The sequence below is a fragment of the Aquabacterium parvum genome (genome assembly GCF_001447195.1).
GTDB lineage: Bacteria > Pseudomonadota > Gammaproteobacteria > Burkholderiales > Burkholderiaceae_C > Aquabacterium > Aquabacterium parvum.
The window spans coordinates 1-56,147 of record NZ_LFRI01000245.1 but is presented as its reverse complement, the minus strand read 5'-3'; the positions used below and the strand labels follow the sequence as shown (position 1 = coordinate 56,147).

The window sequence follows — 56,147 nt, the reverse complement described above, 5'->3', positions numbered from 1 at the left end:
CGGTGGTCGCATCTTCCCGAACAGCCCCGACGAGAACTTCACCCAGAAGGTCAACAAGAAGATGTACCGCGCCGGCATGGCCGCCATCTTCTCGCAGCTGGCCCGTGAAGGCCGCATCGCTGTGGTCGATTCGCTGACCGTCGAAGCCCCCAAGACCAAGCTGCTCGCCGCCAAGCTGAAGGCCATGAACCTGGACCACGTCCTGGTCATCGCCGACAACGTCGACGACAACCTGTTCCTGGCTTCGCGCAACCTGCCCAACGTGCTGGTTGTCGAACCCCGTTACGCCGATCCCCTGTCCCTGGTCTTCTACAAGAAGGTCGTGGTCACCAAGGGTGCGATCGAAAAGCTGCAGGAGATGTTCGCATGAGCACTCTGAAATTCGATGAAAACCGCCTGATGCAGGTGCTGGTCGCTCCGATCATTTCGGAAAAGGCCACCGCCGCTGCTGAAGAACGCGGCCAAGTGCTGTTCAAGGTGCTGCGCGACGCCACCAAGCCCGAGATCAAGGCCGCTGTTGAGCTGCTGTTCAAGGTCGAAGTCAAGTCGGTGCAAGTCCTGAACCAGAAGGGCAAGACCAAGCGTTTCGGTGGCCGCATCGGCCGTCGTGACCACGCCAAGAAGGCTTATGTGAGCCTGAAGGCCGGTCAAGAGCTGAACTTCTCCGGGGAGGCCGCGTAATCATGGCTGTCGTCAAAGTCAAACCGACCTCGCCCGGCCGCCGTGGCGTGGTGAAGGTGGTGCACAAGCACCTGCACAAGGGCAAGCCTGAGGCTTCGCTGCTTGAGCCGCAAAAGCAAAACGCTGGCCGCAACAACAACGGTCACATCACGATTCGCCACAAGGGCGGTGGTCACAAGCACCACTACCGCGTGGTGGACTTCGTGCGCAACAAGGATGGCATCCCGGCGAAGGTCGAGAACATCCAGTACGACCCGAACCGCACGGCTCACATCGCCCTGGTGTGCTATGCCGACGGCGAGCGTCGCTACATCATTGCTCCCCGTGGCCTGGAAGTCGGCGCCACCATCCTGAGCGGCTCGGAAGCGCCGATCAAGGCTGGCAACACGCTGCCCATCCGCAACATCCCCGTGGGTTCGACCATCCACAACATCGAGCTGCTGCCTGGCAAGGGCGGTCAGATCGCTCGTTCGGCTGGCACCTCCGCTGTCCTGATGGCCCGCGAAGGCACCTACGCTCAGGTTCGCCTGCGCTCCGGTGAAGTCCGTCGCATCCACATCGAATGCCGCGCCACCCTGGGTGAAGTGAGCAACGAAGAGCACAGCCTGCGTCAATACGGCAAGGCCGGCGCCATCCGCTGGAAGGGCATCCGCCCGACCGTGCGTGGCGTCGCCATGAACCCGGTTGACCACCCGCACGGTGGTGGCGAAGGCCGCACCGGCGAAGGTCAGGTGCCTGTCTCGCCATGGAACACCATGACGAAGGGCTACCGCACCCGCAACAACAAGCGCACGCAGACGTTCATCGTCTCGCGTCGCAAAAAGTAAGGGGTAGGCTGAAATGGCTCGTTCTCTGAAAAAGGGTCCCTTCGTGGATCACCACCTGCTGGCCAAGGTTGAAAAGGCTGTGTCCACCAAGGACAAGAAGCCCGTCAAGACCTGGTCGCGTCGTTCGACCATCCTGCCTGAGTTCATCGGCCTGACCATTGCTGTGCACAACGGCAAGCAGCACGTGCCCGTGTACATCCAGGACCAGATGGTTGGCCACAAGCTCGGCGAGTTCGCCCTGACCCGCACGTTCAAGGGTCACCCAGGCGACAAGAAAGCCAAGAAATAAGGAGCAGCTGCGATGGAAACGAAAGCAATCGTTCGCGGCGTTCGCCTGTCGGTCGACAAGGGTCGACTGGTGGCCGATCTCATCCGTGGCAAGAAGGTCGATCAGGCCCTCAACATCCTCGAGTTCACCCAGAAGAAGGCTGCCGGCATCGTCAAGAAGGCACTGGAATCTGCGATCGCCAACGCCGAGCACAATGACGGCGCTGACATCGACGAACTGAAGGTCAAGACCATTTATGTGGAACAAGGTCCCACGCTGAAGCGTTTCACTGCCCGCGCCAAGGGCCGTGGCAACCGCATCAGCAAGCCGACCTGCCACATCTATGTGACCGTGGGCAACTAAGCAGAGGCTGATCATGGGACAAAAAATCCACCCAACCGGCTTCCGCCTGGCCGTCACCCGCAACTGGGCATCGCGTTGGTACGCCACCAATCGCAACTTCGCCTCGATGCTGGCTGAAGACCTGGAAGTCCGCGAATTCCTGAAAAAGAAGCTCAAGAACGCGGCCGTGTCGCGCATCTTGATCGAGCGTCCCGCCAAGAGCGCACGCATCACCATCTTCTCGGCTCGTCCGGGCGTGGTGATCGGCAAGAAGGGCGAAGACATCGAAAACCTGAAGCTCGAACTGGCCAAGCGCCTGAACGTGCCGGTCTCGGTGAACATCGAAGAAGTGCGCAAGCCTGAAGTCGATGCTCAACTGATCGCCGACTCGATCACGCAGCAGCTGGAAAAGCGCATCATGTTCCGCCGCGCCATGAAGCGCGCGATGCAGAACGCCATGCGCCTGGGCGCTCAGGGCATCAAGATCATGTCTGCCGGCCGTCTGAACGGCATCGAAATCGCTCGCACCGAGTGGTACCGCGAAGGCCGTGTGCCCCTGCACACCCTGCGCGCCGACATCGACTACGGCTTCTCCGAAGCCCACACCACCTACGGTGTGATCGGTGTGAAGGTGTGGGTCTACCGTGGTGACCGCCTGGCCAATGGCGAAGCCCCTGTGCTCAAGGGCGACGACAGCCAAGACGACCGCCGCAACCGCCGTGGCCCCCGCAGCGACCGCCCTGGTGACCGCCGTGGTCCCCGTGGTCCTGGCCGTGGTGCCCCGCGTGCCGACGGCGCTCCGGCTGATGGCAGCGACAAGCCTGCCGTCGCCGCTGACGCCAAGCGCGTTCGCAAGGCTGCTCCGGCTGCCGAAGCGAAAGGAGAATAAACATGTTGCAACCTAATCGTCGCAAGTTCCGCAAGGAACACAAAGGCCGCAACACGGGTGTCGCCACCCGTGGCGCCGATGTGTCCTTCGGCGATTTCGGCCTGAAGGCCACCGAGCGCGGCCGTCTGACGGCTCGCCAGATCGAAGCTGCTCGTCGTGCCATCTCGCGTCACGTCAAGCGCGGCGGTCGCATCTTCATCCGCATCTTCCCCGACAAGCCGATCTCCAAGAAGCCTGCCGAGGTCCGCATGGGTAACGGTAAGGGTGGCGTGGAGTACTACGTCGCCGAAATCCAGCCCGGCAAGGTGCTGTACGAGATCCAGGGTGTGCCCGAAGAGCTCGCTCGCGAAGCGTTCACGCTGGCTGCTGCAAAGCTGCCGCTGAGCACGACCTTCGTTGGCCGCCAGTTCGGCATCTGATTGACGCGCAAGGAGAAAGAAATGGCGAAAGCCTCTGAACTGCGCGCCAAAGATGTGGCCGCACTGGAAACCGAAATCAAGGACTTGCTGAAGTCGCACTTCAACCTGCGCATGCAGCGTGCCACCCAGCAACTGAACGATCACTCGAGCCTGAAGAAGACTCGCCGTGACATCGCTCGCGCCAAGACCATCCTGGCCGAGAAGAAGCAAGGAGCCGCCAAATGACGCAAGCTCAAACCAAAGTGGTTCGCAGCCTGGTCGGCAAGGTCGTCTCTGACGCCCGCGCCAAGACCGTGACCGTGCTGGTCGAGCGCCGTGTCAAGCACGAGCTCTACGGCAAGATCGTGGCCAAGTCGAACAAGTACCACGCTCACGACGAGAACAACGAGTTCAAGGTCGGCGACGTGGTCGAGATCAGCGAAAGCCGCCCTCTGTCCAAGACCAAGAACTGGGTCGTGACCCGCCTGGTCGAGAAGGCACAAGGCGTCTGATCGCCTCGGTGAAGGCGGGGTCAAACCCGCCGCTCACCCTCAAAAACCGGCGTCCAGTCATACTGGCGCCGGTTTTTTCATGGGCGCTTGATCTGTTCATCGCGCCCGGCCACGCTTGACGCACATCGCACAAGAGGAGTTCCGCATGATCAAGGTTGGAGACAAGCTGCCCGCAGGCACGCTGTTCGAGTACATCGAAGTGGAAGGTGAGGGTTGCAGCCTGGGCCCCAATCCCTTTGACATCGAAAAGAACACCGCAGGCAAGACCGTGGCCATCTTCGGCCTGCCTGGCGCGTTCACGCCCACGTGTTCAGCCAAGCACGCCCCCGGCTACATCGATCTGTTCGAGCAGTTCAAGGCCGCGGGTGTCGACGAAATCTGGTGCGTGTCGGTCAACGACGCCTTCGTGATGGGCGCGTGGGGTCGCGAGCTCAAGGCCGCAGGCAAGGTGCGCATGATGGCGGACGGCAGCGCGGCGTTCGCCAAGGCCACGGGCCTGACGCTGGACCTGAGCGAGAAAGGCCTGGGCCTGCGCTCGGGCCGCTATTCGATGCTGGTCAAGGATGGCGTGGTCACGCAGCTCAACGACGAAAAGGGCGGCGGCTTCGCGGTCAGCGACGCCGAGACCCTGCTCAAGCAGGTGCAGGGCTGATCCCTCCCTGTCATGGCGCGCTTCGCGCCTGTTGACGGTGCAAGCCGGGCCTTCGCGCCCGGCTTTTTCTTGGGCGCTTGCCGTGCTCGGCTGGAGTCGGGGCTGGCCATGGCCTGCGCCCGGAGCCCGATGCCCGGAGCGCGCACCTCCAGCGTGCGCCAGGAGCGCTTCAGCCCTGGCACGCTTTAAGCATGAGGCTCTCCTTGAAAACCTGACCATTTGGTCAAGTTGCATCCAACGGAGGATGAGCCGTGAGCCAGAGTGCCTGCCCCGATGTCCGTGCTGCCCGCCTGTCGGCGGATGCGTATGCCGAGCGCTTCGGCGATGCCGTGCCCGCCTTGACGGCGATGCAGGCGGTGATCGAGGCCGAGCGCTGCCTCTATTGCCACGACGCGCCTTGCCAGCAGGCCTGTCCGACGGGCATCGACGTGCCCAGCTTCATCCGACGCATCGCAGATGGCAACCTGCGTGGTGCTGCCGAGGCCATCCTGGACGCCAACTCGCTGGGCGGGATGTGCGCGCGGGTGTGCCCGACCGAGGAGCTGTGCGAGGCCGTCTGCGTGCGCCAGACGCAGCAGGGCAAGGCCATCGAGATCGGGCGGCTGCAGCGCCATGCCGTCGATGCGGTGATGGCAGATGGGGCGAGGCCAGTGTTCACGCGGGCCGCGACGACGGGGCGGCACGTGGCCGTGGTGGGCGCGGGGCCCGCAGGGCTGGCGTGTGCGCACACCCTGGCGCGACTGGGCCACGACGTGACCATTTACGACGCCCATGCCAAGCCGGGTGGTCTCAACGAGTACGGGCTGGCCACCTACAAGACGGCGGGCGACTTCGCGCGGCGCGAGGTGGACTGGCTGCTGTCCATCGGCGGGATCACCATCGAGCCCGGCTACAGGCTGAGCGAGCCGGCGCAGCTCAGCACGCTGCAAGCGCAGCACGACGCGGTGTTCATCGGCGTGGGCCTGGCGGGCACGCGCAGCCTGGGCTTGCAGGGCGACGCCGAGCTCGCCGGCGTGATGGACGCGGTGGACTTCATCGCCGGGCTGCGCCAGGCTGCGTCGCCCGCCGAGGTGCCGGTGGGGCGGCGAGTGGTGGTCATCGGCGGGGGCATGACGGCGGTGGACGCGGCCGTGCAGGCCCGCTTGCTGGGCGCCGAGGTGGTGACCATGGTTTACCGGCGTGGGCCCGAGGCGATGTCGGCCTCGGTGGTCGAGCAGCAATGGGCGCAGACGCAGGGCGTGACGATCCGCCACGGGCTGTCGCCCGAGGCCTTGCTGGGCGAGGCCGGGCACGTCACGGGCGTGCGCTTTGTGGGCACGGCCGATCCGCAGCACACAGCGTTCTTCGAGGCCGACATGGTGCTCAAGGCCATCGGGCAGACCTTCGTGAGCAGCCCCTGGGCCGAGGCCGGTCTGGCGATGACCGAAGGACGCCTGCAGGTCGATGCCCAATGCCGCACCTCGCTGCCCGGTGTGTGGGCCGGTGGCGATTGCCGCGCCGGTGGACGCGACCTGACCGTCGAAGCCGTTGAGGACGGCAAGCAGGCCGCGCTCGGCATCCACGCCTTCTTTCAAACGGAGTCCTGAACATGGCCGACCTGCGCAGCAACTTCGTGGGCATCAAGAGCCCGAACCCCTTCTGGCTGGCCTCGGCGCCGCCCACCGACAAGGCCTACAACGTCAACCGCGCCTTCGAGGCGGGTTGGGGCGGCGTGGTGTGGAAGACGCTGGGCGAGGACCCACCGGTGGTCAACGTGAGCGGCCCGCGCTACAGCACGCTGCTCACGCCGGACCGCCGCGTCATGGGCCTGAACAACATCGAGCTGATCACGGACCGGCCACTGGCGGTGAACCTCGAAGAGATCCGCCAGGTCAAGCGCGACTGGCCTGATCGCGCGCTGGTGGTCTCGATCATGGTGCCGTGCAACGAGCAGTCGTGGCGCAACATCCTTCGGCAGGTGGAGGACACCGGGGCCGATGGCGTGGAGCTGAACTTCGGCTGCCCGCACGGCATGAGCGAGCGCGGCATGGGCTCGGCCGTGGGCCAGGTGCCCGAGTACATCGAGATGGTCACGGCCTGGGCCAGGCTGCACACGCGATTGCCGGTGATCGTCAAGCTCACGCCCAACATCACCGACGTGCGCCAGCCTGCGCAGGCGGCCAAGCGCGGCGGAGCCGACGCGGTCTCGCTCATCAACACCATCAACTCGATCATGGGTGTGGACCCGCGCACGCTGACCATGGTGCCGTCGACCGGTGGCATGGGCTCGCACGGTGGCTACTGCGGCCCGGCGGTGCGGCCCATCGCGCTGAACATGGTGGCCGAGATCGCGCGCAGCCCCGAGACGGCGGGCCTGCCGATCTCGGGCATCGGTGGCGTGGGAAGCTGGCGCGACGCGCTGGACTTCATGGCGCTGGGCGCAGGCACGGTGCAGGTGTGCACGGCCGCCATGGTGCATGGCTTCAAGATCGTGCAGGAGATGGCCAGCGGCCTGAGCCACTACATGGACGACATGGGCTTCACCTCGGTCGAGCAGATCGTGGGGCGTGCCGTGCCGACCGTGACCGACTGGCGCCACCTGAACCTGCGCCATGTCTCCAAAGCGGTGATCGACCCCGACAAGTGCATCAGCTGCGGGCGCTGCCACGTGGTGTGCGAAGACACCTCGCACCAGGCCATCACCGCCATCAAAGACGGCGTGAGGCACTTCGAGGTCAAGGAAGAGGAGTGCGTGGGTTGCAACCTGTGCGTGTCGGTGTGCCCGGTGGAGTCGTGCATCACCATGCGCGACCTGGCCCCTGGCGAGATCGATGCGCGCACCGGGGAGCCCGTGCTGGCCGAGCCTTTGAACTGGACGCAGCACCCCAACAACCCCATGGCCGTGACGGCCTGAACGCCCGGTTCAAGGCACGAGGAGCGCAGCATGAGCAGCACACAGCAGCAGGTGGCCCCGGTGCTGATCCGGGGCGGCACGGTGGTCAACGCGGACGGCGAGCGGCGCGCCGACGTCCTCTGTGTGGACGGTCGCATCGCCGCGGTGGGCGATGGGCTCGAAGCGCCGATGGGCGCGCGAACCATCGACGCAGGCGGGCAGTACGTGATGCCTGGCGGGATCGATCCGCACACGCACATGCAACTGCCCTTCATGGGCACCGTCACGGCCGATGACTTTTTCACCGGCACGGCGGCGGCGCTGGCGGGTGGCACCACCAGCATCATCGACTTCGTGATCCCCGATCCGAAACAGCCGCTGATGGATGCTTACCGCACCTGGCGTGGCTGGTCGGTGAAGGCCGCGGCCGACCACGGTTTTCACGTCGCCATCACCTGGTGGGACGAGAGCGTGCACCGCGACATGGGCACGCTGGCGCGCGAAGAGGGCGTCAACAGCTTCAAGCACTTCATGGCGTACAAGAACGCCATCATGGCCGACGACGAGACGCTGGTGAACAGCTTCCGGCGTGCGCTGGAGCTGGGCGCGATGCCGACCGTGCACGCCGAAAACGGCGAGCTGGTCTTCCTGCTGCAGCAGGAGCTCAAGGCCGAGGGCATCACGGGGCCGGAAGCGCACCCGCTGTCGCGCCCGCCTGCGGTGGAGGCCGAAGCTGCGCAACGCGCCATCGCGATCGCCGACGTGCTCAACGTGCCGATCTACGTGGTGCACGTTTCGTGCGCCGAGTCGGCAGAAGCGATCGCGCGGGCGCGCATGCGGGGCCAGCGCGTGTACGGCGAGGTGCTGGCCGGCCACCTGCTGATCGACGACAGCGTCTACCGCCACCCGGACTTCGACTTCGCGGCGGCGCACGTGATGAGCCCGCCGTTTCGCGCGCCCGAGCACCAGGCGGCGCTGTGGCGGGGCCTGCAGGCCGGCCACCTGCACACCACGGCCACCGACCACTGCACCTTCTGTGCGGCGCAGAAAGCGGCAGGTCGGCTGGACTTCAGCAAGATCCCCAACGGCACGGGCGGCGTGGAAGAGCGCCTGAGCGTGATCTGGGATGCGGGCGTGAACACGGGGCGGCTGACGCCATCGGAGTTCGTGGCGGTGACTTCGGCCAACGCGGCCAAGCTGTTCAACATCCACCCGCGCAAAGGCTGTGTGGCCGTGGGCGCCGACGCGGACCTCGTGGTGTGGGACCCTGCTGCGACCAAGACGCTGTCGGCCAAGACGCAGCACTCGAAGGGCGACTTCAACATCTTCGAAGGGCGCACCGTGAAGGGCGTGCCGTCGCACACGCTGCGTGGCGGGCACGTCGCTTACGCCAACGGGCAACTGGACGTGGCGCCAGGTCAGGGCCGCTACGTCAAGCGGCCGACCTTCGGCCCGGTGTTCGATGCCCTCTCGCGCAAGGCGGCTTTGCACGCGCCGCAGCCGGTGGTGCGCGGCGCGGCTTGAAGCACGCGATGACGCCAACGTCTGGCTGCGCGCACCGGCTTGCGCCAACGTCCTCGGCCGAAGGTGCCAGGAAAGGAATGACATGACGACCAGCACGATCGAAGGCCCCTCCACCACCTGGCGCGTCAACGGCGATCGCTTGTGGCAAGCGCTGATGGAGTTGGCGCGCATCGGTGCCACGCCCAAGGGCGGTGTCTGCCGCCTGGCGCTGACCGACCTGGACCGGCAAGGACGGGACCTGGTCATCGGCTGGGCGCGCGAGGCTGGCATGTCCATCACGGTCGACCAGATCGGCAACGTGTTCATGCGCCGACCCGGCCGCAACAACGCGCTGCCACCGGTCATGACCGGCAGCCACATCGACACCCAGCCCACGGGTGGCAAGTTCGATGGCAACTATGGTGTGCTCGCGGGCCTGGAGGTGGTGCGCACGCTCAACGACCTGGGCCTGCAGACCGAGGCGCCCATCGAGGTGGCCTTCTGGACCAACGAGGAGGGCTCGCGCTTCGTGCCGGTGATGATGGGCTCGGGCGTGTTCGCCAAGGCCTTCTCGCTGGAGACGGCGTATGCCGCGAAAGACGTGGACGGCAAGACGGTGAAGGACGAGCTGCAGCGCATCGGCTACATCGGCGACGAGGTGCCGGGGCAGCACCCGGTGGGCGCCTACTTCGAGGCACACATCGAGCAGGGGCCGGTGCTGGAGGACCACGGCATCACGATCGGCGTGGTCGAAGCGGTGCTGGGCATCCGCTGGTACGACTGCACCGTCACGGGCATGGAGTCCCATGCCGGGCCCACGCCCATGGGCCTGCGCAAGGACGCGCTGCAGGTGGCCACGAAGATCATGCAGGAGGTGGTGGCCGTGGCCATGCGCCACCAGCCGCATGGGCGCGGCACGGTGGGCATGGTGCAGGTGCACCCCAACAGCCGCAACGTGATCCCGGGGCGGGTGAAATTCTCGATGGACCTGCGCAACGTCAGCAACGAGCTGCTTGACCAGATGGACGCGGAGATCCGCGCCTTCGCGCAAGGCATGGCCACGGAGTCGGGCCTGAAGGTGGAGATCGAAGAGGTGTCGCACTACCCGGCCGTGCCCTTTGAAGCCGGCTGCATCGACGCGGTGCGCCAGGCCACGCAGGCGCTGGGTTACTCGAACATGCCTTGCGTGTCAGGTGCTGGGCACGATGCCGTGTACGTGGCGCGCCTGGCACCGGCCGGGATGATCTTCGTGCCCTGCAAGGATGGCATCAGCCACAACGAGATCGAAGACGCGAAGGCCGAACACCTCGAAGCCGGCTGCAACGTGCTGCTGCACGCGATGCTGAACCGGGCGGGTGTCGTGCCTGCGTGAGGCAGGTGGATGGGCTCTTCGGTGCGATCGAGCGAGCCTCAGGCCGCCAGCGGTACCTGCAATCCACACCCCCGCAAGATCAGTTGCACCACGTGCTCCGTGGCGCGCTTGTGATCGGCCGGTCGCAAGGTTTCGCGGCCCAGCACGGCGCGGATCTGCACGTCGAAGTCGGCGTAGGTCTGCGTGGCCGCCCAGATGGTGAAGAACAGGTGGGTGCTGTCGAGCGGCGCCATGCGGCCTTGCGCGATCCAGGCGTCGATGACCGCAGCTTTGGCGCGCACCTGCTGGCGCAAGTCGGTGCGCAGCAGGTCCATCACCACCGTGGCGCCGTGGATGAGCTCGTTGGCGAACACGCGCGAGGCATCGGGCCGTTCGGCCGACAAGGCCATCTTCAGGCGGATGTAGCGTGCCAGCGCCTCGGCGGGATCGGCCTCGGGCGTGATGGCTTCGAGCGGGGCCAGCCAGTCCTGCTTGGTCACGCCGAGCACGGCGCGGTAGAGCTCGCGCTTGCTGCCGAAGTAGTAGTGCAGGTTGGCCTTGGGCAGGCCGGCTTCGTCGGCGATGTCGGCCATGGTGGCCCCGCCGAAGCCGGCCCGCGCGAACACCCGCTCGGCAGCACGCAGGATGGCCGACTCGCTGAGTTGCCTAACCTGTCTTTTCGCCGGTGCCGCCTGGGTGCTCATGCTGTCATTTTGCGGCCATGTCGGTGACCAGGTGCGTCATGGCGGCCTTGCCCGGGTCCTTCTTGATGACCGGGTCGCTGCCGCCACCCAACAGCACCTTGACCGTGCGCTCGTAAGCGGCGGGGTCGAGCACGCCCATCTTGGCGGTGCCGGCGTTGGAGATCAGCTTGGCCACGTTCTCCATCTGGCGCTTTTGCACGGCGAGGCTGGCGCTGCCCGAGGTGTCGTTGGCGACCACGATCTTGGCGGCTTCCTCGGGGTTCTTGACGGCGTCGCTCCAGCCCTTGAGGCTGGCCTTGACGAACTTGGCCATCTTGGCCACGAAGGCCTTGTCGCGCAGGTTGGGGCCCAGCACGTACAGGCCGTCTTCCAGCGTGGCCACGCCCTGGTCCTGGTAGAAGAAGGTGGTCAGCTCGCTTTCCTTGACGCCGGCGTCCACCACCTGCCAGTACTCGTTGTAGACCATGGTCGAGATGCAGGCGGCCTGGTTCTGCAGCAGCGGGTCGACGTTGAAGCCCTGCTTGAGCACGGTGATGTCCTTGCCCGGTTGCAGACCGAGTTTGCCCATCCAGCTCAGGAAGGGGTACTCGTTGCCGCCGTACCAGACGCCCAGCGTCTTGCCCTTGAAGTCCTTCGGGTTGCTCACCCCTGCGGACTTCTTGCACGTCAGCATCAGCCCCGATTTGTCGAAGACCTGCGCGATGTTGACCAGCGGCACGCCGTTCTCGCGCGCGGCCAGGGCATCGGGCATCCAGTTGACGATGACGTCGGCGGACTTGCCGGCCAGCACCTGCACGGGCGAGACGTCGGTGCCGCCGGGCTTGATGGTCACGTCCAGTCCGGCTGCCGAGTAGTAGCCCTTGGCCTGTGCGACGTAGTAGCCAGCGAACTGGGCCTGGGGCACCCACTTGAGTTGCAGCACGACCTTTTCGGCGGCGTGGGCGGACAGGCCCACGGTCGCGCAGGCAGACAGCAGGGCCAGCCGGAACAGGGAAGACATGCGGTTCATCGAGAGCTCCTGTGACAAGGGGTGGAGAAAAAAGAGGCGCACCCGGGCGCGCGATCAGGCCGATCGCACCGAGGGATGCCAGAAGTTCACGCGCCGCTCCAGGCGGCTCAGGCCCGCGTAGAACAGCATCCCCGTGGCGCTGGCCACGACGATCGTGGCCCACACCAGGGGCATGTTCATGCGCGAGGCCTCGGTCGAGATGCGAAAGCCCAGCCCCACCGTGGGCGAGCCGAAGAACTCGGCCACGATGGCGCCGATCAGCGCCAGCGAGGCGTTGACCTTGAGCGCACTGAAGATGAAGGGCAGGGCCACGGGCAGGCGCAGATCCAGCAGCGTGCGGCGGTAGCTGGCGGCGTACGAGTGCATCAGCTCGCGCTCGAGCTTGCCCGCTGCTTGCAGCCCGGCCAGCGTGCTGATGAGCGCCGGGAAAAAGGTCATCAGCACGATCACGGCAGCCTTGGAGGGCCAGTCGAAGCCGAACCACATCACCGCAATTGGCGCCACGCCCACCAGCGGCACGGTGCTGCTCAGCGAGGCAATGGGCAGCAGGCCGCGCTGCAGGAAGGGCAAGCGGTCGATGGCGATGCCGGTGAGCACGCCCAGGCCGCAACCGAGCGCGTAGCCGATGAACACGGCCTTGCCCACGGTCTGCACCAGGTCGGCGCCCAGCGTGCCGGCGTGCGTCCACAGCGCCACGGCGACCGACGACGGCGGTGGCAGCAGCACACGCGGCACGGCAAAGGCCGTCACCAGCTGCTCCCACAACAACAGCAGCCACAGGCCGAAGAGGCCGGCGGTCATGGCGCGTGCGCGCGGTGAGTCAGGCAGGTGGGCCCAGCGCCGCACCGTGACCCCGCTCAGCAGCGCCAGCGCCAAGGTGGCGAGCCAGTAGCCGCCAGCGACCACGCGGGTGTCGTCGCTCGGGGCCAGGTGAACGAGGCCAGCGCCGCCCAGCAAGGCCAGGGCGCTCAACAGGGCCGTGGCGGGCAGCCCAGGCGAAGGCCACAGGGCGCGCAAGGCGGCCAGCGCCAGGGTGGCGGGCGTGAGCAGCTGCCACAGCGTGTCGGCAAGGCCCTCGGCCTGCCACCAGGCGCGCGGCTGCAGGGTGAAGTCGCCCGGGTCGACCTGCATGAGCGGGGCGGTGATCGCCAGCAGCACGAGGGCCAGCGCCAGCACCGCGAGCACGGCGCCTGGGGCGGCGGGCCGTGGCGTGTTCGTGGGGCGGGCGATGCTTGGGGCGCTCGGGGCGCTTGAAGTGGTGCGGGTTGGCATGTCGGTGTCCCGTCGGTGCCTTGGGTCAGCGCACCGCGCCACGGTGGCGCAGCGCCAGGCGCTCGAGCCCGCTGACCGCTGTGGTCAGCAGCACGCCCAGCACGGTCGCCATCAGCAGGGCCGACCAGATCTGCACCGTGTTGCCGTAGTAGGAGCTCGTCAGCAGGCGCGCGCCCAGCCCGGCCTGCGCGCCGGTGGGCAGCTCGGCCACGATGGCGCCCACCAGCCCGGCGGCCACGGCCACGCGCAAGGCCGGGAACAGGTAAGGCAAGGCAGACGGCAGGCGCAGCAGCCACAGGCCCTGCCAGCGCGTGGCGGCGTAGGTGTGCAGCAGCTCGCGCTCGATGGCCTGGGGCGCGCGCAGGCCCTGCACCATCGCCACCGTCACCGGGAAGAAGCACAGGTACATCGCGATCACGGCCTTGGGCAAGACGCCGGTGAAACCCAGGCTGCCCAGCACCACCAGCACGATGGGCGCGATTGCCAGCACCGGCACCGTCTGCGACGCGACGATCCAGGGCATGAGGGCGCGCTCCAGCGTCACCGAATGCACGATGCCGATGGCCAGCAGCGCACCCAGCAGCGCCCCGAGCACGAAGCCCAGCAAGGTCGCTTCGGCGGTGACGCGGGCGTGAAAGATCAGGCTGCGCGGGTGGTCGATGGGCCAGTCCAGCAGGCTGTGCCAGGTGTCTTGCGCGATTTGATGCGGGGCAGGCAGGATGGGGCGGGCCATGGACCAGGTGGTCTGCACGAGCTCGGTGGCCGTCCACGGGGCATCGGGGCCGCCCAGGTGGCGCTCGATGGCGCCAGGTGCGTTCAGCGCGATGGCCAGCGCGTACCAGAGCAGCATCAAAACGGCGAGCACACACGCCACCGGCAACAAGCCTTGCGCGCGAAGCCAGCCCGTGCCGCCTGGTGCGCCCAGACCGGTGGCGGGGGAGGGGGTGGATGCGCTGGACACCGCTCGCGCCTTCAGTGGTGGCCGTCGGCCAGGGCGTCGCGCACCTCGTGCGCCAGTGCCATGAACTCGGGCGTGTCGCGCATGGCCAGCGTGCGCTCGGCGGGCAATGGCGAGTCGATCACCTTGACGATGCGACCGGGCCGGGGAGACATCACCACGATGCGCGTTGACAGGTAGACGGCTTCCGAAATCGAGTGCGTCACGAAGACCACGGTGCGCTGCTCGCGCCGCCACAGCTGCTGCAGCTGCGCGTTGAGGTCGTCGCGGGTGATCTCGTCGAGCGCGCCGAAGGGCTCGTCCATCATCAACAGCTTGGGCTCGAAGCCCAGCGCCCGCGCGATGGACACGCGTTGCTGCATGCCACCCGAGAGCTGCCACGGGTGCTTGCGCTCGAACTGCTCCAGGCCCACGCGGGCGAGCTGGGTGCGGGCGATCTCTCGCGCCTCGTCGGGTTGCCTGCCTTGCAGCTCCAGCGGCAGCATCACGTTGGAGAGCACCGTGCGCCAGGGCAGCAAGGCCGCAGCCTGGAAGACGTAGCCGTAGGCGCGGGCCAAGCGGGCTTCGTGCGGCGTGCGGCCGTTGACCAGCACCTGGCCCGAGGTGATGGGCTCGAGGTCGGCGATCACGCGCAGCAGCGTGGTCTTGCCGCAGCCCGAGGGCCCGATCAGCGACACGAACTCGCCCTGGCGGATGTCGAGGCTGACCTCGTGCAGCGCCCGCACCGGGGCGTCGGGCGCCGGGTAGGTCACGCTGGCGGCGTTGATCTGCACGACGGAGGGGCCGAACCCCGGGCGGCTGACCGAGGCGGTGGGGCGGGCGGGCATCGGGGACGCGTTCATGTCGGGGCCAGAAAGTTGACCGGGTGGTCAGGTTTTCATGGCGGACTTCATGCGAGTTCTGTGCCAACACGCAGGGCACGGCCTGCACCGCTTTGGTGGGTGCGCGGTGTTCAGGGCCTGGGCAAGCGCTTGGCCACACGCTGCAGAAAGCGCATCAGCTGTGGGTCGTTGGCGTGCGCCACGTTGAAGCGGAACCAGCCCGTGGGGCGCTGGTCGAGCATGAAGTAGTCGCCCGGCGCCAGCGCGATGCCCTCGGCCAGCGCCTCTTGCGCCACCTGGCGCGCCAGCGAGGCCCGATCGGGCTCGTCCACGTCAGGCCAGCCTGCGCACACGTACAGCCCGCTGTCCGGCACGGCCAGCGGCGCCATGCCGACGTCGAGCAGCGCCTCGACCACGCGCTCTCGCGAGGTGGCCAGGCGGTGGCGGATGCGCTCGAGGTAGCGCCGGTGCCCCGGGTCGGCCAGCACGCGCGCGGCGGCCCGCTCGTTGATCTCGGAGGTGGTCAGGCCGCAAGCCATCTTCACGCGCGCCAGCGGCTGCACCAGCGCGGGCGGGCAGGCCACGTAGCCCACCCGGATGGCCGGCGCGATGGTCTTGGAAAAGCCACCCAGCGTCAGCACCCGTTGCAGGCCATCGAGCCCGGCCAGCGAAGGCGCGTGCGGGCCGTCGAGGTCGCGGAAGATGTCGTCCTCGATCACCCACAGGTCGTGGCGCTCGGCCAGGGCCAGGATGCGGTGCAGCTGCTGCAGCCGCAGCGTGGTTGACAGCGGGTTGTGCCCCACCGTGGTGATGAACATGGCACGCGGGCGGTGCGCCAGGGCCAGTCGCTCCATGGCGTCGAGGTCCAGGCCCTGCTCGTTGCGCGGCACGCCGATGGGGTTCAGGCCATGGCAGCGCAACTGCGCGTGCAGGTTCCAGTAGCCGGGCTCTTCCACCAGCACGCTGTCGCCGGGACGCAGCAGGCCCATCATCACCAGCTCGAAGCCATGCGTGACGCCGTGCGTGAGGATGAGCTGGTCGGCGTGCACAGGCCCCAGCCGCTCGCCGAGCTCTCGGGCCAGCAGCTGGCGCAGGCCGGCATAGCCCAGCGGGTGGCCGTAGCTGGCCAGGTGCTCGCCAGCGATGCGCGTGGCCTGGCGCAGCGCGGCGTGGAAGTCGTTTTCGGCGTACCAGCTCAGTGGCAGCCAGCCGCAGCCGGCGGCCAGCAGGTCGCGTCCTTGCGCGAACATGTTCAGGCTCAGCCAGTCGTCACTGACCTGGGTGGACAGCGCCAGCTCGCGCGAGCTGCGCCGAGCCGCCAAGCGACTGGACTGCACGAAGTAGCCTGCCCCCTGGCGCGAGGCCAGCACCTGGCGCGCAACCAGGCCCGAGTAGGCCTCGGCCACGGTGAAGGTGCTCACGCCCAGCCGCGTGGCCATCTGCCGCACAGAGGGCAGGCGGGTGCCGGCTCGCAAGGCGCCTTCGGTCACGGCCTGTTCCACCGCGCCAGACACCAGCGTGACCAGGCTCGGTTCGTTGCGCACGCTGGTGTGCGCCGAGCGCTCGGCCCGCTCACCCAGGTCGGCCTGCAGCGATGCAAGCCAGTCGGCTTCGGCGGGGTGTTGGGTTCTGTCTGGGCGTGGCGATGGCATGGGCTGACTGTACAGGTCAAGATGCCTGCACGGCAGGTGTGTTCAAGCAATCCGTTTGCCAGTTTCATGCGCTCGCGTCATGCCGACGCTGGGCTGGGCGTGCCTACGATGGACGCCAGGCCATGGCTTGGCGGCGTCCCGCTGTCACCCGAAGCCCTCACCGAGGTCCACCCGATGCCCTTCAACCCCGCCACCGAAACCGCCGACCCGGCCACCCTCGACGGCCTGGCCCAGACCTGGTTGCCCTTCACGCCCAACCGCTATTTCAAGCAGCACCCCAAGGTCGTGGTCGGCGCCAGCGGCGCGCACTACCGCACGTCCGATGGCCGCGAGTTGTTCGACGCGCTTTCGGGTCTGTGGTGCTGCCCCATCGGCCACGCTCACCCGCGCGTGGTCGAGGCCCTGAGTCGCCAGGCCGCTGAACTCGACTACGCCCCGGCCTTTCAGGTGGCCCACCCTGGCGCGCTCAAGCTGGCCAGGCGCATCACCGAGCTGGCCCCTGCCGGCCTGGGCAAAGTCTTCTTCACCAACTCGGGATCCGAGTCGGTCGACACCGCCATCAAGATGGCGATTGGCTACCACCGCCTGCGTGGCGAGGGCGGCCGCCACCGCGTCATCGGCCGCGAGCGCGGCTACCACGGCGTGGGTTTTGGCGGCATCTCGGCCGGTGGCATGGTGGCCAACCGCAAGATGTTCGGCTCGGTCATGCTGCCTGGCGTGGACCACCTGCCGCACACCTGGTCGCCCCAGCACATGGCCTTCTCCAAGGGCCAGCCGACCTGGGGCACGCACCTGGCCGACGAGCTCGAGCGCCTCATCGGCCTGCACGACGCCAGCACCATCGCTGCTGTCATCGTCGAGCCGGTGCAAGGCTCGACCGGCGTCATCGTGCCGCCCGTGGGTTACCTGCAAAAGCTGCGCGAGACCTGCACGCGCCACGGCATCTTGCTGATCTTCGACGAGGTCATCACCGGCTTTGGTCGCCTGGGCACGCCTTTCGGTGCCCAGCGCCTGGACGTCACGCCCGACCTCATCACCTTCGCCAAGGGCATCACCAACGGCACGGTGCCGATGGGCGGCGTGATCGCCCGAGACGACATCCATGACACCTTCATGGGCGTGCAGGCGCCCGAGTACGCCGTCGAGTTCATGCACGGCTACACCTACTCGGGTCACCCCATGGCCTCGGCGGTGGGCCACGCCGTGCTCGACGTGCTGTTGGGCGATGGCCTGATCGAGCGCGCCCGCAGCCTCGAGCCCGTGCTCGAAGAAGGCCTGCACAGCCTGAAAGGCGAGCCCGGTGTCACCGACATCCGCAACTTCGGTTTCTGCGGTGCGGTGGACCTGCAACCCTGGCCGGGCCAGCCGGGGCTGCGTGCATTGCGCGTTTTCGAGGTCGCGATGACGATGGGCGTGCTGCTGCGCTTCACCGGCGACACCATCGCCATGGGCCCGCCCTTCATCGCCACCCATGACGATCTGCACAAGATGGTCGACGTGCTGCGCACCGCCATCCGCCTGAACGCCGACCCGCAATGAGCCTGTCGCCCCGAGACCGCTCCTTGAATTCGACCCCAGCACCTTCCCCGGAGACACGCATGTACACAGTCCACCACCACATCGGCGGTCGCCTTCAGCCCTCCACCTCGTGCCGCCAGGCCGACATCTTCAACCCCGCACTGGGGCGCGTGCAGGGCCAGGTCGACCTGGGCACCGTGCAGGAGCTCGACGCCGCCGTCGCCGCCGCGCAGGCCGCCTTCCCGGCCTGGTCGGCCCAGCCGCCGTTGGCCCGCGCCCGCGTGATGTTCCGCTTCCTGAACCTGCTGCAGGCGCGCGCCACCGAACTGGCCGAGCTCATCGTCAAGGAGCACGGCAAGACCTTGCCCGATGCCATGGGCGAGGTGGCCCGCGCCATCGAGGTGGTCGAGTTCGCCACCGGCATCCCGCAGCTGCTCAAGGGCGAGTACACCGACCAGATCGCGCGCGGCATCGACGCCTGGTCCATGCGCCAGCCGCTGGGCGTGGTCGCCGGCATCACGCCGTTCAACTTCCCGGCCATGGTGCCCATGTGGATGTTCCCGGTGGCCCTGGCCTGCGGCAACACCTTCGTGCTCAAGCCTTCCGAGCGCGACCCCTCGCCCTCGCTGCTGATGGCCGAGTGGCTGCAAGAAGCCGGTCTGCCCGATGGTGTTTTCAACGTGGTGCAGGGCGACAAGGCCATCGTCGACGCCATCCTGGCGCACCCGCAAGTGCAGGCGGTCAGCTTCGTGGGCTCGACCCCGGTGGCCGAGTACATCTACGCCGAAGGCGCGCGCCACGGCAAGCGCGTGCAGGCCCTGGGCGGCGCCAAGAACCACCTCGTCGTCATGCCCGATGCCGACCTGGAGCAGGCCGTTGACGCGCTGATTGGCGCGGCCTACGGCTCGGCCGGCGAGCGTTGCATGGCCATCTCGGTGGCCGTGGCGGTGGGCGATGTGGCAGACGAGCTGGTGGCGTCGCTGGCCACCCGCGTGCGCGCTTTGCGCGTGGGCGAAGGTCATCAAGCTGATGCCGAGATGGGCCCGGTCATCACGCGCATGGCGCAGCAGCGCATCGAGGGGCTGATTGGACAGGGCATCGAAGAGGGCGCCCTCGCCGTGGTCGATGGGCGTGGCCTGCGCGTGCCGGGCCACGAAGACGGCTTCTTCGTCGGCGGCACCTTGCTCGACCAGGTCTCGCCCGAGATGAGCGTCTACCGCGAAGAGATCTTCGGCCCCGTGCTCTGTGTGGTGCGCGTGCCGGACATCGCCGCCGCGGTCAAGCTCATCAACGACCACGAATACGGCAATGGCGTGGCCCTCTACACCCGCGACGGCGGCATCGCACGCGAGTTCGTGCGCCACATCCAGGTGGGCATGGTGGGCGTGAACGTGCCCCTGCCGGTGCCGATGGCCTTCAACAGCTTCGGGGGCTGGAAGCGCAGCCTGTTCGGCGACCACCACGCCTACGGCCCCGAGGGCGTGCGCTTCTACACCCGCCACAAAGCTGTGATGCAGCGCTGGCCCGACAGCATCGCGCGCGGGCCTGAGTTCGCGTTCCCGCAGCTCAAGTGATGCCTCCAGCTCGATGCAGTGAGATCTGGCACGCCCTGCCAGGCTGCCCCGGCAACCCCGGGTTGTGGCCCGTCAACAGGGCGTGCTACAGTGTTTCCATGCGTACCACGGTCCGTTACTACTTTTGGCACTTTCACATCCAGCACCTCACCGGCGCAGGAGTGGCCAACGCGTAAGCAGACCCACCCAACTGAAACCGCCGGCACAACCGGCGGTTTTTTTTATTCCGCCTCTGATCGAAGCACCCCAACAGGATCGCCCCATGAGCACCCACTCCAGCGCCGCCGAAGGCTGGGTTCCGCCCGCCGACAAGACCTCGCAGACCGATGACGAACGCATCAAGAACGTCACGCCGCTGCCGCCGCCCGAGCACCTGATCCGCTTCTTCCCGATCCGCGGCACGGCCATCGAGACGCTGGTTTCGCGCACGCGCAAGGCCATCCGCAAGATCGTGCACGGCAAGGACGACCGCCTGCTGGTGATCATCGGCCCCTGCTCCATCCACGACCCGGCCGCCGCCATCGAGTACGCCCGCAAGCTGCGCGATTTGCGCGAGCAGTACGAAGGCACGCTGGAAGTGGTCATGCGCGTGTACTTCGAAAAGCCCCGCACCACCGTGGGCTGGAAGGGGCTGATCAACGACCCCTACCTCGACGAGTCCTTCAAGATCGACGAGGGCCTGCGCATGGCCCGCCAGCTGCTGCTGGAGATCAACCGCCTGGGCGTGCCCGCGGCCAGCGAGTTCCTCGACGCGATCTCGCCGCAGTACATCGGTGACCTCATCAGCTGGGGCGCCATCGGTGCACGCACCACCGAAAGCCAGGTCCACCGCGAGCTGGCCTCGGGCCTGAGCGCACCCATCGGCTTCAAGAACGGCACCGACGGCAACATCAAGATCGCCACCGACGCCATCCAGGCTGCCGCCGGTGCCCACCACTTCCTGTCGGTGCACAAGAACGGCCAGGTCGCCATCGTCGGCACGGCTGGCAACCCCGACTGCCACGTCATCCTGCGCGGTGGCAAGGCCCCGAACTACGACGCCGCCAGCGTGGCCGCCGCCTGCAAGGACCTCGAAGCCGCCAAGCTGCACCCTTCGCTGATGGTCGACTTCAGCCACGCCAACAGCTCCAAGCAGCACGAGCGCCAGGTGGTGGTGGCCCAGGACATCGCCGAGCAGGTCTCGGGTGGTTCGCACCAGGTCTTCGGCGTGATGGTGGAAAGCCACCTGTGCGCCGGCGCCCAGAAGTTCACCCCGGGCAAGGATGACCCCAAGAAGCTGGCCTACGGTCAGTCGATCACCGATGCCTGCATCGGCTGGGACGACTCCGAGAAGGTGCTCAAGATCCTGTCCGACGCGGTCAAGGCCCGTCGCGCGCGCAAGGGCTGAGCGAGGGTTGAGCGCTGGACGGCTGCGCCCACCTCCCCCTTATTGGGGATTTGGGACCGCAGCCAGGGGGGCGATGACCGGAAAACGGACGGTGGCAGCGGATACTCGCGGCTGCAGTCCCTTCACCCTTGGCAGAGCATGACGATCGCTGGCCCCCGTTTCCTCCTGGTCGATGACCACGCCCTGTTCCGCATGGGCCTGGGCCTGATGCTGGCCGAGCGCTGGCCGCAGGCCTTGCTCACCCAGGCGGGCACCTGGGCTCAGGCGCTGGAACACCTGCGTCACCAGCCGGTTGACTTGGTCATGCTCGACGTCCACCTGCCAGACGGGCACGGCCTGTCCGACCTGCCCGCGCTCAAGGCGGCGGCTCCGCAGACGCGGGTGCTGTTCATGTCGGGCGAGGTCACGGCCGAGCTGATCGCGCAGGCGCGCGAGGTGGGCGCCGAGGGCTTCATCCCGAAATCGGCCCAGGCCGACGACATCGTGGGGGCCGTGCAGACCTTGCTTCGAGGCGAGACCTCGTTTGCCGCTCTGCCGTACGCCACGCTGTCCGCGCTCCAGGCCGGGGCTGCACACGGGGCGCAGGCGCCGGAGTTGGCCATGCTGGCCAGCGAAGCCGGCCCCACCTTCACCGAGCTGCAGCTCCAGATCCTGGGCTACCTCGGGCGGGGCACGCCCAACAAGGCGATCGCTCGGCAGTTGGGCATGAGCGAGAGCGCGGTGCGTGCCGAGGTGTCCTGGATCACCGAATGGCTGCAGGCCACCAGCCGGCAGGAAGCCTACGAGCGGGCCGTGGCCCGTGGCCTGATCTCGCCATGACACAAACGTCGATGTGGGCCAGCGCGCTGCGCTTGGATCCGCCCCGCTCGCTGTCGGCCCAGGTGGAGTTGATCGACCGGGGCCTGAGCACCGCGATGGTGGCCACGGCCCTGGTGGCGCTCATCGCCGCCGTGGCTTACCAGTTCACGGTGGGCGATGGGCGAATCTGGTGGTGGTCGGCGGGCACCGTGGGCCTGGCCTGGGCCGGTTTGATCGCGCATCGCCTGATGCCTTCTCCAGGGCAGTCGGATTTCGAGCCGGTCCGACATGCGCGGTTTCTGCTGACCTTGGCTGCGCTCAGCGGCGCGTGCTGGGGGGCGCTGGCGCTGCTCTTCATCCGCCCGGGCGAGCCTGACTCGGCCACGCTGGTGATCTGCCTGATCGCTGGCATGGGCTCGGCTGCGCTGGGCATCTTTGGCTCGGTGTGGCCGGTGGCCTTGTCTTACTGGCTTTGCTGCCTGGTGCCGCTGATCGTGGCCCTGGTGCGAGCGCAAGGCACCATCAACTGGGCGCTGGCCGCAGGCGCCACCGCCTACCTGTGGGCGATGGCCGTCTACTCGTTCCACGCTTCGCGCATGACGCTGCGCTCCATCGAGCTGCGCTTCGAAAACGAAGGCCTGGTCGACCGCCTGCGGGACCAGACCCAGCGGGCGCTGGAGGCGCGCGAGATGGTCGAGCAGGCCCTGGTCGAGGCCGAAGACGCCAACCGGGCCAAGACCGTCTTCCTGGCGTCTGCCAGCCACGACTTGCGCCAGCCCCTGCACGCCGCCGGGCTCTACCTGGGAGCGCTCTCTCGTGCCGGGCTCAACGACCGGCAGGCCCACCTGGTGCGTCACGTGATGGCCTCCAACGAGGCGGCCAACGAGATGCTGGGCACCCTGCTGGATTTCTCCAAGGTCGACGCGGGCGTGGTGCAGCCCCAGCTGCGCAGCTTTGCGCTGCAGCCGCTGTTTCACAAGCTCGAGCGCGAACTGGCGCCGCTGGCCGAGAGCAAGGGCCTGGCCTTCCGTTTGCGCGACACCCGCCTGGTGGTGCAGGCCGACCCGGCGCTGGTCGAGATGATCATCCGCAACCTGCTGGTCAACGCCGTGCGCTACACCGAGCGGGGTGCGGTGTTGCTGGGCTGTCGGCGCCGCGTCGGACGCGCCGTCATCGAGGTTTGGGACACGGGCATCGGCATCCCCGAGTCGCAGCACCGCGAGGTCTTCCGAGAGTTCCATCAACTGGGCAACCCCGAGCGCGACCGACGCAAAGGCCTGGGGCTGGGCTTGTCCATCGTCGACGGGCTGGCTCGGGCCATGGGCGTGGAAGTGGGGCTGGCCTCCCGCGAGGGGCGCGGATCGGTGTTCCGCCTGACGCTGCCCATCAGCCAGGCGGCGGTGATCGCATCGGACCGCCTTGGCGACGAGGGGGGCGACCTGGGGGGGCTGAACGTGCTGCTGATCGAAGACGACGAGTCGGTGCTGGCCGCCATGAGCGACCTGCTGATGAGCTGGGGCTGCGCCTGCGAGACCGCCTCGTCGGTGGACGAGGCCCTGGCGCGGCTGGACGCCTTCACGCCACACCTGTTGCTGGTCGACTACCGCCTGCGCGACCACCGCAGCGGCATCGAGGCTGTGTCGCTCATCCGCGCACGTTTGGGACCGGACCTGCCCGCCTTCCTGGTCACCGGCGACACCGGCCCGCAGCGCTTGCGTGAAGCCCACGCATCGGGCCTGGTGCTGCTGCACAAGCCGGTGCCGGCCGAGCGCCTGCACGCGGCCCTGCTCAGTCAGTGGCGTCGGGTGCAGGGACAGGCCGCCGGGCGTGCATCAGCAGCAGGCTGAGCGCCAGCACGCCCAGCCACAGGCCCTGGCCGGCCACGCCGTGGTGGTCGAACACCCAGCCGCTGATGACGGGGCCGATGGCGCCGCCCGCCGTGTAGCCGGCGATCATGGCCGAGGTGCCGGCGATCGCCGATGAATGCGCGAAGTCGTGCGCCACGCGGATCATGCTCAGCGTGTAGAGCGCCCCGCCGATGCCGCCCCAAAGCAGCGCACAGGCCCACAGCAGTTCAGGGTGCTGGCTCGAGCGCGTGAAGGCCAGGGCGCTGAGCACCAGCACCACCGCGCCGCCCACGAACAATCGCCGCGCGGGCAGCCGATCGGCCAGCCAGCCCAGCGGGTACTGCAGCACGAAGCTGCCCACGCCCAGGGCGCCGGCGATGGAGGTGGCCGCCGCCAGGCTCAGCCCGATCTCCGAGCCGTGGGCCGTGGTGATGGAGCCCAGCCCCACCTCGAAGACCCCGCCCACCACGGCCGCCCAGGCCAGCGTGGGCCGAAAGCGCCAGGCTGAGAGCAGGCCCATGGGCTCGTGGTCGTCGTGCATGGCTTTGAGCCGGGTGATCGAGGGCACCAGCACCAGGGACAAGCCCAGTGCGAGGCCGCCAGCCGCCAGCAGGTTGGCACCGATGGGCCCCAGCCCCAGCAGGCCCGGCAGGAATGGCCCCAGCGCCATGCCCGCACCCAGCTGCGCCTGGTACAGGCCCGTGAGCCGGCCCCGGTGCGAAGGTGGGGTGTTGTGCGCGATCAGCGCCTCCGTGGCGTTCCAGGCTGCGGCGGCACCCAGGCCGGCCATCAAGCCAAAGACGCACCACAACCGGTAGTCGTTTGTGAAGAGGTAGCCCAGGCAGGCGATGAGCTCGAGCAGCAAGCCCAGCCGGTAAGCCTGACCCACACCGATGCGGCCGAACAACCTGGGCACCAGCGGCACCAGCAGCGCCACGCTCAAAAACGGCAGCGTGGCGAACCAGCCGATGGCCGTGGCGCTGGCACCTGCGGTTTGCAGGCGCACGGCCAGCACCGGGTTGAGCAGGCTGTAGCTGAGCACCACGAAGGTGGTGCCCCACATCACCCGCCACAAGCCGGGCGGCAGCGCAGGCAGGTTCAGGCCAGGCACGTGGTTCAGTTCAGCCAGCCCTTGCGGCGGAAGTACCAGAAGGGCGTGATGGCCGACATGATCATCACCAGCACGGCGAAAGGGTAGCCGAAGCGCCAGTTCAGCTCGGGCATGGCGTTGAAGTTCATGCCGTAGATGCTGGCGATCAGCGTGGGCGGCAGGAAAGCCACCGAGGCCACCGAGAAGATCTTGATGATCTTGTTCTGGTTGATGTTGATGAAGCCGACGGTCGCGTCCATCAGGAAGTTGATCTTGTCGAACAGGAAGGCCGTGTGCGAGTCCAGCGAGTCGATGTCGCGCAGGATCTGGCGGGCCTCTTCGAACTGGTCGGCATTGAGCATGCGCGCGCGCATCATGAAGCTCACCGCGCGGCGCGTGTCCATCACGTTGCGGCGGATGCGGCCGTTCAAGTCTTCCTGGCGGGCGATGGCGGCCAGCGCTTCGGCGGCGGCCTGGTCGTTGACCTCGTCCTGCAGCACGCGCTTGCTGACCTTTTCCAGCTCGTCGTAGATGTTCTCCAGCGTGTCGGCGGAGTACTCGGCGTCGGCGTCGTAGAGCTTGAGCAGAACGTCCTTGGCGTCTTCGATCAGGGCCGGGATGCGGCGCGCGCGCATGCGCAGCAGGCGGAACACCGGCAGGTCTTCCTTGTGGATCGAAAACAGGATGTTGTTGTGCAGGATGAAGGCCACGCGCACGTTGCGGGGGGCTTCGTCGTCGTCGATCAAAAAGTCCGAGCGCAGGTGGATGGCGCCTTCTTCTTCGTAGAAGCGGGCGGATTCCTCCAGATCCTCGTCGACGATGTCGCCGGGGATGACGAGGCCGAAGCAGGCGGCGATCCAGCCCTTTTCTTCCGGGGTGGGGTCTTCCAGGTCGACCCAGACAGGGCGCGACGGCGTCAGCTCGTCGAGGCTGTCGATTTCTTCCTGGAACAAGCGGCCATTGGCCAGCGTGAAGACGTTGAGCATCGGGACTCCAGCACCTGATCACGCTCGGGTCGCGTCGCATGCGAGGTGATGCGGGCCGCGGGGCGTGCAGGTTGTTTTGGCGGGTAGGGGGGTGTGGTTGCCGCCCCCTCCCGCGTGGGCCCGACCGGTCTCAGCACGAGGCTGACCGGGTGGGCCGCAGCCGGTGCCTGCGTTTGCCTTGCGAGCGCTGGTCAGCGCGAGGCGGTGCAGGTGGCCGGCTGGCCGAAGTGGGCGGTCACCAAGGGTGACTGTCCAAGGTGGTTGCTCCAAAGGTGCGCCGTGCAAACGGCAACGCGCCATTATGGCGTGTGCTCGACGCGGGCTGGGGTGCGGAGTGCCGCATCGGGTGGAAAAAACACACGGGTGTGGGGAGGGCTGTATCGTTGTGCCCCATGTCCCTGCCGCACACCGCCTCCCGCCTCGACCTGAACCTCTTTCGCGTCATGGACGCGGTCTACGAGCATGGCGGCATTTCGGGCGCGGCTCGGCACCTGCACCTGAGCCAGCCCGCCGTCAGCCACGCGTTGGCCCGCCTGCGTCGCCTATGGGGCGACCCGCTGTTCGTGCGTCAGGGCAACCAGATGGTGCCCACCGAGCTGACGCGGCGAGTCATCGGCGAGGTGCAGGCCCACCTGCGCGGCCTGCAGTCGCTCATGGGCCAGGCCGACACCTTCGACCCCCTCACGTTGAACATGACCCTGCGCCTGGGCATGCGTGACGTGCTCGAAGCCATCACCTTGCCGCCCCTGATGAGCCGCCTTGCTCAGGCTGCACCACAGGTCAAGATCGCCAGCGTGCGCGTGCCGCGTGACGCGCTGGAGCGCACCTTGACGATGGGCGAGGTGGACCTGGCCATCGACCGCCAACGTCGCGTGACCGGCCGCATCCGGGGCGAACACCTGGCCGACGAGCAGCTCTCGGTGCTGATGCGGCGCGGCCACCCCCTGGCCAGCCGCCAGCTCAGCGTGGCCGACTACTTTGCCCAGCCGCACGTGATGGTGGCGCTGCAGCCCGACCAGCCCGACCCGCTGCAGGCCGTGTGGGCGGCCCAGGGCCTGGGTGAGCGCCAGGTCATCCTGCGCTGCCAGCACTACTTCGCGGCGGCCAACGTCGTGGCGGCGGGCGATGCCCTGCTGACCCTGCCGCGCACCTACGCCGAGGAGCTCACCCGCGCGCTGCCCCTGGTGCTGGCCGACCTGCCGCTGGCGCTGCCGCCCATCGGCATCTGGATGTACTGGCACGCCGACCGCGAAGCCGACCCGGTGCACCGCTGGATGCGCGAGAGCGTGGCCCAGGGCGCCCGTGAGGCCATGCGTCACGTGCATGACTTGGGATGAAAATTCATCATTTGATGCAAGGGTGAGGGCGGCGTAGCATCCAGGGGCAACGGTCGGACACCGACTTTTCACATCCCCAAAAGGAGACAGCCATGGACTTCCAGCCCAGCGAACGCGCCCAGAGCTACGCCAAGCGCGTGCGCGCCTTCATCGACGAGCGCATCGCCCCCGTCGAGGCCCAGCACTGGAAGGAGATCGGCGAGGCCCGCCACGGCGGCGACTGGACGCAGTGGAAGATCCCGTCGCGTGTCGAGGAGCTCAAGGCGCAGGCCAAGGCCGAAGGCCTGTGGAACCTCTTTTTGCCCGACGCCAAGCTGGCCCCGGGCCTGAGCGTGCTCGAGTACGCCTTCAGCGCCGAGCAGACCGGCCGCTCGATGATGGCGCCCGAGATCTTCAACTGCAACGCGCCCGACACCGGCAACATGGAGGTGCTCTGGAAGTACGGCAGCGACGAGCAGAAGGCCCAGTGGCTCACGCCCCTGCTCAATGGCGAGATCCGCTCCGTCTTCTTCATGACCGAGCCCGATGTGGCCTCGTCCGACGCCACCAACATGGCAGCCACTGCCGTGGTCGAGGGCAACGAGATCGTGCTCAACGGCAAGAAGTGGTGGTCCTCCGGCGTGGGTGACCCGCGCTGCAAGATCGGCATCTTCATGGCCGCCACGCCCAACGCCGAAGCCGGCCGCCATGGCCAGCACTCGATGGTGCTGGTGCCGCTGGACGCGCCCGGTGTCGAGATCAAGCGCATGCTGCCCGTGTTCGGCGAATACGACGAGCCGCACGGCCACGGCGAGGTGCACTTCACCAACGTGCGCCTGCCGCTGTCCAACGTCATCGCCGGGCCGGGGCGTGGCTTCGAGATCGCTCAGGGCCGCCTCGGCCCGGGCCGCATCCACCACTGCATGCGCTGCATCGGCGCGGCCGAGAAGTCGCTGGAGCTCGCCATCCAACGTGGTCTCAAGCGCGTGGCCTTCGGCAAGCCCATCATCAACCTGGGCGGCAACCGCGAGCGCATCGCCGAGTGCCGACTGGCCATCGACCAGGCTCGCCTGCTGACCCTGCAAGCCGCCTGGAAGATCGACAACCTGGGCGTGATGAGCGCGCTCACCGACGTCTCGGCCATCAAGGTCGTGGCGCCGAGCATGCTGCAGCAGGTGGTGGACTTCGCCATCCAGATGCACGGTGGCATGGGCGTCTCGCACGACACCCCGCTGACGGCCTTCTTCAACCAGGCCCGCTCGCTGCGCCTGGCCGATGGCCCCGACGAGGTCCACAAGGGCATGATCGCCCGACTGGAGCTGATGAAGTACGGCTCGAAGTGACGCGGAAAGTGACGCACTGAGATGGGATCGCTCTACCTCGTCCGCCACGGCCAGGCCTCGTTCGGCAGCCAGAACTACGACGCGCTCTCGGCGTTGGGTCACCAGCAGGGGCACGTCGTCGGCCAGGCCTTGAAGGCCCGCGGCGTGGTGCCCGAGGTGGTGGTGGCCGGCACCATGCAGCGCCACCAGGAGACGGCGCGTGCGGCGCTCTCGGCCATGGCGCTGGACGTGTCGATGCAGGTGTTGGCCGGCGTCAACGAGTTCGACCACGAGGACGTCATCGAGGTGGCCGAGCCCCGCTTTGCCGACAAGGCTTTGATGATGGCGGAGATGGCCGCCAGCGGTGACCCGCGCCGGGCCTTCCAGGCCTTCTTCCAGGACGCGGTCTCGCGCTGGGTGGCGGGCCACCACGACGCCGAGTACCAGGAGCCGTGGTCCACCTTCAAGCTGCGCTGCGTGACGACCCTGGCCGAGCTGGTCCAGCTCACGCCGCCCAAAGGCCAGGCCGTGGTCTTTACCTCGGGGGGCTTCATCAGCGTGGTGTGCGCGCACCTGCTGGGCCTGCACGACACGCAGGCCTTCACCATCAACTGGACGCTGGCCAACGCCGGCATCACCAAGATCAACGTGGGCCGGGACGGCCTGCACCTGCTGTCGGTCAACGAGCACGGGCACCTCGAAGGCGTGGCGCCTGCGGGCGCGCCCTCGCTGCTGAGCTACCGCTGAAGAGGGCAGCCGGCGCTGGCTGGTGCCGATCTGTGCTGCCTGACCTGGCGGCCATCTGTCGATGGGACGGCTGCTGTGGCTCGCGCACAATGAGGGCAGGCCGTGCGCTGGGCTCGGCCTCAATCAACAAGGGACACGAACATGAAGACGGCGCTGAAGGTCGTGGGTGGGCTGGTGCTCGCCCTGTTGTTGCTGGTGGTGGGCGGTGTGGCCGCATCCTGGGCCCCCGATCGGGACGTGGAAACGCTCAAGGCCAAGTGGGCGCCCGCGCCCTCGCAGTTCACAGAGATCCTGGGCATGCAGGCCCACTACCGCGATGAAGGCCCCCGCGACGACGCCGAGCCCATCGTGCTGCTCCACGGCACCTCGGCCAGCCTGCACACCTGGGACGGCTGGACAGAGGCCCTGAAGGGCCAGCGCCGCGTCATCCGCATGGACCTGCCTGGCTTCGGCCTCACAGGCCCCATGCCCGATGGCAATTACCGCCTGACCCGCTACGTCGAGTTTGTCGTCGCGCTGATGGACAAGCTGGGCGTGCAAAAGGCCGTGGTGGCTGGCAACTCCTTCGGAGGCAACCTGGCCTGGAAGGTGGCGGTGGACCACCCGCAGCGCGTGAGCAAGCTCGTGCTGGTGGATGCGGCCGGCTACCCCTTCGACCCGCAGTCCATGCCGATCGGCTTCAAGATCGCGCAGATCGGCGCGCTCAAGCCGCTGATGCAGAACACCCTGCCGCACAGCATGATCGAGTCCAGCGTGCGCAACGTCTACGGTGACCCGTCCAAGGTCACGCCCGAGTTGATCGATCGCTACTACGAGCTGACCCTGCGCGCTGGCAACCGTGGCGCCTTGCGCGAGCGCTTCGCACAAAGCCCCAGCGGCGAGTTCACCGCGCAGATCGCCAGCATCAAGCAACCGACGCTGATCATCTGGGGCGGGCAAGACCGCCTGATCCCGCCGGACAACGCCGACAAGTTCCAAAAGGACATCGTCGGCAGCCGACTGGCCATGTTCGACGCCCTGGGCCACGTGCCCCACGAGGAAGACCCGGCGGCCACCGTGTCGGCGGTGCAGGCTTTCCTGAAGCAGTGATTTGAGTCGTTCAACGCGAAACGTTTGATCACATCGGGCGGAAACATTGGGCGACAAAAAGCCCCTGGAATGGGGGGCAGGGCGTCCGGCGCTGCGACTACAGTCCGCGCCGGACGCTTTGTTTGAGCCGCCGATCGCGCATCGGGCGGCGCTTCACACCCCTACAGGAGACCCCATGAACAAGATCGCCCTGGCCGCTGCCCTGCTGGCCCTCGCCACCTCCGCCTCTGCCCAACTGGCCAACAAGGCCTACATCGGCGGTGCTTTCGGCATGTCCAACGTCGCTGTCGATTGCGGTGGCGTCGCTTCGTGCGACAACGACGACACCGGCTACAAGTTCTACGCTGGCTACAAGGTGCACCCGCAAATCGCCATCGAAGGCGGCTACATCGACTTCGGCAAGTCCAACATCAACGTGGGCTCGTTCGGCGTGGGCTCCATCGCTGTCGACGGCTTCCTGATCAACGCAGCTGGCCGCCTGCCCTTCACCCGCGAGCTGACCGGTGTCGGCCGCCTGGGCCTGGCCATGGTGGACACCAAGTCCACCGGCTTCCCCTACGGCAACCGCACCGATGGCAGCACCAACGCCTACTTCGGCCTGGGCCTGGAATACAGCTTCAACAAGAACCTGCGCGGCACCGCCGCCGCCGACTTCACCACGGGTGAGATCGCTGGTGAAGAAGGCTCGGTTCGCCTGCTGAGCATCGGTCTGCAGTACGACTTCTGATTCGTCAACGCCTGAAAAGGTGGCCGCCACGCAAACAAGTGTGGTGGCCGATCCTCACCCGTTTGACCGATCGGAGCGCCCCTGCTGTTTCAGACACGTAACGTTGTTAGATTCGCCACCGCGGCGAATGGCGCCGTGTTTTTGATCCAGGGAGTTCCCATGAAAAAGATTGCTGTGGCGGGTCTGCTGACCGCCATGATGGCCGCTGCTTCGGCGCAGGTTTATGTGGGTGGCGTTGTGGGCAAGTCCCACGTCAACCTCAGCTGCGAAGACTACAACCTGGGCTGCGACAAGTCCGACACCGGCACGAAGTTCTACGTTGGCTACAAGCTCAACCCCACCGTGGCGCTGGAAGCTGCTTACGCTGACTTCGGCAAGGGCACACGCGGTTTCACCGACAGCTACTTCGACGGCTTCCTGCTGCGCGATGGCGACGTGACGGAAAGCTTCGAGGCGCGTGGCGTTTTGCTGGCTGCGGCCTTCCGTGTTGACGCCCACCCTCAGCTGGCACTGGTGGGGCGCCTGGGTCTGGCGGCCCTGAAAACCCACTTCACCCAATCGATGCCTGTTGCGGCCTACCGCTATTCGGAGTCCGACGACTCCGTCAAGCCGTACTTCGGTCTGGGCGTCGAGTTCGCGCTGAACAAGAACCTGCGCCTGACCGCTGATGCGGACTTCACCAACGCCGAAGTCAACGGCGACAGTGGCGCGGTCCGCCTGTTGGGCGTCGGCCTGCAATACGCCTTCTGAGCACCGGTTGGCACCTGAGCAGCGAGCCTGCTCAAGCCTTCGAGACGGCCCTCTTCGCAGGGCCGTTTTTCATGGTTTCATCGCTGCGCGAGGGCATCAAAGCCTGGCGGCCAGGCGTGCCGCTTGGTCGATCGCCTTCTTGGCATCGAGCTCACCCGCTTCGAAGGCCCCGCCAATGACGTGCACCGGCTTGCCCAGCGCCACCAACTCATCGGCCAACTCGCGCAACGGCACCTGACCCGCGCACAGCACCACGTTGTCGCAGGCGATCCAGGTTGGGTTCTCGCGTTTCTCTCCGAAGCTGATCAGCAGGCCCTCGCCGCCGATGCGCTCGTAGTTCACGCCGCCGATCATCTCCACGTTCTTCATCTTCAGCGATGCCCGGTGGATCCAGCCCGTGGTCTTGCCCAGGCCGTTGCCCAGCTTGCCCTTCTTGCGCTGAAGCAGCACGACCTCGCGCGCAGCGGGTGTGGGCTTGGGCCCCTCGGGGCGCAGCCCGCCCGGTGCGCTCGACGGGTCGGTCACGCCCCATTCCTGCATCCACGCGACCAGGTCTTGCGAGGGCGACTTGTGTTCGGTGTCGTGCACCAGGTACTCGGCCACGTCGAAGCCAATGCCGCCTGCGCCGATCACGGCCACCTTGCGACCCACCGGTTTTTTGTGGCGCAGCACGTCGATGTAGCTCAGCACCTTGGGGTGGTCCTGGCCGGGGATCTTCGGGTCGCGCGGGGTCACGCCCGTGGCGACGATGACTTCGTCGAAGCCGTTCAGCGCGGCGGCGTCAACGCGCGTGTTGAGCTTGAGCTGCACGCCCGTGACCTCGATGCGCTTGCGAAAGTGCCGCAGCATCTCGTCGAACTCTTCCTTGCCCGGCACCTGGCGCGCCATGTTGAGCTGCCCGCCCACCTCGGCTGAAGCGTCGAAGAGCTCGACGTGGTGGCCGCGCTCGGCCAGGTGCGTGGCCGCGGTGATGCCAGCCGGGCCCGCGCCCACCACGGCGATGCGCTTTTTCTGCACAGTGGGCAGGAAGTTCAGCGTCGTCTCGTGGCAGGCGCGCGGGTTGACCAGGCAGCTCGAGAGCTGGTTCTTGAAGACGTGGTCAAGGCAGGCCTGGTTGCAGGCGATGCAGGTGTTGATCTCGTCGGCGCGGTTGGCCGCCGCCTTGGCCACGAAGTGCGAGTCGGCCAGCAGGGGCCGGGCCATGGACACCATGTCGGCGTAGCCACCGGCCAGCACCATCTCGGCCGTGGCCGGTGTGTTGATGCGGTTGGACGTCACCAGCGGGATGTCGATGCCCGCGTCGGCGAAGTCCTGCTTGAGCTTGGCCGTGACCCAGGCAAAAGCCGCGCGCGGCACGCTGGTGGCGATCGTCGGCACGCGGGCCTCGTGCCAGCCGATGCCGGTGTTGATGATCGTGGCGCCCGCTTGGGCAATGGCCTTGCCGAGTTGCCGAACCTCGTCCCACGTGCTGCCTTCGGGCACCAGGTCGATCATCGACAGGCGGTAGATGAGGATGAAGTCGGGGCCCACGGCCTCGCGCGTGCGCCGCACGATCTCGATGGGCAGGCGCATGCGCTGGCTGTAGTCGCCGCCCCAAGCATCCTTGCGCTGGTTGGTGTGCTGGGCCAGGAACTCGTTGATGAAGTAGCCCTCCGAGCCCATGATCTCGACGCCGTCGTAGCCGGCCTCGCGAGCCCGCACGGCGCTGTCGACGAAGGCCTGGATCTGGCGCTCGACGCCCGCGGCCGACAGCTCGAATGGCGTGAACGGCGAGATGGGCGACTTGATGCGCGAAGGCGCCACGGCAAACGGGTGGTAGGCGTAGCGGCCCGCGTGCAGGATCTGCATGGCGATCTTGCCGCCGGCCTCGTGCACGGCGCGCGTGACCACTTGGTGGCGCTTGGCCGACGAGGCGCTGCTCATGCGCCCGGCCAGCGGCTTGACCCAACCCGCGATGTTGGGCGAAAAGCCCCCGGTGACGATCAGGCCCACGCCGCCTTCGGCCCGTTCGCGGAAGTAGGCGGCGAGCTTGCTCAGGTCACGGCCGTCTTCGAGACCCGTGTGCATCGAGCCCATCAGCACGCGGTTCTTCAGCGTGGTGAAGCCGAGGTCGAGGGGGGCGAGGAGGTGGGGGTAGGGCGCAGGCGTGCTCATGCTCACCAGTGTCGCATCACGCCCAGGCCCCAGGTGGTGACGGGGCGGGTGCGTTCCCGGTGTTGTTGCTGAATCTGACCGTTCAGGCTCCAGTCTGCATGCGGGTGCACGCGCGTCTGCAGTGACCAGCCCCATTCCTTGGGCAGGTCGCCGAGGTAGGCGCGGCCGTGTCCTTCCAGTTGCACACCGAGGTGCGGCGTGACCTGCCACAGCAGCCCAGCGGCCAGGCCCGAGCCCAGCGCCCAGGGCTGGTCGGCGCGGCGGCGGTCCCATTGCAGGTGGTTGTCGAGGAAGGCGTAGGGCATCAGGTCGCCGATGCCATCGCCGCCCAACTGCCATGCCCAGCCCGGGCCACCGCGCACTTCGGCGCCCATGCGGCGGCGCTCATCGGCCTGGCCGAACGGGTCGCGCCGCAGGTGCATGCCCACGCGCCACGAACGGGCGCGCAGCAGCGGTTCGTGCGGGCTCAGCGAGCTGATGTCCACCGGGGTGAAGCGCTCAAGCTGCACATGGCCATGCGCGGATCGACTCAGCACGGTCTGGAAGAACTGGATGGCGGCGCCCCTCTGGTAGCCGGCGGGTGGGTCGAGCAGGTCGTGGTACGCGGGGCGCGCGGTGAGGGTGTAGAAGTCGCTGCCGGCGCGGCGCCCGGCCATCACGTCGATGCGGGCGGTGGCGTGGCCGGTGGTCGGGTCGTCTTTCGGGGTGGGCACCGTCACGGCTTCGCCAGCGGGCAAGGCGGCGCGGGCGCGCAGCAGGGGCATGCGGCGGGCCTGGGCTTGCGGCTCGCTCCAGCCTTCGCGCACGGCGTCGTAGGCCACCAGGCGCTCGGCGGTTTCCAGCGCCAGGGCTTGCTGCGCAGGCGTGAGGTTCGCGGCCTGCACGGCTTCGATGGGTTGAGTGCCATCGGCGATGTCGCGCGCCAGGCGGGCGTTCTCGGGGCCCAGTCGGTTCGCGCGCTCGCGCAGCTCGGTGCTGTTGGCGGGTCGGTAGCGCACGGCCTTGAGCATGCCCGGTGTGCGCATCACCGCGCGGATGGTGTCCACCGGGATGGCCCACCAGGTGAAGTCATCGACCAGGTTCCAGCCGGGCCGGGCGGCGTCGAGCAGCGCCAGCAGGTGGTAGGAGCAGTTTTCGTCGAAGAAGTAGTAGTCAAAGCGAGTGGGGCCCAGCTCCCAGGTGTGGGCCAGCAGCCGCTCGATCTCGTCCGAAGTCAGGTTGAGCTCGTACTCCCAGATGTCGCGGTTTTCGAGGTCGTTGTATTCGCGGATGCGCAGGTAGTAAGGCGCGTTGGTGAACGCCCCGGGGTACAGGCCCACCAGGCCTTTGAACGCGAAGGCCAGGCCTTCGTTCTGGTCACCGTTGGCCGCGTAGTTGATGGCGTAGGACAGCATGGGCGAGCCGGCGCCATCGCCCTGGGGCCCATCGAGCCGCAAGAAGGTGTGGCCATACATCGAGGCCGGGCTGTTGAGGTAGGCCGACGGGAAGATCATGCTCACGCGGTCGGCACGCAGGCCGGCGCGCCATTGCGCGAAGCGTTCGCACTGGGCCTGGGGCCAGAGGCCGGGTGCGGCGCCCAGCTCCTGACGCAACCAGCGTTCGCGGGCGATGAAGCGGCACGCGGCTGCCTGGTCGAGCGCGTGGCGGGGCGCGGGGTCGAAGAAGGCGGCGATGGTCGCGTCCAGCTCGGCTTGCGGGTCGGTTCGGCCTTGCGGAGCAAGGAAGAAGCCGGGGTCGTCGGCCAGGCTGCGCAACTGGCGCGTCAGTGGATGGCGGCGGTAGTGCAGCAGCGCGTGCCACATGGGCGTGGTGGCGAGCTGGCGCTCGCGTGCGAGGCGTTGCAGCTGACCGATGGTGTGGGCCGATGGCACGACCACGCGATCGCCAGCCGGGTTCGGGCTCAGCGGCGGATCCAAATCCAGGGAATGGGTCAGCGGCGAATGACAAACCAGCGCAGCGGCCAGCATCAGCCTGGCCATGCGCGGGAGCAGGGCTTGCAGCACGGAAAGGGTGCTCCTGAAAAAGACACACCCTGCTCCGGCTGGAGTCAGGGTGTGGGTCGGATCGGATGGGTCAACCGGCCCAGGCAAGGGGCCGGGCCTTCATCAGATGACGGCGGCGTAGGCGCTCAGCTCGGGCGAAGCGGCCAGCACCGACTTCAGGTTGGCGGCGATCTGCTGGTCGTTGGCGAACACGGTGGCGAAGTTGGCCTTGATGGTGGCGGCGAACAGGGCGCGGTCGGCGTCCTTGACGCCCATCACGGCGGCCAGGGTGTCGAGGCTTTCGCCTTGGCCAGCGGCGGCGTCACGGGCCAGGGCCACGCGGTTGCCGTCGATGTACATGGCGGTCTTCCAGGAGGACGACACGACGCCGTCCTGCGTGCAACCCGAGGTGCCGAAGGTGATGCCGAAGGTCTGGTTGCCCGAGGTGCCGTTGGTGGTGGCGGCCAGCACTTGCGGGAAGATGCCGCGTTGGCCTTCGAACACCTTGGAACCCCAGCCGCAAGAGCCGACGTTGTTTTGGGCCATGGCGGAAGCAGCAGCGAGGGTGGCGAGGGCTGCGATGACGATCTTCTTCATGAAAGGAACTCCTGGTCTGTGTTGATGATGGGATGGACGGGCCGCCGTGGGTGGTGACCGTCTTGGACCATTCTAGGGGTGGCAGACTCGGTTTTCGATTGAGGTGTGTTCGGATGAAAACACGCCGCTGGGCCTCTCCCCTTTCAGGGTGATGCGGGCGTGTGTTACCTCTTGTTCACAGGGCACAAAAAAAGCGCCCAGGGCGGGCGCTTCATGCATGCCCGACGGGCGTGCTCAGTTTGTGTTGTCCTTGCCGTAGAGGGGTGAGCGGGGGCCGTACAGGAGGCCATTGGGCGTGCCGGAAGACAGAAGTCGTGCGCTGGTGACACCCGCAACGGGGTGCGACGCATCGGTCACGTTGTTCATGATCTGCTTGACGATGGCCGCAACCAGCAAGCCGGCCAAGCCGCCTCCGCTGTTGTTGTTGTTTTCGTCGCTGGACGCGCTGGCTCGTCCGCTCCACAACAGCGTGCCGGTGGACAGATCGACCAGCCGTGCCTCGGCGCTCACGACTGCCGCGCTGCTCAGAATGGTGTACGTGCTGCCGTACCTTGTGATCTTCATGTACAGCGCGGCGTCGGCACCGAAAATCTCCTTGAGCTTGGTGACGGGCACTTCATGCATGTCCGTGGCAACCGTCAGTCCGTTCTGATGGAAGGTCTCGTTGACCAGCGTCACCGGCATGACGTAGTAGCCACCCTCAGCCAGCGGGTAGGTGGCCTGTGCCAGCATGCTGAACGTGGCGTTGACCTCCGTGCTCTCGTTGACGGGGGGCAATACCAGGATGGACGCTGGCTTGGCCGCACGGAAGGCGGTGTAGTCGGTTTTGACCGGCGCAGCGCAACCTGCGAGGAGCGCTGCGGTGGCAAGCAAGGTGCATAAAGACGTGCGTTGGATGGCGTGCGTGCGCATGGTCAGCTCCGGTTCTTTTTCATGTTGCCGATCAGGAAGTCGATGTATTTCGTCGACTCAGGAAACAAGGCCTTTTCCTGGTTCCACGCCGCGAGGGCTTGATCGGTGCGGCCGGTGTTCAAGTACAACAGTCCGAGGTGCGCGTGATAGCCCGGGGGGACTTGTGCGCCCTTGGCTGCGGCTTGCTGGATGCCTTTTTCCAGCTCGATGATCTGCTCTTCGGCCGACGACTTGCCGTCGTTCTTGAGGTGGGCATAGACCTGTGGCTGGTAGCTGTTCCAGCTGTAGATCTGCTTGGGGCCGGCGCAACCGGCCAGGGTGGTCAGCAGGCAAAGCGCTGCCAGCCCCCGGGTGATGGGGCGATGCATCATGGTTTGATTTCTCCCTGAGGCTTAACGCGAAACAGGTTTGAACGCGCCTGCGTCAATGCCTTCGCCAAGGCGATCGACGGCCTCGCGAATGGCCAGGTCCAGAACCTTGCCGTTGAGCGTCGAGTCGTAGCTGGCTGTGCCGCCAAAGCCGATGATTTCGCGGTTTGACAGCTGGTATTCACCGGCGCCCTGGACCGAATACACCACCTCGGAGGTGCGGATGTTGACCACATTGAGGGTGACCTTCGCGTAGGCCACCTGGGTCTTGCCTTTGCCCAGGATGCCGAACAACTGGTGGTCACCCACTTCCTTGCGACCGAACTCCGTCACATCGCCGGTGACGACGAAGTCGGCGCCCTTGAGTTGCTGGGCGGCGCCCTGGATGCTGGCTTCTTGCTTGATCTCGGCCATGTTGTCGCGGTCGAGCACGTTGAATCGGTTGGTCTGCTGCAGGTGGCCGATCAGGATGGTCTTGGCCTGGCTGCCGAGGCGGTCGACGCCATCGGAGAACACGCCACGCAGGTAGCTCGAGCGGTTGTCGAACTTGCCGACGGCGATGGGCGCACGGGCGCCCACGTAGGCGCGCGTGGCGGCCTGGGTTTTCTGCACGGCCAGCGCTTGTGAGGATTCGGTGGCGCAGCCCGTGATGAACATGGGGGCGGCGATGGCAACGCTGAGCGCAGCCAAACGGAACGAGGACTTCATGGTTGTCTCCCTGGGTTGAACAGCCCCTGTCTGAGAAGGGGAATGCGTCAATGACTGTAACTGAACGTTGGAGCCATGGCGGTGGGGCGGTCGTGTTGTGCTCCATGAAAAACGGCGCCCCGCAGGGCGCCGTTCTCATCGAGCATCAGCCGTTCGGCTGAGCTTGATCAGGCCTGAGCCTTCTTCTTCAAACGCCAGGCGTGCAGCAGCGGCTCGGTGTAGCCACTCGGCTGTTCCTTGCCCTTGAAGACCAGGTCCAGCGCGGCCTGGAACGCAGCGCCTTGCGGGTTGCCCACCAGGCTCTCGTAGGCGGCATCACCAGCGTTCTGGCCGTCCACCACGGCGGCCATGCGCTTGAGGCTGTCACGCACCTGCGCTTCGGTGATCACGCCATGGTGCAGCCAGTTGGCCACGTGCTGGCTGGAGATGCGCAGCGTGGCGCGGTCTTCCATCAGGCCGACGTTGTGGATGTCGGGCACCTTGGAGCAGCCGACGCCCTGGTCGATCCAGCGCACCACGTAACCCAGGATGCCCTGGATGTTGTTGTCCAGCTCTTGCTGCCTCTCGGCGTCAGACCAGTTGGCCTGTGCCACCACGGGGATGGTCAGCAGCTTGTCGAGCAGCGATTGCGGGTCTTCGCCGGTCTTCTCGATGTCTTGCTGGATGGCGGCGACGCTCACTTGGTGATAGTGGGTGGCGTGCAGCGTGGCGGCGGTGGGCGAAGGCGTCCAGGCGGTGTTGGCACCGGCCTTGGGGTGGGCGATCTTCTGCTCGAGCATGCCGGCCATCAGGTCGGGCATGGCCCACATGCCCTTGCCGATCTGGGCGCGGCCGCGCAGGCCCATCTGCAGGCCGATCAGCACGTTGCGACGCTCGTAGGCGGCGATCCAGGCGCTGTTCTTGATGTCGCCCTTGCGCATCATCGGGCCGGCCAGCATGGCGGTGTGCATCTCGTCGCCGGTGCGGTCCAGGAAGCCGGTGTTGATGAAGGCCACGCGGCTGGATGCCGCAGCGATACAGGCCTTGAGGTTCACCGAGGTGCGGCGCTCTTCGTCCATGATGCCCAGCTTGACGGTGCTGTCGGCCAGGCCCAGCAGCTTCTCGACGCGAGAGAACAGCTCGGCGGCAAACGCCACTTCAGCGGGGCCGTGCATCTTGGGCTTGACGATGTAGACCGAGCCGGTGCGCGAGTTGCGGATGGCCTGGCCGTTGATCTGACCGTGGCCTTGCAGGTCGTGCAGGGCGATGGTCGTGGTGATCACGGCGTCCATGATGCCTTCGGGGATCTCTTTGCCTTCAGCGCCCCACAGGATGGCGGGGTTGGTCATCAGGTGACCCACGTTGCGCACGAACATGAGCGAGCGGCCGTGCAGCTTGACTTCGCCGCCGTTGGGGGCGGTGTACACGCGGTCGCCATTGAGCTTGCGGGTGAAGGTCTTGCCGCCCTTGGCCACTTCTTCGGTCAGCGTGCCCAGCTGGATGCCCAGCCAGTTGCTGTAGCCCAGCACCTTGTCTTCGGCGTCCACGGCGGCGACCGAGTCTTCCAGGTCCAGGATGGTCGACACGGCCGATTCCAGCACCAGGTCCGACACGCCAGCCGGGTCGGTCTGGCCGATCGGGGTGCTGCGGTTGATCTGGATGTCGACGTGCATGCCGTTGTTGACCAGCAGCACGCTCGAAGGCGAGGCGGCATCACCCTGGAAGCCGACCAGTTGCTCGGGGTTCTGCAGGCCGGTGGACTTGCCGCCGTTGAGGGCGACGACCAGCTTGCCGCCGGCGATGCTGTAGCCGGTGGCTTCCTTGTGCGAAGCGCCTTCCAGCGGGGCGGCCTTGTCCAGGAAGTTGCGGGCCCAGGCGATCACCTTGGCGCCGCGCACCGGGTTGTAGCCCTTGCCCTTGTCGGCGCCGCCTTCTTCGGAGATGGCGTCGGTGCCGTACAGGGCGTCGTACAGGCTGCCCCAGCGGGCGTTGGCGGCGTTGAGCGCGTAACGGGCGTTCAGGATGGGCACCACCAGCTGCGGGCCGGCTTGCAGGGCCAGCTCGGCGTCCACGTTGGCGGTGGTGGCCTTGACGTCACCGGGCACGGGCACCAGGTAGCCGATCTTTTCCAGGTGGGCCTTGTAGGCGGCCATGGCGGCCCCTTCAGTGATGGGGCCGGGGTTGGCGGTGTGCCAGGCGTCCATCTCGGTCTGGATGCGGTCGCGCTCGGCCAGCAGGGCGGCGTTCTTGGGGGCCAGCTCGTTGACGATGGCGTCAAAGCCAGCCCAGAACTTGGCGCTGTCGATGCCGGTGCCTGGCAGGACCTTGTCTTCGACGAAGCGGAAGAGCTCGGTGGCCACTTGCAGGCCGTGAACTTGGGTGCGTGCGGTCATGGAGAACCTCTTGAAGAGAGTCAGTGGAATCTGGTGGAGGCGGGGGCGGGCCATCGGGCGGCTGTCGCGGGGGTGATGCAACAGGCGGACCACGCCTCTTTTGGAACTCGTCAGTTTATTCCATACCTATCTGATCATTACCAACTCAAAAATCCATTGATTCATGACTTTTTGGTAAAAATCGAACCCGCCCCCTCGGATCTTCCCGGGCGGCGCCCCCATTGTGTTTTGACGTGTCCCTGATCAACATGGCTCATCGAACGGCCGTGAACCGGTGGCACTCAGGGGCTGTTTCGGGGGTGCAGGACATCAAACCAGCGCCTACACAGGACAACAGGGCAGGAGCATGGACCGACTCAAGCAGCTGGAATCCTTCGTCGCCGTCGCCACCAAGGGCAGCCTCACCGCGGCGGCCGGGGCCGAGGGCGTGGCGCCCGCTGTCATCGGCCGGCGCATCGATGCGCTGGAAGAGCGCCTGGGCGTCAAGCTGCTGCTGCGCACCACGCGCCGCATCAGCCTGACGCACGAGGGTGCCGCCTTCCTGGAAGACGCGCAGCGCATCCTGGCCGACCTGGCCAACGCCGAGTCCGAGGTCAGCGCCGGGGGGCTGCAGGCCCGTGGTCACCTTCGAATCACCGCGCCGGCGGGTTTCGGGCGGCGTCACGTGGCGCCCCTGGTGCCGCGCTTCGTGACCGACCACCCCGGCCTGACCGTCTCGCTCGATCTGTCCGACCGCCTGGTCGACCTGGTGCACGAGGGCTTCGATTGCGCCGTGCGCGTGGGCGAGATGCCCGACTCCAGCCTGGTCAGCGTGCGCCTGGCCGACAACCGCCGCCTGTGCGTGGCCAGCCCGGCCTACCTGGCCGCGCGCGGCCGCCCTCAGCGCCCCGCAGACATCGCCCGCCACGAGTGCCTGACCTTGAGCTCCGAGGCCAGCCAGACACGTGGCTGGGCCTTCACCGTCGAAGGTCAGCTCACCCATGTGCGGCCCACCTCGCGCTTCGATTGTTCCGACGGCCAGGTGCTGCACGCCTGGTGCCTGGCGGGCCTGGGCCTGGCCTGGCGCTCGTGGTGGGAGGTCGAGGCCGATGTGCGCACCGGCCAGCTCGTGACCGTGCTCGACGAGTTCGCCGCGCCGCCCACCGGCATCTACGCGGTCTTCGCGCAGCGCAAGCACCGGCCGCTGCGGCTGAGCCTGTGGGTCGATTTCCTGCAGGCCACGTACCGCGAGCCCGGCTACTGGAAGCAGGCCGTCGCGCTGGCCGCGTGATCAGGCATGATCGCGCCATGACCGAAGCCCTGCTCGCCTACGCCCACTTCGTTGCCATCCTCAGCGTGGTGGTCTTCATCACCAGCGAGGCCGCGCTGTGCCGTCCCGAATGGATGAACGCCGCCGTCGTGCGCCGCCTGGCCCGGGTGGACCTCATCTACCTGGTGGCCGCCATCGCCGTGCTGGCCACGGGCCTGGCGCGCACCTACTGGGGCGTCAAGGGCATGGGCTGGTACTGGGGCCAGCCTTTGTTGCATGCCAAGGTGACGCTGTTCGCGCTCATCGGGCTGATGTCGCTCAAGCCAACGTTTGCGTTCATCCGCTGGAAGCGCCAGCTCAACGCGACCGGCGCTTTGCCGGATGAAGCCGAGGTGCGCGGCATCCGCCGCTGGATCATGGCCCAGGCCCACCTGCTGCTGGTGCTGCCGTTGCTGGGGGCGTTTTTGGCGCGGGGCATCTGGGTGCGCTGAGGGGTGCACTGAGGGGTGCACTGAGCGCGCGCTGCATCCAGCCTCATCGCCCACAAAAAACCCGGCTCAGGGCCGGGCTTCGGGTGGGCGGGAGCGAGTGCGATGTCAGCCCGCCACCGCTTCCTTCTCGCACTTTTTCATGAAGCTGTTCTTGGCGGCACCGGCCAGCGGCTTGCCGTTCTTGTCCAGCGCCTTGGCCGAGCAGGCCGCGCCGGTCGTTTCCTTGACGCACTTCTTGACGAAGCTGCTTTTGGCGGCGCCGGCCAGGGCCTTGCCGTTCTTGTCGACGGCCTTGGCCTCGCACTCGGGGTTGGCGTGGGCCAGGCCGGCCATCAAGGCCAGGGAGAGGGTGGCGATCAGTGCACGCATGTCTTCACTCCATCGAAAGGTGTCTGTTGTGGGTGGATCAGGTGTCTTGGGGCACCTGACCCATTGTGAACGCCCCACCCACCGCTGTCGATGACACACCGCAACGCATGCCGCCAAGGCGGCTTGGCGGGCGACCGACCCCGCGCTCACGATCATAGGGATAGGAGTTGGGGCGGCGCGCCTCTTAAGCTGCGCAACCGATTCACCAACGCAGAGGAGCCGCCGTCATGTCCATGCCTGTCTGTCCTGCATTGGTTCGTCGTCCCGCCTTTGATCCCAAGCGCCTGCCAGGCGCAACGGTGCTGGCGGCATGCCTGGCCCTGGCCCTGCCGATGGCCGCCCAGGCCGCGCCCGTCCAATGGGCCACTGGGCAGGTCCTCATCGACTTCGACCCCGACACCTTTGTCTTCCAGAGCGACACCACCTACAACGGCCTGATGGACATCTCGCCCGATGCGATGGGCTACGCTCAGTCGGGGCAGGGCGTTGTCATCAACCTGGGCGGCCTCGTTGCGGCCTACGCCAGCAGCTACCCCTATTTCAGTGAGGATTCACGCTCGGCGTCCTTCAGTGCCTTGTTCAATTTCACGGCCGAAGCGGGCTACGTGATCAACGGCTACACGATCAAGTACACCGGGGGTTATTTCACCGAGTCACCTGGCAACGTGGGCCTGAACGCACAGTCTGGCGCCATCACAACCGGCGGCAACTTCGGTGGCGACAGCTTTTCGATCGAGACCTACCAGGCCGGGGCCGCCGCGCCTCAGCTTTCGGGCAACCTGAGCGCCTGGGGCGGGGTCGATTACATCGAGGTCCTCGATCGCTACGAGCAGGTCTACTCGCACGACGAGCAGGTGCTCGACTACTGCGAAACCGAAGAGCCTTTCACTTGTTACTACACCTATGTGCCGGTCTACATCGAGCAACCGGTCTACCGGTACGAGACCGACCTGGGTGAGGCTCAGATCTTCCTGAGCAGCATCGAGATCCACCCCACGGTCGTGGCCGTGCCCGAGCCGGGCACCACCGCGATGACGCTGGCCGGTCTGATGGGATTGGGTTGGTGGGCTGCGCGCCGTCGCCGGACAGCCTGAGCCCGATCGGTCACAGCGAGGTCACATGATCCGCCGTGGGTGCGCCAGCGCCTCGTGCGCCGCATGCAGCCGCCGCACCAGCACCCGGATGAACGACTCATCGAAGAGGTGCCGGCTGGCCGGGCTCAGCGACTGCATGGCCTCCGGCGTGAACGAGATCGTGGTGGCCGGCTCGGTCACCACCACGTCGGTGCTGTGCTTGCGCAACTCGGGGCTGGGCGCCAGGTAGGCCATCTCGCCCACCGAGGTGCCCGCGCCCAGCAGCGCCACGCGCTTGTTGTTGCGATACACCTCCACGCTGCCTTGCGCAATGATGTGAAAGGTCTTGCCCTCTTCGCCGCGTCGGTACAGCGCATGGCCGAACGGGAAGCGCTGCCACCGCGCGCGGTGCACCACCTCCCACAACTCCACGTCGCCAAAGTTCGAGAAGAAGTCGAGCGTGCGCAGCAGGTTGAAGCGCTCCGAGTCCAGCACGCCCTGCACATGGCCGCGTGGCACCTGGTGCTCCGACACCAGGCTCGAGAGCGCCTGCGCGAACTCGTCCCAGTTGGCATAGCGGTCGTTGGGTGACTTGGCCAGCGCGCGCAGCACCACCTGATCGACCGCCGGGTGCACGCCCGAGCGCAGCGTCGACAGCGGCGTCGGCTCCTGGTTGTAGATCAGGTTCATCAGCGCGGGTTGCGAGGGGGCGTCGAATGGCGGGCGTCCCGCGATGAGGTGGTACAGCACCGCCCCCAGCGCGTACATGTCGGCGCGCGCGTCGAGCGTGTGGCCATCGAGCTGCTCGGGCGCCATGTAGGCCAGCGAGCCCACCTGGTGCACCTGGGTCGAGTCGGCCGTCATGTTGAGCACGCTGCCGAAGTCGGTGATCTTGACGTCGGTGACCAGCCCCTGCGCATTGGTCAGCGCCAGGATGTTGGCCGGCTTGACGTCGCGGTGGATCAGGCCCTGTCGGTACACATAGCCCAGCGCCATCGCGCACTTGAAGCCGATTTCCACGATCAGCTCCAGCGGCAGCAGGCTGTCGGGGCGGCAGAAGCTGCGCAGCGTCGTGCCCGGCACGTACTCCATCACCACGTAGGGCGAGGTCGGGTCGGCCACGGCGTCGTAGATCTGCACGACATTGGGGTGCTGCAAGCGCCCGACCAGGGCAGCTTCGGCGGCGAAAAAGCGCGCGTAGACCGGCCCGTCGACCGCGTCGCCCAGCACCGACGACCGAACGCGCTTGATGGCGACATCGCGGTCGTGGAAGTCGTCCCGGCACAGGAAGACTTCGCTGGTGGCGCCTTCGCCCAGCCGTTTGATCACCCGGTACTTGCCGACGGTGCCGGCAGCCAGGTCGATGTCGATGCCTGTCATGGTCTTTTGCTCATCCTGTGGGGCATCTTGTCACGTTCGACCCTGCTTGCGTCAGCCAAAAAGCCTGCTGCCAACTGTGCATTTCTTCTCGCTTGACCCGGGTCAGCCCCGCGCGACGCGGGTTCTGGCGCCGCCTCGTAGAATCCCGCCCATGATCCAAGCCAAGCGTGACCTCCTTTCGGCCCTGGGCCAGGCCCTGTCGCAAGTCCTTTCGCAGGTGGCCCCAGACGCCGCCACCCCGCCGGCGCCCGTTTTCGAGGCGCCCAAGCAGGCCGCCCATGGCGACCTCGCCGTCACGGCCGCCATGCAGCTGGCCAAGCCCCTCAAAAAGAACCCCCGCGAGCTGGCCGCAGCCCTGGTCGCCGCGCTCGAAGCCCAGCCGGCTGTGCAGCGATGGGTGCAGTTGCCCATCGAAATCGCCGGCCCCGGCTTCATCAACCTGCGCCTCAAGCCCGAAGCCAAGCAAAGCACCATCACCGACGTGCTGACCGCTGGCGACCAGTTTGGCTGGCAGCCCGCCACCGGCAAGAAGGTGCTCGTCGAGTTCGTCTCGGCCAACCCCACCGGCCCGTTGCACGTCGGCCACGGCCGTCAGGGCGCCCTGGGCGACGCGCTGTGCAACCTGTTCGAGACGCAAGGCCAGCAGGTCACGCGCGAGTTCTATTACAACGACGCTGGCGTGCAGATCGACACGCTCACCCACAGCACGCACCTGCGCATCCAGGGCTTCAAGCCGGGCGACGACTGCTGGCCGACAGATCCGGAGAACCCGGAGAGCAAGAAGTTCTACAACGGCGACTACATCGCCGACATCGCCGCCGACTTCCTGGCCAAGAAGACGGTCAAGGCCGACGACCGCGAGTTCACCGCCTCGGGGGACGTGAACGACCTCGACGGCATCCGCCAGTTCGCTGTGGCCTACCTGCGCCACGAGCAGGACCTGGACCTCAAGGCCTTCGGCGTCCGCTTCGACAACTACTACCTCGAGTCCAGCCTCTACACCTCGGGCCGGGTCGAGGCAGCGGTGCAAAAGCTCAAAGACGCCGGCAAGACCTTCGAAGAAGGCGGCGCCCTGTGGTTGCGCAGCACCGACTACGGCGACGACAAGGACCGCGTCATGCGCAAGTCCGATGGCGGCTACACCTACTTCGTGCCCGACGTGGCCTATCACATCGCCAAGTGGGAGCGCGGCTTCGAGCAGGTCGTCAACATCCAGGGCTCCGACCACCACGGCACCATCGCCCGCGTGCGCGCCGGCCTGCAGGCCGCGGGTGTAGGCATCCCCCAGGGCTGGCCAGACTACGTCCTGCACAAGATGGTCACCGTGATGCGCAACGGCGAGGAGGTCAAGATCTCCAAGCGTGCCGGCAGCTACGTCACCCTGCGCGACTTGATCGAGTGGACCAGCAAGGACGCTGTCCGCTTCTTCCTGATCAGCCGCAAGGCCGACACCGAGTTCGTTTTCGACGTCGACCTCGCCCTCAAGACCAACGACGAGAACCCGGTGTTCTACGTGCAGTACGCCCACGCCCGCATGAGCAAGGTGATGCGCGACTGGGCCGCCGAGCGCGGGGGTGACCTGGCCGGCCTGCCCCAGGCCCAGCTGACCCTGCTGACCGCCCCCAGCGAACTCACCCTGATGAGCAAGCTGGCTGAGTACCCCGACATGCTCACTCAGGCTGCAGCTGGCCTGGCCCCGCACGACGTGGCTTTCTACCTGCGCGACCTGGCCGGTGCCTTCCACAGCTACTACGCTGCGGAACGATTCCTGGTGGATGATGTCGAACTGACCCGCGCCCGTGTTGCGCTGCTGGCAGCCACCGCCCAGGTGCTGCGCAGTGGCCTGGCCCTTCTGGGCGTGAGCGCGCCAGACAAGATGTGAAAAACACCAAGGACTTGACCTGATGAAATCCCAACGCGGCGGCTTTTTCCTGGGCGTCATCGTCGGCATGCTGATCGGGCTGGCCATCGCCCTGGGCGTGGCGCTCTACATCACCAAGGTGCCCCTGCCCTTCATCGACAAGGTGCCCCAGCGCACGGCCGAGCAGGACGCAGCCGAGGCCGAGAAGAACAAGAACTGGGACCCCAACAGCCCGCTCTACGGCAAGAACCCCGCCAAGCCCAAGCCCGTGCAGGTGGAGCCAACGGCTTCCGCAGCCTCCGCTGGTGGCGAGGCCCCGGTGGTCGAGGTGCCTGTCGTGGCACCCCCTGCCACGGCCCCTGCTGCGTCGACGGCGCCTGCCGCTTCGGCCGCCGCACCGTCTGCCAAGGCATCCGCCAGTGCGCCCGCTCGCAACCCGGCTGCCATCCTCTCGGGCGAGCCCGTGTCCACCGGCGCCACGTCCGACGCGTTGAGCTACCAGGTGCAGGCCGGTGCCTACGCCAGCCAGGCCGAGGCCGAGCAGCAAAAAGCCAAGCTGGCCATGATGGGGCTGGAAGCCCGCGTCGCCGAGCGCGAGGTCAACGGCCGCACCATGTACCGCGTGCGCCTGGGGCCTTACTCGGCCAAGGAGCAGGCCGACGAGGTCCGCGTCAAGCTGCAAGGCGCTGGCATCGACTCCGCCCTGGTGCGCATCCAGAAGTGACCGCGAATTGACCGATTACCCGAAAGGACTGTCCTGATGAACCGCCGCGAATTCTCGATGCAAGCCGCCTCGGCCCTGGGCCTGGGCCTGGCTGGCGCTCCGCTCATGGCTTCGGCCCAGGGTGGCCCGGTCGAGGGGCAGAACTACACGCGCCTGGCCCAGGCCGCGCCCGTGTCGGCCCCGGCGGGCAAGGTCGAAGTCGTCGAATTCTTCTGGTACGGCTGCCCTCATTGCTACCACTTCGAGCCCTCGCTGGCCGCGTGGGTTGCGCGACTGCCATCTCACGTGGCCTTCCGCCGCGTGCCCTGGGCCTACCGCGAGAACCCCTTCGGTGTGCACCAGCGCTTGTTCTATGCCCTCGAGGCCATGGGCCTGGTGGGCTCGCTGCATGAAAAGGTGTTCAACGCCATGCACCAGCCAGGTGGGGCATTGCAGGGCGCCACGGCCAACCTGGACCAGATCGGTGCCTTCCTGGCCACGCAAGGGGTCGACAAGGACAAGTTTCGCTCGGTCTACGAATCGTTCGCGGTGCAGACCAAGGTCCGCCAGGCCCGCTCGCTGGCCGAGGCTTACCGCATCGACGGCGTGCCCACCGTGGGCATTGGCGGCCAATTCACCACCTCGGTGTCCCTCAACGGCAACGCCTCGCGCACCCTGGCCACGGTCGACTTCCTGATCGATCGCCTGCGCAAGGGCTGATCCTCGCGCCCGGTGCGCCGCCATGGCGCATCAACTGTGACCAAATGCCCCGCCGCCGCACTGTGTGTTGTGTGAAACAGGGGCGTGGGCACGACGCCATGGGCTAGAATCAAGCAAAATTCATGCCGAAGGCGTCACACATGCTCACATCCGCTTCCGTCACCGCGCTCGCGCGCCCGCTTGCTCGCGCCCTGGCTGCGTCGCTGGTGGTCGCTGGCGTGGTCTCGGCGCCGGTGGCCCAGGCTGAGAAGGCCGACCGCACCCAGCCGCTGCATTTTGCGGCAGACAGTGCCCGCGTCGAAGAAGGGCAGCGCTTGAACGTGCTCACCGGCAACGTCGACATCACCAAGGGCACCATGGCCATTCGCGCTGACCGGGTCGAAATCCGGCAGACCCCGGATGGCGCGCAGACCGCCACCGCCACGGGCGGGCAGGGCGGGCGCAGCTACTTCAAACAAAAGCGCGACGGCGTCGAAGAACTGATCGAGGGCGAGGCGGAGAAGATCTTCTACGACGGCCGCGACGACACGGTTCATTTCACCGGGCGTGCGGTCATGCGCCGCATCGTGGCGGGCGTGGCCTCCGATGAGGTCAATGGGCAGGCGATTCGCTACGACAACAAGACTGGCGTCTACCAGGTGATGGGTGGTGGCCCCTTGGGCGGCGCCTCCACCGGGCGGGTGCGTGGGGTGATTTCTCCGCGTGGTGGCGCCAATGGGGCTGCCGCGCCGTCGCCCACCCCGGCCAGCTCCGCTGTGCCCACGGCCACGGCCCCGGCCGCACCAGCAGGTGCCCGCTGACATGACGTCCACACCCGCTGTCGCCAGCGCGGCAACCTCGGTCAGCCGCCTGCAGGCCCAGAGCCTGAAAAAGCGCTATGGCGCTCGCACCGTCGTGCAGGACGTGCACGTGGCCGTCTCGGCCGGCGAGGTGGTCGGCCTGCTCGGCCCCAACGGCGCCGGCAAGACCACCAGCTTCTACATGATCGTGGGCCTGGTGCGTGCCGACGCCGGTGCCATCGAGATCGATGGTCAGCGCATCGAAAGCCTGCCCATGCACGAGCGCTCGCGCATGGGCCTGAGCTACCTGCCGCAAGAAGCCTCTATCTTTCGCCAGCTCAACGTCGAGGACAACATCCGCGCCGTGCTGGAGTTGCAGCTCGATGAGCAAGGCAAGCGCCTCAAGCCCGCCGTCATTGAACAACGCCTGACCGCGCTGCTCAAAGACCTCAGCATCGAGAAGCTGCGCACCAGCCCGTCGATGGCGCTCTCCGGTGGCGAACGCCGCCGCGTCGAGATCGCCCGCGCACTGGCCACGCAGCCGCGTTTCATCCTGCTCGACGAGCCCTTCGCCGGGGTCGACCCCATCGCCGTCATCGAGATCCAGCGCATCATCAGCTTCCTCAAGGCGCGTGGCATCGGTGTGCTCATCACCGACCACAACGTGCGTGAAACCCTGGGCATCTGCGACCGCGCCTACATCATCAGCGAGGGCCGGGTGCTGGCCGAAGGCCGCCCTGCCGACATCATCGAAAACGCCGACGTCCGCAAGGTCTACCTCGGCGAGCACTTCCGCATGTGAGGCGCCGGAGCAGTCCATGAAGCCCTCCTTGCAGTTCCGACTCTCGCAGCACATGGCGCTCACGCCACAGCTGCAGCAGTCCATCCGATTGCTGCAGCTGTCGACGCTCGAGCTCAACCAGGAAATCGAGCAAATGCTCGAGCAGAACCCCTTCCTGGAGCCCGAAGACGACCTGCCCGCGCTCGACCTGGCTGCCGCTGCTGAATACGAGCGTCAGCGCAACGACCGCAACAACACCGAAGAGACCGCCTCCACCGCGGCCGAGTCCGACGCCAGCTCGTCCGATGACGGTGGCGGCATCGACACCGCCGACCTCGGCACCACCGAGCGCGACGACTGGGAGAACGGCACGGAGCGCGACGACTTCGACGGCATCAGCGAAGCGCCTTCGCGCAACAACGACACCGACGACGACTTCGACCCGATGTCGCGCAACACTGCCGGCATCAGCCTGCAGGACCACCTCAAGCAACAACTGCTGGGCATGCGCCTGGGCGCCGAAGACATGGCTGCCGTCGAGGTGCTGATCGAGTCGCTCAATGAAGACGGCTACCTGGCCGACTCGCTCGAAGAAATCGCCGACAGCCTGTTACCTGAAGAAGCCGACGAAGACACCCGCGACGAGGTCCTCTCGCGCCTGAAATGTGCCCTGGGCTGGCTGCAGCACATGGAGCCCGTCGGTGTCGGTGCGGCCAACCTGAACGACTGCCTGGTGCTGCAGCTGCGCACGCAGTCGCCCGGCCGCATCCGTGACGTCGCCATCGACATCTGTCAGCACCACCTCGAGCTGCTCGCCCGCCGCGACACCAAGAAGCTCATGGTCGCCACCGGCGCCAGCGAAGGCGAGGTCAAGCAGGCGCAAGGCCTCATCGTCCAGCTCGAACCCAAACCGGGCCGTGCCTTCACGCGCGCCGAGGCCAACATCATCATCCCCGACGTCATCATCCAGAAGTCGGGCCGGGGCTGGAAGGTCGTGCTCAACCCCGACGTGATGCCCAAGTTGCGCATCAACGACCTGTACGCGCAAGCCCTGCGTGCCTCGCGCTCACCACGCGGCACGGCGGCCAGCGAAAGCCACACGGCGCTGAGCTCGCGCCTGCAGGAGGCCCGCTGGTTCGTCAAGAACATCCAGCAGCGCTTTGACACCATCCTGCGCGTCTCCCAAGCCATCGTCGACCGCCAGAAGAACTTCTTCACCCACGGCGAGATCGCCATGAAGCCCCTGGTGCTGCGCGAGATCGCCGACGAGCTGGGCCTGCACGAGTCCACCATTTCGCGCGTGACCACGGCCAAGTACATGAACACGCCGTTTGGCACCTTTGAGCTGAAGTACTTCTTCGGCTCGTCGCTCAACACCGAGGCCGGCGGCAACGCATCGAGCACCGCCGTGCGCGCGCTCATCAAGCAGCTGGTCACCGCCGAAGACGCCAAGAAGCCGCTGTCCGACAGCCAGCTCGCCAGCATGCTCGAAGAGCAGGGCATCCAGGTCGCGCGCCGCACCGTGGCCAAGTACCGCGAAGCCCTCAAGATCGCGCCAGCCAACCTGCGCAAGGCGCTCTGAGCGTCCCACCGATGGCGCCTGCATCGGCAGCTGTCGACCCGCCGAGCGCTCCCCGCCTGCCACAGCCCGCCCGTTGACCGAGTCAGACCATGGCCCTCATCAACCCCTCTGTCACCGTCACCCAGATCCTCGCCGTCCTGCCCTGGCAAGACTGGGCCGCGCTGGCGCTGTTCTTTTTCGGTTGGGTCGGCTACGCCCAGTTCGCCAGCTGGCGGGCCAAGCGCGAGCGCACGCTGCTGGCCAGCACCAACCACTTTCGCAAGGTCTGGATGATGCAGGTCACCTACCGCGACCAGCGCATCGTCGATGCTGCCGTCACGCAGAACCTCGCCAGCAGCCCCAGCTTCTGGGCTTCGACCACCATCCTGGTGCTCGGCGGTCTGCTCGCTGTGCTGGGCACCTCCGAGAAGGCCACCGAGCTGGTCAAGGACCTGCCTTTCGCTGCCACCACATCGATGCTGGTCTTCGACATCAAGATCGTGGTGATGCTGTGCGTCTTCGTCTACGCCTTCTTCCGCTTCACCTGGTCGATGCGGGTGTACTCGTTCGGCGCCATCCTCGTGGGCGCTGCACCCAACGTCGAAGTCTTCGACTCGGGTGAAGCCGACCGCGAAGCCTTCGCCGAGCGCGCCGGCAAGCTCATGGGCATGGCCGCCGAGAGCTTCGCCGATGGCCTGCGTGCCTATTACATGTCCTTTGCCGTGATCGGCTGGTTCATTTCCCCGACCTCGTTCGCCGTTGCCACCCTTGCCGTGCTGTGGGTGCTGTATCGTCGCGAATTCCGATCCGACGTGCTGGCCGTCCTGCGCGCCTGACCCTTCCGTCACCCGCTTCGCTGCCTCCGTCCACCCGCCCCATGCCGATCAAACCGATCCGTCGCCCCCGTGTTTCCGCCGCCACCGGCCGGCCTTCTGATGAAGCCGGTGCGCCTGCGCGCGGCGAGCATGGCGAGCGGCGGGATGCGCATTCGCAGCGTCCCTCAGGCCCTGGCCGATCGCCGACGCAGCAGCGCCCGCAGTCGCCCCATGCCGGGCGCGGTGAGCCGCCTTATCGCGCAGGGCCTGCCGACCGTTCTCGCGCACCGACTCGCTCGCCAGCTTCGAGCGGCCCGCGCCCGCAACCCGCCGGCCCCGTGCTCGCGTCCGATCGCCCCATCGCTCTCTACCTGAGCTGCCCCGCCGGCGTCGAAGAGCTGCTGCTCGAAGAAGCCCGCCGCATCCTCGGCCCCGCGCCTTTCATCCAGGCCTCGCGCGGTGGCATCGAGGTGCAGCCAGCGCCCTCCTTGCGCACGACCGCAGAGCGCCAGGCCGCCCTCATCGACAGCGCCATGCGCCTGAACCTGGAGAGCCGCCTGGCCCAGCGCGTGCTCTGGCGCGTCGCCACCCGCGTCTACCGCCACGAAGACGACATCTACGCCTTGGGCCGCACCGTCAACTGGTCGGACTGGATCACCCCCGAGCAGACCCTGCGCGTTGACGTCACCTCGCGCCGCAGCCACCTGCGCAGCCTCAACTTCGCCGGCCTGCGCACCAAAGACGCCGTCTGCGACGACCTGCGCGAGCGCACCGGCGAGCGCCCCAGCGTCGACACCCGCCACCCCGACCTGGGCCTCGTGCTCTACCTCGACGACATGGACGCCATCCTCTATGTCGACACCTCCGGCGAGGCCCTCTTCAAGCGTGGCTGGCGCGAAGACACCGGCGAAGCCCCGCTGAAAGAAACCCTGGCCGCCGCCATGCTGGCTGCCGCCGGCTGGCAAGGTCGCCCCGAAGACGGCGCCCTGCTCGACCCCTGCTGCGGCGCCGGCACCATCCCCATCGAAGCGGCTCAGATCACCTGCGACATCGCCCCGGGTCTGCAACGCCGCTTCGCCTTCGAGCGACTGCTGCCCTTTCGCCCCCACCAGGGCGCCTGGCAACAGCTCAAGCAAGCAGCCCGCACCCGCCAGCGCGCACCGCAAGTGGCCATCTACGCTGGCGATGTCGCCTTCCGCATGACCGACTTCGCCACCCGCAACGCCGAGCGCGCGGGCGTGAGCCACGCCATCGAGTTCAAGACGGCTGACGCCCTGCAGCGCCCCGTGCCCTGTGAAAAAGGCGTGCTGATGTTCAACCCGCCCTATGGCGAGCGCATCGACACCAAGGGCTCGGTCCGCGACGCCTACGGCCAGCGCGCCGCCCAGCATGGCGACCGCTACGCCATCGATTCCGACGAGCCCGACGACCGGGCCCGCCCAGGCGTGCGCGTTGCCCGCGAGAACTTCCAGGAAGACGAAGCCGCCGCCACCTTCTTCCAGCGCCTGTCCTCGCACTGGAAGAAGAACTACACCGGCTGGACCGCCTGGATCCTCAGCCCCGACATGAAGCTGCCCGGCGCCATGCGCCTGAAAGAAAGCCGCCGCGTCGTCATGTTCAACGGCCCCATCGAGTGCCGCCTGTTCCGGTTCGACCTGGTGGCCGGCAGCAACAAGCCTCGCTCGACGTCCTCCGATCGCCCGGCAGACCCAACGGCCTCAGACCAAGGCTGAGCGGCTCGCCCGCACCAAGTGCCGCTTCGGTCGCCCAAGGCGGGCCGCAAGCCTGAAGCGCCATCCATCGATGGCGAAGATGGTGGCCGCTCAGGCCTCCAGCGCTGCAGCGATCACACTCAGCACCGCCAGCGGCGCGGTGTCCGCGCGCAGCACGCGTCGTCCCAGGCTCACCGCCTGCCATCCGCACGACAAGGCCAAGTCCTCCTCCTCGGGCGTCAGCCCGCCTTCCGGCCCACTGAAGAAGCACCAGTTCTCGGCCTCTCGCGCTGATGCCTGCGCATCGACCAGGTCCGGCCGCATTCCCCTCCCGCCCAACAGCCCTTCCAGCCAGCGCCCCACAGGCGCCGCATCGCGCAGGCTCAGCACCCCGCGCGCATGCCAGCTTCCATCCAGCGTGTTCGCCTGAGCCGCTTGTTGCAACCAGGCCAGCGAAGGCGCCACGGGCAGCAACCGGGGCACCACCGCCCGCCCGCATTGCTCGCTCGCCGCCACCGCCACCGATTGCCAATGCGCCACCTTCTTGGCCGCACGCTCCCCATCCAGGCGCAAAACCGAGCGCGTGCACAAGAGAGGCTGGATCGCGTGCACCCCGAGCTCGGTCGCTTTCTCCACCAGCGTGTCCATCCGGTCGTTGGCGGTCATCCCGACGGCCAGTGTCACCCGCACAGGCAGCTCGCGGTCGTGTTGGATGCGGTGCAGCACCCGCACCTGCACGACCTTTCGCCCCATCTCTGTGACTTCGGCCTGCCACTCCGCCCCCTGTCCGTCGAACACCCTCAGGCCCTCTCCAGGCTGCATGCGCAACACCTGCACATGCCGAGATGGCCCTTCGTCCAGCGCGAACACCGCCCCGCTGACATCCAGCTTCCCTTCTTCCACATGCAAGCGAGGACCCATCGACACGTTCTGCTTCTCCTGCGCCACTGGCGCGTTACTGATATGGACATGATTGAGCCGCCTGAGCAAAAAGCATGGGGCGGCTGGCTTGGGCGATGTCGCAAGCCGGCCCAGCTCCCGACGCCACCCTGCTGACACCACCAGCCATCCTGCCCGCCTGCGCCCTTTGGCTCGCTCCCTGTGAGTCAAGGGCCCAGCAGAAGGTTGCCGCCTTGATAGATAGAGACAAGCAAGGGAGCCTGGCGCGGCCGTACTCCAGCGCTCCGGCAGTTCCTTCATGGCGACGCATCCGCCCGACACAACTTCTTTGTGGCAGCTTTGTCGCATTGTCCGCCACGTGGTGCATCCACCACGCAACAGTCGCTGTATGATCTCGCGCCTTGGCGCGTTCTCTCCGAGTGACGCCGTGACACACCCCTTTGCGAGCGTTTGCGGCCCTTCCAAAGGCCCCTGAATGCAGAAAGTTGAAGATTTTTCGCCGAGGGGCTTGCAAAGGGTGTCAAAAGGGTGCCATAATTGCATTCTTCGCTGATGACGCAGACAAAACAACGCAGCAAACAGCTGCAGCGGTTAAGTCAACCAAGTCAAGCGATCGTTCTTTAAAAATCAACAGCCGATAAGCGTGGGTGTTTGGTTCGTGAGAGGTGCGCTGGCGTCGCAAGACGCCAGGTCCTTGGACCAAACGCTCATGGAAATAGAAGTGTTAACACTTATGTGTCACTTCAATTCCTGAGTGAGTTTACAGAGATTGAACTGAAGAGTTTGATCCTGGCTCAG

The 56,147-nt window shown here is 67.1% G+C and carries 54 protein-coding genes (1 of these 54 running past the window's edge); 36 read left to right on the top strand and 18 right to left on the bottom strand.

The features are described from left to right. The 14 genes from rplD to ABG80_RS09100 all read left to right on the top strand — a co-directional run. On the top strand, positions 1–370 hold the 3' portion of the coding sequence (rplD, locus tag ABG80_RS09165) for a 50S ribosomal protein L4 (RefSeq protein WP_058087410.1). It extends 254 nt beyond the left edge of the window; the window shows 370 of its 624 coding nt (coding positions 255–624); its start codon lies off the left edge, out of view; it ends in the stop codon at positions 368–370. Next, positions 367–681 (top strand): 50S ribosomal protein L23, encoded by a 315-nt coding sequence (rplW, locus tag ABG80_RS09160; protein ID WP_058087409.1) that lies wholly within the window; start codon positions 367–369, stop codon positions 679–681. Before rplD ends, rplW begins: the two co-directional genes overlap by 4 nt. A gap of 2 nt (positions 682–683) precedes the next feature. Next, complete coding sequence (rplB, locus tag ABG80_RS09155) at positions 684–1,508, top strand: 50S ribosomal protein L2 (RefSeq protein ID WP_058087408.1); 825 nt, start codon at positions 684–686, stop codon at positions 1,506–1,508. A gap of 13 nt (positions 1,509–1,521) precedes the next feature. Continuing rightward, positions 1,522–1,797, top strand: a complete 276-nt coding sequence (gene rpsS / locus ABG80_RS09150) for a 30S ribosomal protein S19 (RefSeq protein WP_058087407.1) — start codon at positions 1,522–1,524, stop codon at positions 1,795–1,797. Positions 1,798–1,809: 12 nt separating this feature from the next. Further along, positions 1,810–2,139: a 50S ribosomal protein L22 gene (rplV, locus tag ABG80_RS09145; RefSeq protein ID WP_058087406.1), complete on the top strand. Its 330-nt coding sequence runs from the start codon at positions 1,810–1,812 to the stop codon at positions 2,137–2,139. A gap of 13 nt (positions 2,140–2,152) precedes the next feature. Next, on the top strand, positions 2,153–3,007 hold the full coding sequence (gene rpsC, locus ABG80_RS09140; protein WP_058087405.1) for a 30S ribosomal protein S3: 855 nt from the start codon (positions 2,153–2,155) through the stop codon (positions 3,005–3,007). A 2-nt stretch (positions 3,008–3,009) separates the two neighbouring features. Beyond that, positions 3,010–3,426 (top strand): 50S ribosomal protein L16, encoded by a 417-nt coding sequence (gene rplP, locus ABG80_RS09135; protein ID WP_058087404.1) that lies wholly within the window; start codon positions 3,010–3,012, stop codon positions 3,424–3,426. 21 nt (positions 3,427–3,447) lie between these two features. Next, on the top strand, positions 3,448–3,651 hold the full coding sequence (gene rpmC, locus ABG80_RS09130) for a 50S ribosomal protein L29 (RefSeq protein WP_058087450.1): 204 nt from the start codon (positions 3,448–3,450) through the stop codon (positions 3,649–3,651). Then, entirely contained in the window at positions 3,648–3,917 is a 270-nt protein-coding gene (rpsQ, locus tag ABG80_RS09125) for a 30S ribosomal protein S17 (RefSeq protein ID WP_058087403.1), read from the top strand. The genes rpmC and rpsQ overlap by 4 nt, the downstream gene beginning before the upstream one ends. A gap of 145 nt (positions 3,918–4,062) precedes the next feature. Then, the gene (locus tag ABG80_RS09120) at positions 4,063–4,569 is read left to right on the top strand and encodes a peroxiredoxin (RefSeq protein WP_058087449.1); all 507 of its coding nucleotides are present in this window, start codon (positions 4,063–4,065) and stop codon (positions 4,567–4,569) included. Positions 4,570–4,820: 251 nt separating this feature from the next. Continuing rightward, positions 4,821–6,155, top strand: coding sequence for an NAD(P)-dependent oxidoreductase (locus ABG80_RS09115; protein ID WP_058087402.1), 1,335 nt, complete (start codon positions 4,821–4,823; stop codon positions 6,153–6,155). Between the two features lie 2 nt (positions 6,156–6,157). Continuing rightward, positions 6,158–7,462, top strand: a complete 1,305-nt coding sequence (gene preA / locus ABG80_RS09110; protein WP_058087401.1) for an NAD-dependent dihydropyrimidine dehydrogenase subunit PreA — start codon at positions 6,158–6,160, stop codon at positions 7,460–7,462. 30 nt (positions 7,463–7,492) lie between these two features. Continuing rightward, a complete protein-coding gene (hydA, locus tag ABG80_RS09105) occupies positions 7,493–8,965 on the top strand; it encodes a dihydropyrimidinase (protein ID WP_058087400.1) in 1,473 nt (490 codons plus the stop codon). 82 nt (positions 8,966–9,047) lie between these two features. Continuing rightward, entirely contained in the window at positions 9,048–10,316 is a 1,269-nt protein-coding gene (locus tag ABG80_RS09100) for a Zn-dependent hydrolase (RefSeq protein ID WP_058087399.1), read from the top strand. 38 nt (positions 10,317–10,354) lie between these two features. Here the strand turns inward: ABG80_RS09100 and ABG80_RS09095 are convergent, their stop codons facing one another. From ABG80_RS09095 to ABG80_RS09070, 6 genes are all read right to left on the bottom strand, one after another. Beyond that, positions 10,355–10,999, bottom strand: coding sequence for a TetR/AcrR family transcriptional regulator (locus tag ABG80_RS09095; protein ID WP_058087398.1), 645 nt, complete (start codon positions 10,997–10,999; stop codon positions 10,355–10,357). 4 nt (positions 11,000–11,003) lie between these two features. Then, positions 11,004–12,008 carry an ABC transporter substrate-binding protein gene (locus ABG80_RS09090; protein WP_235513802.1) on the bottom strand — a complete coding sequence of 335 codons (1,005 nt, stop codon included), beginning with the start codon at positions 12,006–12,008 and terminating at the stop codon, positions 11,004–11,006. Positions 12,009–12,062: 54 nt separating this feature from the next. After that, complete coding sequence (locus ABG80_RS09085; protein WP_235513801.1) at positions 12,063–13,280, bottom strand: ABC transporter permease; 1,218 nt, start codon at positions 13,278–13,280, stop codon at positions 12,063–12,065. A gap of 25 nt (positions 13,281–13,305) precedes the next feature. Continuing rightward, positions 13,306–14,241, bottom strand: a complete 936-nt coding sequence (locus ABG80_RS09080; RefSeq protein ID WP_235513800.1) for an ABC transporter permease — start codon at positions 14,239–14,241, stop codon at positions 13,306–13,308. A gap of 11 nt (positions 14,242–14,252) precedes the next feature. Continuing rightward, complete coding sequence (locus ABG80_RS09075) at positions 14,253–15,080, bottom strand: ABC transporter ATP-binding protein (RefSeq protein ID WP_083505954.1); 828 nt, start codon at positions 15,078–15,080, stop codon at positions 14,253–14,255. 110 nt (positions 15,081–15,190) lie between these two features. Next, positions 15,191–16,711, bottom strand: coding sequence for an aminotransferase-like domain-containing protein (locus tag ABG80_RS09070; protein WP_083505953.1), 1,521 nt, complete (start codon positions 16,709–16,711; stop codon positions 15,191–15,193). 174 nt (positions 16,712–16,885) lie between these two features. Here ABG80_RS09070 and ABG80_RS09065 point away from each other — a divergent pair, with 174 nt between their 5' ends. The 5 genes from ABG80_RS09065 to ABG80_RS09045 all read left to right on the top strand — a co-directional run bounded on the left by ABG80_RS09065 (position 16,886) and on the right by ABG80_RS09045 (position 23,835). Continuing rightward, positions 16,886–18,250: an aspartate aminotransferase family protein gene (locus ABG80_RS09065; protein WP_083505965.1), complete on the top strand. Its 1,365-nt coding sequence runs from the start codon at positions 16,886–16,888 to the stop codon at positions 18,248–18,250. 59 nt (positions 18,251–18,309) lie between these two features. Then, positions 18,310–19,803, top strand: a complete 1,494-nt coding sequence (locus ABG80_RS09060; protein WP_058087395.1) for a CoA-acylating methylmalonate-semialdehyde dehydrogenase — start codon at positions 18,310–18,312, stop codon at positions 19,801–19,803. Positions 19,804–20,065: 262 nt separating this feature from the next. Then, a complete protein-coding gene (locus ABG80_RS09055; RefSeq protein ID WP_058087394.1) occupies positions 20,066–21,190 on the top strand; it encodes a 3-deoxy-7-phosphoheptulonate synthase in 1,125 nt (374 codons plus the stop codon). A gap of 138 nt (positions 21,191–21,328) precedes the next feature. Further along, the gene (locus ABG80_RS09050; RefSeq protein WP_058087393.1) at positions 21,329–22,009 is read left to right on the top strand and encodes a response regulator transcription factor; all 681 of its coding nucleotides are present in this window, start codon (positions 21,329–21,331) and stop codon (positions 22,007–22,009) included. Then, positions 22,006–23,835, top strand: coding sequence for a hybrid sensor histidine kinase/response regulator (locus ABG80_RS09045; RefSeq protein ID WP_235513799.1), 1,830 nt, complete (start codon positions 22,006–22,008; stop codon positions 23,833–23,835). Before ABG80_RS09050 ends, ABG80_RS09045 begins: the two co-directional genes overlap by 4 nt. Here ABG80_RS09045 and ABG80_RS09040 read toward each other — a convergent pair. Beyond that, a complete protein-coding gene (locus tag ABG80_RS09040) occupies positions 23,777–24,946 on the bottom strand; it encodes an MFS transporter (RefSeq protein ID WP_058087391.1) in 1,170 nt (389 codons plus the stop codon). The genes ABG80_RS09045 and ABG80_RS09040 overlap by 59 nt on opposite strands. 5 nt (positions 24,947–24,951) lie before the next feature. After that, entirely contained in the window at positions 24,952–25,911 is a 960-nt protein-coding gene (corA, locus tag ABG80_RS09035; protein WP_058087390.1) for a magnesium/cobalt transporter CorA, read from the bottom strand. A 392-nt stretch (positions 25,912–26,303) separates the two neighbouring features. Here corA and ABG80_RS09030 point away from each other — a divergent pair, with 392 nt between their 5' ends. The 6 genes from ABG80_RS09030 to ABG80_RS09005 all read left to right on the top strand — a co-directional run bounded on the left by ABG80_RS09030 (position 26,304) and on the right by ABG80_RS09005 (position 31,862). Then, on the top strand, positions 26,304–27,248 hold the full coding sequence (locus ABG80_RS09030) for a LysR family transcriptional regulator (protein WP_058087389.1): 945 nt from the start codon (positions 26,304–26,306) through the stop codon (positions 27,246–27,248). Between the two features lie 92 nt (positions 27,249–27,340). After that, positions 27,341–28,570 carry an acyl-CoA dehydrogenase family protein gene (locus tag ABG80_RS09025; RefSeq protein WP_058087388.1) on the top strand — a complete coding sequence of 410 codons (1,230 nt, stop codon included), beginning with the start codon at positions 27,341–27,343 and terminating at the stop codon, positions 28,568–28,570. 21 nt (positions 28,571–28,591) lie between these two features. Next, complete coding sequence (locus ABG80_RS09020; RefSeq protein WP_058087387.1) at positions 28,592–29,296, top strand: histidine phosphatase family protein; 705 nt, start codon at positions 28,592–28,594, stop codon at positions 29,294–29,296. A 141-nt stretch (positions 29,297–29,437) separates the two neighbouring features. Beyond that, complete coding sequence (locus ABG80_RS09015; protein ID WP_058087386.1) at positions 29,438–30,385, top strand: alpha/beta fold hydrolase; 948 nt, start codon at positions 29,438–29,440, stop codon at positions 30,383–30,385. A 175-nt stretch (positions 30,386–30,560) separates the two neighbouring features. Continuing rightward, positions 30,561–31,112 (top strand): outer membrane beta-barrel protein, encoded by a 552-nt coding sequence (locus ABG80_RS09010; protein ID WP_058087385.1) that lies wholly within the window; start codon positions 30,561–30,563, stop codon positions 31,110–31,112. Positions 31,113–31,271: 159 nt separating this feature from the next. After that, positions 31,272–31,862 (top strand): outer membrane beta-barrel protein, encoded by a 591-nt coding sequence (locus tag ABG80_RS09005; RefSeq protein WP_058087384.1) that lies wholly within the window; start codon positions 31,272–31,274, stop codon positions 31,860–31,862. Between the two features lie 96 nt (positions 31,863–31,958). On the opposite strand, the gene ABG80_RS09000 is transcribed toward ABG80_RS09005, so the two are convergent. The 7 genes from ABG80_RS09000 to ABG80_RS08970 all read right to left on the bottom strand — a co-directional run bounded on the left by ABG80_RS09000 (position 31,959) and on the right by ABG80_RS08970 (position 40,955). After that, positions 31,959–34,016, bottom strand: coding sequence for an NADPH-dependent 2,4-dienoyl-CoA reductase (locus ABG80_RS09000; RefSeq protein ID WP_058087383.1), 2,058 nt, complete (start codon positions 34,014–34,016; stop codon positions 31,959–31,961). Between the two features lie 2 nt (positions 34,017–34,018). Further along, positions 34,019–36,019, bottom strand: a complete 2,001-nt coding sequence (locus ABG80_RS08995; protein WP_058087382.1) for an Lnb N-terminal periplasmic domain-containing protein — start codon at positions 36,017–36,019, stop codon at positions 34,019–34,021. A gap of 102 nt (positions 36,020–36,121) precedes the next feature. Further along, complete coding sequence (locus ABG80_RS08990; protein ID WP_058087381.1) at positions 36,122–36,595, bottom strand: DUF3015 family protein; 474 nt, start codon at positions 36,593–36,595, stop codon at positions 36,122–36,124. Between the two features lie 234 nt (positions 36,596–36,829). After that, positions 36,830–37,507: a DUF799 domain-containing protein gene (locus ABG80_RS08985; RefSeq protein WP_058087380.1), complete on the bottom strand. Its 678-nt coding sequence runs from the start codon at positions 37,505–37,507 to the stop codon at positions 36,830–36,832. A gap of 2 nt (positions 37,508–37,509) precedes the next feature. Beyond that, positions 37,510–37,878 carry a DUF4810 domain-containing protein gene (locus tag ABG80_RS08980; RefSeq protein ID WP_235513798.1) on the bottom strand — a complete coding sequence of 123 codons (369 nt, stop codon included), beginning with the start codon at positions 37,876–37,878 and terminating at the stop codon, positions 37,510–37,512. Positions 37,879–37,899: 21 nt separating this feature from the next. Next, complete coding sequence (locus ABG80_RS08975; protein WP_058087379.1) at positions 37,900–38,583, bottom strand: CsgG/HfaB family protein; 684 nt, start codon at positions 38,581–38,583, stop codon at positions 37,900–37,902. A gap of 167 nt (positions 38,584–38,750) precedes the next feature. Continuing rightward, entirely contained in the window at positions 38,751–40,955 is a 2,205-nt protein-coding gene (locus ABG80_RS08970; protein WP_058087378.1) for a malate synthase G, read from the bottom strand. 346 nt (positions 40,956–41,301) lie between these two features. On the opposite strand from ABG80_RS08970, the gene ABG80_RS08965 reads away from it, so the two are divergent. Further along, a complete protein-coding gene (locus tag ABG80_RS08965; RefSeq protein ID WP_058087377.1) occupies positions 41,302–42,225 on the top strand; it encodes a LysR family transcriptional regulator in 924 nt (307 codons plus the stop codon). Positions 42,226–42,242: 17 nt separating this feature from the next. After that, positions 42,243–42,695 carry a DUF2214 family protein gene (locus ABG80_RS08960; protein WP_058087376.1) on the top strand — a complete coding sequence of 151 codons (453 nt, stop codon included), beginning with the start codon at positions 42,243–42,245 and terminating at the stop codon, positions 42,693–42,695. Between the two features lie 105 nt (positions 42,696–42,800). On the opposite strand, the gene ABG80_RS08955 is transcribed toward ABG80_RS08960, so the two are convergent. Continuing rightward, positions 42,801–43,064 (bottom strand): hypothetical protein, encoded by a 264-nt coding sequence (locus ABG80_RS08955; RefSeq protein WP_058087375.1) that lies wholly within the window; start codon positions 43,062–43,064, stop codon positions 42,801–42,803. Positions 43,065–43,291: 227 nt separating this feature from the next. On the opposite strand from ABG80_RS08955, the gene ABG80_RS08950 reads away from it, so the two are divergent. Further along, positions 43,292–44,158 carry a PEP-CTERM sorting domain-containing protein gene (locus ABG80_RS08950; RefSeq protein WP_083505952.1) on the top strand — a complete coding sequence of 289 codons (867 nt, stop codon included), beginning with the start codon at positions 43,292–43,294 and terminating at the stop codon, positions 44,156–44,158. 21 nt (positions 44,159–44,179) lie between these two features. On the opposite strand, the gene ABG80_RS08945 is transcribed toward ABG80_RS08950, so the two are convergent. Next, complete coding sequence (locus ABG80_RS08945) at positions 44,180–45,517, bottom strand: protein kinase domain-containing protein (protein ID WP_058087373.1); 1,338 nt, start codon at positions 45,515–45,517, stop codon at positions 44,180–44,182. A gap of 151 nt (positions 45,518–45,668) precedes the next feature. Here ABG80_RS08945 and argS point away from each other — a divergent pair, with 151 nt between their 5' ends. From argS to ABG80_RS08905, 8 genes are all read left to right on the top strand, one after another. Further along, positions 45,669–47,399: an arginine--tRNA ligase gene (gene argS, locus ABG80_RS08940; protein ID WP_058087372.1), complete on the top strand. Its 1,731-nt coding sequence runs from the start codon at positions 45,669–45,671 to the stop codon at positions 47,397–47,399. Positions 47,400–47,421: 22 nt separating this feature from the next. Continuing rightward, entirely contained in the window at positions 47,422–48,102 is a 681-nt protein-coding gene (locus tag ABG80_RS08935; protein ID WP_058087371.1) for an SPOR domain-containing protein, read from the top strand. Positions 48,103–48,138: 36 nt separating this feature from the next. Then, the gene (locus ABG80_RS08930; protein ID WP_058087370.1) at positions 48,139–48,801 is read left to right on the top strand and encodes a thiol:disulfide interchange protein DsbA/DsbL; all 663 of its coding nucleotides are present in this window, start codon (positions 48,139–48,141) and stop codon (positions 48,799–48,801) included. Between the two features lie 140 nt (positions 48,802–48,941). Continuing rightward, the gene (gene lptA, locus ABG80_RS08925) at positions 48,942–49,601 is read left to right on the top strand and encodes a lipopolysaccharide transport periplasmic protein LptA (RefSeq protein WP_235513797.1); all 660 of its coding nucleotides are present in this window, start codon (positions 48,942–48,944) and stop codon (positions 49,599–49,601) included. A 1-nt stretch (position 49,602) separates the two neighbouring features. After that, positions 49,603–50,382, top strand: a complete 780-nt coding sequence (gene lptB / locus ABG80_RS08920; RefSeq protein WP_058087369.1) for an LPS export ABC transporter ATP-binding protein — start codon at positions 49,603–49,605, stop codon at positions 50,380–50,382. 16 nt (positions 50,383–50,398) lie between these two features. Continuing rightward, on the top strand, positions 50,399–51,943 hold the full coding sequence (locus ABG80_RS08915; protein WP_058087368.1) for an RNA polymerase factor sigma-54: 1,545 nt from the start codon (positions 50,399–50,401) through the stop codon (positions 51,941–51,943). Positions 51,944–52,032: 89 nt separating this feature from the next. Beyond that, the gene (locus ABG80_RS08910; protein WP_058087367.1) at positions 52,033–52,758 is read left to right on the top strand and encodes a DUF599 domain-containing protein; all 726 of its coding nucleotides are present in this window, start codon (positions 52,033–52,035) and stop codon (positions 52,756–52,758) included. A 41-nt stretch (positions 52,759–52,799) separates the two neighbouring features. Continuing rightward, positions 52,800–54,470 (top strand): THUMP domain-containing class I SAM-dependent RNA methyltransferase, encoded by a 1,671-nt coding sequence (locus ABG80_RS08905; RefSeq protein WP_083505950.1) that lies wholly within the window; start codon positions 52,800–52,802, stop codon positions 54,468–54,470. 90 nt (positions 54,471–54,560) lie between these two features. Here the strand turns inward: ABG80_RS08905 and ABG80_RS08900 are convergent, their stop codons facing one another. After that, positions 54,561–55,370 carry a 16S rRNA (uracil(1498)-N(3))-methyltransferase gene (locus ABG80_RS08900; RefSeq protein ID WP_058087442.1) on the bottom strand — a complete coding sequence of 270 codons (810 nt, stop codon included), beginning with the start codon at positions 55,368–55,370 and terminating at the stop codon, positions 54,561–54,563. Positions 55,371–56,147: the final 777 nt, after the last annotated feature.

Bases quoted from the DNA above. Each gene is read 5' to 3' on its own strand.
- rplB (WP_058087408.1), top strand. From the start codon at position 684: ATGGCTGTCGTCAAAGTCAAACCGACCTCGCCCGGCCGCCGTGGCGTG.
- ABG80_RS09030 (WP_058087389.1), top strand. From the start codon at position 26,304: ATGTCCCTGCCGCACACCGCCTCCCGCCTCGACCTGAACCTCTTTCGC.
- rpmC (WP_058087450.1), top strand. From the start codon at position 3,448: ATGGCGAAAGCCTCTGAACTGCGCGCCAAAGATGTGGCCGCACTGGAA.
- ABG80_RS09090 (WP_235513802.1), bottom strand. From the start codon at position 12,008: ATGAACCGCATGTCTTCCCTGTTCCGGCTGGCCCTGCTGTCTGCCTGC.
- ABG80_RS09100 (WP_058087399.1), top strand. From the start codon at position 9,048: ATGACGACCAGCACGATCGAAGGCCCCTCCACCACCTGGCGCGTCAAC.
- ABG80_RS08930 (WP_058087370.1), top strand. From the start codon at position 48,139: ATGAACCGCCGCGAATTCTCGATGCAAGCCGCCTCGGCCCTGGGCCTG.
- ABG80_RS09010 (WP_058087385.1), top strand. From the start codon at position 30,561: ATGAACAAGATCGCCCTGGCCGCTGCCCTGCTGGCCCTCGCCACCTCC.
- ABG80_RS09085 (WP_235513801.1), bottom strand. From the start codon at position 13,280: ATGCCAACCCGCACCACTTCAAGCGCCCCGAGCGCCCCAAGCATCGCC.
- hydA (WP_058087400.1), top strand. From the start codon at position 7,493: ATGAGCAGCACACAGCAGCAGGTGGCCCCGGTGCTGATCCGGGGCGGC.
- lptA (WP_235513797.1), top strand. From the start codon at position 48,942: ATGCTCACATCCGCTTCCGTCACCGCGCTCGCGCGCCCGCTTGCTCGC.
- corA (WP_058087390.1), bottom strand. From the start codon at position 25,911: ATGCTCAACGTCTTCACGCTGGCCAATGGCCGCTTGTTCCAGGAAGAA.
- ABG80_RS09055 (WP_058087394.1), top strand. From the start codon at position 20,066: ATGAGCACCCACTCCAGCGCCGCCGAAGGCTGGGTTCCGCCCGCCGAC.
- ABG80_RS09065 (WP_083505965.1), top strand. From the start codon at position 16,886: ATGCCCTTCAACCCCGCCACCGAAACCGCCGACCCGGCCACCCTCGAC.
- ABG80_RS08965 (WP_058087377.1), top strand. From the start codon at position 41,302: ATGGACCGACTCAAGCAGCTGGAATCCTTCGTCGCCGTCGCCACCAAG.
- ABG80_RS08955 (WP_058087375.1), bottom strand. From the start codon at position 43,064: ATGCGTGCACTGATCGCCACCCTCTCCCTGGCCTTGATGGCCGGCCTG.
- ABG80_RS09005 (WP_058087384.1), top strand. From the start codon at position 31,272: ATGAAAAAGATTGCTGTGGCGGGTCTGCTGACCGCCATGATGGCCGCT.
- preA (WP_058087401.1), top strand. From the start codon at position 6,158: ATGGCCGACCTGCGCAGCAACTTCGTGGGCATCAAGAGCCCGAACCCC.
- ABG80_RS09025 (WP_058087388.1), top strand. From the start codon at position 27,341: ATGGACTTCCAGCCCAGCGAACGCGCCCAGAGCTACGCCAAGCGCGTG.
- ABG80_RS08900 (WP_058087442.1), bottom strand. From the start codon at position 55,370: ATGGGTCCTCGCTTGCATGTGGAAGAAGGGAAGCTGGATGTCAGCGGG.
- ABG80_RS08960 (WP_058087376.1), top strand. From the start codon at position 42,243: ATGACCGAAGCCCTGCTCGCCTACGCCCACTTCGTTGCCATCCTCAGC.
- rplP (WP_058087404.1), top strand. From the start codon at position 3,010: ATGTTGCAACCTAATCGTCGCAAGTTCCGCAAGGAACACAAAGGCCGC.
- ABG80_RS09070 (WP_083505953.1), bottom strand. From the start codon at position 16,711: ATGCCATCGCCACGCCCAGACAGAACCCAACACCCCGCCGAAGCCGAC.
- rpsS (WP_058087407.1), top strand. From the start codon at position 1,522: ATGGCTCGTTCTCTGAAAAAGGGTCCCTTCGTGGATCACCACCTGCTG.
- ABG80_RS09000 (WP_058087383.1), bottom strand. From the start codon at position 34,016: ATGAGCACGCCTGCGCCCTACCCCCACCTCCTCGCCCCCCTCGACCTC.
- ABG80_RS08910 (WP_058087367.1), top strand. From the start codon at position 52,033: ATGGCCCTCATCAACCCCTCTGTCACCGTCACCCAGATCCTCGCCGTC.
- rplW (WP_058087409.1), top strand. From the start codon at position 367: ATGAGCACTCTGAAATTCGATGAAAACCGCCTGATGCAGGTGCTGGTC.
- ABG80_RS08975 (WP_058087379.1), bottom strand. From the start codon at position 38,583: ATGAAGTCCTCGTTCCGTTTGGCTGCGCTCAGCGTTGCCATCGCCGCC.
- ABG80_RS09050 (WP_058087393.1), top strand. From the start codon at position 21,329: ATGACGATCGCTGGCCCCCGTTTCCTCCTGGTCGATGACCACGCCCTG.
- ABG80_RS09060 (WP_058087395.1), top strand. From the start codon at position 18,310: ATGTACACAGTCCACCACCACATCGGCGGTCGCCTTCAGCCCTCCACC.
- ABG80_RS09015 (WP_058087386.1), top strand. From the start codon at position 29,438: ATGAAGACGGCGCTGAAGGTCGTGGGTGGGCTGGTGCTCGCCCTGTTG.
- rpsC (WP_058087405.1), top strand. From the start codon at position 2,153: ATGGGACAAAAAATCCACCCAACCGGCTTCCGCCTGGCCGTCACCCGC.
- ABG80_RS08915 (WP_058087368.1), top strand. From the start codon at position 50,399: ATGAAGCCCTCCTTGCAGTTCCGACTCTCGCAGCACATGGCGCTCACG.
- ABG80_RS08935 (WP_058087371.1), top strand. From the start codon at position 47,422: ATGAAATCCCAACGCGGCGGCTTTTTCCTGGGCGTCATCGTCGGCATG.
- ABG80_RS09075 (WP_083505954.1), bottom strand. From the start codon at position 15,080: ATGAACGCGTCCCCGATGCCCGCCCGCCCCACCGCCTCGGTCAGCCGC.
- ABG80_RS08950 (WP_083505952.1), top strand. From the start codon at position 43,292: ATGTCCATGCCTGTCTGTCCTGCATTGGTTCGTCGTCCCGCCTTTGAT.
- ABG80_RS09045 (WP_235513799.1), top strand. From the start codon at position 22,006: ATGACACAAACGTCGATGTGGGCCAGCGCGCTGCGCTTGGATCCGCCC.
- ABG80_RS08945 (WP_058087373.1), bottom strand. From the start codon at position 45,517: ATGACAGGCATCGACATCGACCTGGCTGCCGGCACCGTCGGCAAGTAC.
- ABG80_RS09120 (WP_058087449.1), top strand. From the start codon at position 4,063: ATGATCAAGGTTGGAGACAAGCTGCCCGCAGGCACGCTGTTCGAGTAC.
- ABG80_RS08905 (WP_083505950.1), top strand. From the start codon at position 52,800: ATGCCGATCAAACCGATCCGTCGCCCCCGTGTTTCCGCCGCCACCGGC.
- argS (WP_058087372.1), top strand. From the start codon at position 45,669: ATGATCCAAGCCAAGCGTGACCTCCTTTCGGCCCTGGGCCAGGCCCTG.
- rpsQ (WP_058087403.1), top strand. From the start codon at position 3,648: ATGACGCAAGCTCAAACCAAAGTGGTTCGCAGCCTGGTCGGCAAGGTC.
- ABG80_RS08985 (WP_058087380.1), bottom strand. From the start codon at position 37,507: ATGCGCACGCACGCCATCCAACGCACGTCTTTATGCACCTTGCTTGCC.
- ABG80_RS09020 (WP_058087387.1), top strand. From the start codon at position 28,592: ATGGGATCGCTCTACCTCGTCCGCCACGGCCAGGCCTCGTTCGGCAGC.
- ABG80_RS08970 (WP_058087378.1), bottom strand. From the start codon at position 40,955: ATGACCGCACGCACCCAAGTTCACGGCCTGCAAGTGGCCACCGAGCTC.
- ABG80_RS09095 (WP_058087398.1), bottom strand. From the start codon at position 10,999: ATGAGCACCCAGGCGGCACCGGCGAAAAGACAGGTTAGGCAACTCAGC.
- lptB (WP_058087369.1), top strand. From the start codon at position 49,603: ATGACGTCCACACCCGCTGTCGCCAGCGCGGCAACCTCGGTCAGCCGC.
- ABG80_RS08990 (WP_058087381.1), bottom strand. From the start codon at position 36,595: ATGAAGAAGATCGTCATCGCAGCCCTCGCCACCCTCGCTGCTGCTTCC.
- rplV (WP_058087406.1), top strand. From the start codon at position 1,810: ATGGAAACGAAAGCAATCGTTCGCGGCGTTCGCCTGTCGGTCGACAAG.
- ABG80_RS08980 (WP_235513798.1), bottom strand. From the start codon at position 37,878: ATGATGCATCGCCCCATCACCCGGGGGCTGGCAGCGCTTTGCCTGCTG.